This window comes from Streptomyces sp. NPDC048111, assembly GCF_043202815.1.
Taxonomy (GTDB): domain Bacteria; phylum Actinomycetota; class Actinomycetes; order Streptomycetales; family Streptomycetaceae; genus Streptomyces.
In genome coordinates this window covers 160814-217033 of record NZ_JBIDBD010000002.1, presented here as the reverse complement: position 1 = coordinate 217033, position 56220 = coordinate 160814, and the positions used below count along the sequence as shown (strand labels likewise).

At 72.6% G+C, this 56220-nt stretch carries 55 protein-coding genes (1 of these 55 running past the window's edge); 29 read left to right on the top strand and 26 right to left on the bottom strand.

The genetic code is table 11. The annotated features are described in order from the left end of the window. The 3 genes from ACGF3I_RS05685 to ACGF3I_RS05675 form a co-directional block, all read left to right on the top strand. Positions 1-529, top strand: the final stretch of a protein-coding gene (locus tag ACGF3I_RS05685; RefSeq protein WP_393129312.1) for an RICIN domain-containing protein. 1679 nt of this gene lie to the left of the window's left edge; only the last 529 of its 2208 coding nucleotides appear in the window; its start codon lies beyond the left edge, outside the window; its stop codon occupies positions 527-529. A gap of 157 nt (positions 530-686) precedes the next feature. Beyond that, positions 687-2132, top strand: coding sequence for a glyceraldehyde-3-phosphate dehydrogenase (locus ACGF3I_RS05680; RefSeq protein ID WP_393129311.1), 1446 nt, complete (start codon positions 687-689; stop codon positions 2130-2132). Positions 2133-2295: 163 nt separating this feature from the next. Then, positions 2296-3531: a PP2C family protein-serine/threonine phosphatase gene (locus ACGF3I_RS05675; protein ID WP_393129310.1), complete on the top strand. Its 1236-nt coding sequence runs from the start codon at positions 2296-2298 to the stop codon at positions 3529-3531. 155 nt (positions 3532-3686) lie between these two features. On the opposite strand, the gene ACGF3I_RS05670 is transcribed toward ACGF3I_RS05675, so the two are convergent. The 4 genes from ACGF3I_RS05670 to ACGF3I_RS05655 all read right to left on the bottom strand — a co-directional run bounded on the left by ACGF3I_RS05670 (position 3687) and on the right by ACGF3I_RS05655 (position 5802). Further along, complete coding sequence (locus tag ACGF3I_RS05670) at positions 3687-3842, bottom strand: DUF6131 family protein (protein WP_393129309.1); 156 nt, start codon at positions 3840-3842, stop codon at positions 3687-3689. Between the two features lie 127 nt (positions 3843-3969). Then, positions 3970-4356, bottom strand: a complete 387-nt coding sequence (locus ACGF3I_RS05665; protein WP_393129308.1) for a hypothetical protein — start codon at positions 4354-4356, stop codon at positions 3970-3972. 79 nt (positions 4357-4435) lie between these two features. Next, on the bottom strand, positions 4436-4807 hold the full coding sequence (locus tag ACGF3I_RS05660) for a VOC family protein (RefSeq protein WP_393129307.1): 372 nt from the start codon (positions 4805-4807) through the stop codon (positions 4436-4438). Positions 4808-4836: 29 nt separating this feature from the next. Next, positions 4837-5802, bottom strand: coding sequence for an LLM class F420-dependent oxidoreductase (locus ACGF3I_RS05655; protein ID WP_393129306.1), 966 nt, complete (start codon positions 5800-5802; stop codon positions 4837-4839). Positions 5803-5993: 191 nt separating this feature from the next. Here ACGF3I_RS05655 and ACGF3I_RS05650 point away from each other — a divergent pair, with 191 nt between their 5' ends. Further along, positions 5994-6218 carry a hypothetical protein gene (locus ACGF3I_RS05650; protein WP_393129305.1) on the top strand — a complete coding sequence of 75 codons (225 nt, stop codon included), beginning with the start codon at positions 5994-5996 and terminating at the stop codon, positions 6216-6218. Between the two features lie 72 nt (positions 6219-6290). Further along, the gene (locus tag ACGF3I_RS05645) at positions 6291-6965 is read left to right on the top strand and encodes an HAD family hydrolase (RefSeq protein WP_393129304.1); all 675 of its coding nucleotides are present in this window, start codon (positions 6291-6293) and stop codon (positions 6963-6965) included. Positions 6966-7074: 109 nt separating this feature from the next. Here ACGF3I_RS05645 and ACGF3I_RS05640 read toward each other — a convergent pair whose 3' ends face one another. After that, complete coding sequence (locus ACGF3I_RS05640; protein WP_393129303.1) at positions 7075-7266, bottom strand: hypothetical protein; 192 nt, start codon at positions 7264-7266, stop codon at positions 7075-7077. Between the two features lie 44 nt (positions 7267-7310). Then, the gene (locus ACGF3I_RS05635) at positions 7311-8264 is read right to left on the bottom strand and encodes an LLM class F420-dependent oxidoreductase (RefSeq protein WP_393129302.1); all 954 of its coding nucleotides are present in this window, start codon (positions 8262-8264) and stop codon (positions 7311-7313) included. Between the two features lie 277 nt (positions 8265-8541). Between ACGF3I_RS05635 and ACGF3I_RS05630 the strand changes: the two genes are divergently transcribed. The 5 genes from ACGF3I_RS05630 to ACGF3I_RS05610 all read left to right on the top strand — a co-directional run bounded on the left by ACGF3I_RS05630 (position 8542) and on the right by ACGF3I_RS05610 (position 16395). Continuing rightward, positions 8542-11643, top strand: a complete 3102-nt coding sequence (locus tag ACGF3I_RS05630; RefSeq protein ID WP_393129301.1) for an FAD-binding and (Fe-S)-binding domain-containing protein — start codon at positions 8542-8544, stop codon at positions 11641-11643. Between the two features lie 102 nt (positions 11644-11745). After that, a complete protein-coding gene (locus ACGF3I_RS05625) occupies positions 11746-13566 on the top strand; it encodes a thiamine pyrophosphate-requiring protein (RefSeq protein WP_393129300.1) in 1821 nt (606 codons plus the stop codon). Continuing rightward, on the top strand, positions 13563-14693 hold the full coding sequence (locus ACGF3I_RS05620; protein ID WP_393129299.1) for an enolase C-terminal domain-like protein: 1131 nt from the start codon (positions 13563-13565) through the stop codon (positions 14691-14693). The genes ACGF3I_RS05625 and ACGF3I_RS05620 overlap by 4 nt, the downstream gene beginning before the upstream one ends. Before the next feature lie 95 nt (positions 14694-14788). Continuing rightward, the gene (locus ACGF3I_RS05615; protein ID WP_393129298.1) at positions 14789-15799 is read left to right on the top strand and encodes an SDR family oxidoreductase; all 1011 of its coding nucleotides are present in this window, start codon (positions 14789-14791) and stop codon (positions 15797-15799) included. 62 nt (positions 15800-15861) lie between these two features. After that, positions 15862-16395: a type 1 glutamine amidotransferase domain-containing protein gene (locus ACGF3I_RS05610; protein ID WP_393129297.1), complete on the top strand. Its 534-nt coding sequence runs from the start codon at positions 15862-15864 to the stop codon at positions 16393-16395. Positions 16396-16660: 265 nt separating this feature from the next. Here the strand turns inward: ACGF3I_RS05610 and ACGF3I_RS05605 are convergent, their stop codons facing one another. After that, the gene (locus tag ACGF3I_RS05605) at positions 16661-17197 is read right to left on the bottom strand and encodes an ATP-binding protein (protein ID WP_393129296.1); all 537 of its coding nucleotides are present in this window, start codon (positions 17195-17197) and stop codon (positions 16661-16663) included. A 285-nt stretch (positions 17198-17482) separates the two neighbouring features. Between ACGF3I_RS05605 and ACGF3I_RS05600 the strand changes: the two genes are divergently transcribed. Then, entirely contained in the window at positions 17483-18286 is an 804-nt protein-coding gene (locus ACGF3I_RS05600; RefSeq protein WP_393129295.1) for a VOC family protein, read from the top strand. Between the two features lie 106 nt (positions 18287-18392). Next, a complete protein-coding gene (locus tag ACGF3I_RS05595; RefSeq protein ID WP_393129294.1) occupies positions 18393-19262 on the top strand; it encodes a class II glutamine amidotransferase in 870 nt (289 codons plus the stop codon). 7 nt (positions 19263-19269) lie between these two features. On the opposite strand, the gene ACGF3I_RS05590 is transcribed toward ACGF3I_RS05595, so the two are convergent. Both ACGF3I_RS05590 and ACGF3I_RS05585 read right to left on the bottom strand, forming a co-directional pair. Further along, entirely contained in the window at positions 19270-19596 is a 327-nt protein-coding gene (locus tag ACGF3I_RS05590; protein WP_393129293.1) for a plasmid stabilization protein, read from the bottom strand. Positions 19597-19673: 77 nt separating this feature from the next. After that, a complete protein-coding gene (locus ACGF3I_RS05585; protein WP_393129292.1) occupies positions 19674-19904 on the bottom strand; it encodes a DUF6479 family protein in 231 nt (76 codons plus the stop codon). A 171-nt stretch (positions 19905-20075) separates the two neighbouring features. On the opposite strand from ACGF3I_RS05585, the gene ACGF3I_RS05580 reads away from it, so the two are divergent. Continuing rightward, entirely contained in the window at positions 20076-20258 is a 183-nt protein-coding gene (locus ACGF3I_RS05580; RefSeq protein WP_393129291.1) for a DUF6381 family protein, read from the top strand. Between the two features lie 114 nt (positions 20259-20372). Here the strand turns inward: ACGF3I_RS05580 and ACGF3I_RS05575 are convergent, their stop codons facing one another. The 6 genes from ACGF3I_RS05575 to ACGF3I_RS05550 are packed head-to-tail and all read right to left on the bottom strand — an operon-like array spanning position 20373 to position 24151. Beyond that, complete coding sequence (locus tag ACGF3I_RS05575; protein ID WP_393129290.1) at positions 20373-22121, bottom strand: complex I subunit 5 family protein; 1749 nt, start codon at positions 22119-22121, stop codon at positions 20373-20375. Continuing rightward, positions 22118-22465 carry a sodium:proton antiporter gene (locus ACGF3I_RS05570; RefSeq protein ID WP_393129289.1) on the bottom strand — a complete coding sequence of 116 codons (348 nt, stop codon included), beginning with the start codon at positions 22463-22465 and terminating at the stop codon, positions 22118-22120. Before ACGF3I_RS05570 ends, ACGF3I_RS05575 begins: the two co-directional genes overlap by 4 nt. Before the next feature lie 22 nt (positions 22466-22487). After that, a complete protein-coding gene (locus ACGF3I_RS05565; RefSeq protein WP_393129288.1) occupies positions 22488-23267 on the bottom strand; it encodes an MnhB domain-containing protein in 780 nt (259 codons plus the stop codon). After that, positions 23264-23524 (bottom strand): hydrogenase subunit MbhD domain-containing protein, encoded by a 261-nt coding sequence (locus ACGF3I_RS05560; protein WP_393129287.1) that lies wholly within the window; start codon positions 23522-23524, stop codon positions 23264-23266. The genes ACGF3I_RS05565 and ACGF3I_RS05560 overlap by 4 nt, the downstream gene beginning before the upstream one ends. Beyond that, a complete protein-coding gene (locus ACGF3I_RS05555; RefSeq protein WP_393129286.1) occupies positions 23517-23978 on the bottom strand; it encodes a monovalent cation/H+ antiporter complex subunit F in 462 nt (153 codons plus the stop codon). The genes ACGF3I_RS05560 and ACGF3I_RS05555 overlap by 8 nt, the downstream gene beginning before the upstream one ends. Continuing rightward, entirely contained in the window at positions 23975-24151 is a 177-nt protein-coding gene (locus ACGF3I_RS05550; RefSeq protein WP_393129285.1) for a hypothetical protein, read from the bottom strand. The genes ACGF3I_RS05555 and ACGF3I_RS05550 overlap by 4 nt, the downstream gene beginning before the upstream one ends. Before the next feature lie 480 nt (positions 24152-24631). Here ACGF3I_RS05550 and ACGF3I_RS05545 point away from each other — a divergent pair, with 480 nt between their 5' ends. Continuing rightward, positions 24632-25762 carry an AI-2E family transporter gene (locus ACGF3I_RS05545; RefSeq protein ID WP_393129284.1) on the top strand — a complete coding sequence of 377 codons (1131 nt, stop codon included), beginning with the start codon at positions 24632-24634 and terminating at the stop codon, positions 25760-25762. Positions 25763-25790: 28 nt separating this feature from the next. On the opposite strand, the gene ACGF3I_RS05540 is transcribed toward ACGF3I_RS05545, so the two are convergent. Then, on the bottom strand, positions 25791-26162 hold the full coding sequence (locus ACGF3I_RS05540; RefSeq protein WP_393129711.1) for a hypothetical protein: 372 nt from the start codon (positions 26160-26162) through the stop codon (positions 25791-25793). A gap of 164 nt (positions 26163-26326) precedes the next feature. Between ACGF3I_RS05540 and ACGF3I_RS05535 the strand changes: the two genes are divergently transcribed. After that, entirely contained in the window at positions 26327-27454 is a 1128-nt protein-coding gene (locus ACGF3I_RS05535) for a M20 family metallopeptidase (RefSeq protein WP_393129283.1), read from the top strand. A gap of 105 nt (positions 27455-27559) precedes the next feature. Here ACGF3I_RS05535 and ACGF3I_RS05530 read toward each other — a convergent pair whose 3' ends face one another. Further along, positions 27560-27946, bottom strand: coding sequence for an STAS domain-containing protein (locus tag ACGF3I_RS05530; RefSeq protein WP_393129282.1), 387 nt, complete (start codon positions 27944-27946; stop codon positions 27560-27562). A gap of 215 nt (positions 27947-28161) precedes the next feature. Then, a complete protein-coding gene (gene xylB / locus ACGF3I_RS05525) occupies positions 28162-29643 on the bottom strand; it encodes a xylulokinase (RefSeq protein ID WP_393129281.1) in 1482 nt (493 codons plus the stop codon). Between the two features lie 209 nt (positions 29644-29852). Here xylB and xylA point away from each other — a divergent pair, with 209 nt between their 5' ends. Continuing rightward, positions 29853-31022, top strand: coding sequence for a xylose isomerase (xylA, locus tag ACGF3I_RS05520; protein ID WP_393129710.1), 1170 nt, complete (start codon positions 29853-29855; stop codon positions 31020-31022). A 75-nt stretch (positions 31023-31097) separates the two neighbouring features. Here xylA and ACGF3I_RS05515 read toward each other — a convergent pair whose 3' ends face one another. Next, on the bottom strand, positions 31098-31820 hold the full coding sequence (locus tag ACGF3I_RS05515) for an SDR family NAD(P)-dependent oxidoreductase (protein ID WP_393129280.1): 723 nt from the start codon (positions 31818-31820) through the stop codon (positions 31098-31100). A 243-nt stretch (positions 31821-32063) separates the two neighbouring features. On the opposite strand from ACGF3I_RS05515, the gene ACGF3I_RS05510 reads away from it, so the two are divergent. Beyond that, entirely contained in the window at positions 32064-32663 is a 600-nt protein-coding gene (locus ACGF3I_RS05510; protein WP_393129279.1) for a TetR/AcrR family transcriptional regulator, read from the top strand. Between the two features lie 45 nt (positions 32664-32708). Here the strand turns inward: ACGF3I_RS05510 and ACGF3I_RS05505 are convergent, their stop codons facing one another. Continuing rightward, entirely contained in the window at positions 32709-33392 is a 684-nt protein-coding gene (locus ACGF3I_RS05505; protein ID WP_393129278.1) for an ATP-binding protein, read from the bottom strand. 77 nt (positions 33393-33469) lie between these two features. Further along, entirely contained in the window at positions 33470-34069 is a 600-nt protein-coding gene (thpR, locus tag ACGF3I_RS05500; protein ID WP_393129277.1) for an RNA 2',3'-cyclic phosphodiesterase, read from the bottom strand. A gap of 161 nt (positions 34070-34230) precedes the next feature. Here thpR and ACGF3I_RS05495 point away from each other — a divergent pair, with 161 nt between their 5' ends. After that, on the top strand, positions 34231-35544 hold the full coding sequence (locus ACGF3I_RS05495; protein WP_393129276.1) for an alpha/beta fold hydrolase: 1314 nt from the start codon (positions 34231-34233) through the stop codon (positions 35542-35544). 100 nt (positions 35545-35644) lie between these two features. On the opposite strand, the gene ACGF3I_RS05490 is transcribed toward ACGF3I_RS05495, so the two are convergent. Continuing rightward, the gene (locus ACGF3I_RS05490; protein WP_393129709.1) at positions 35645-36562 is read right to left on the bottom strand and encodes an RNA polymerase sigma-70 factor; all 918 of its coding nucleotides are present in this window, start codon (positions 36560-36562) and stop codon (positions 35645-35647) included. 199 nt (positions 36563-36761) lie between these two features. Between ACGF3I_RS05490 and ACGF3I_RS05485 the strand changes: the two genes are divergently transcribed. Further along, on the top strand, positions 36762-37247 hold the full coding sequence (locus ACGF3I_RS05485) for a carboxymuconolactone decarboxylase family protein (protein ID WP_393129275.1): 486 nt from the start codon (positions 36762-36764) through the stop codon (positions 37245-37247). A 241-nt stretch (positions 37248-37488) separates the two neighbouring features. Continuing rightward, positions 37489-38067 (top strand): hypothetical protein, encoded by a 579-nt coding sequence (locus ACGF3I_RS05480; protein WP_393129274.1) that lies wholly within the window; start codon positions 37489-37491, stop codon positions 38065-38067. Positions 38068-38119: 52 nt separating this feature from the next. On the opposite strand, the gene ACGF3I_RS05475 is transcribed toward ACGF3I_RS05480, so the two are convergent. Genes ACGF3I_RS05475 through ACGF3I_RS05465 form a run of 3 tightly spaced genes read right to left on the bottom strand, consistent with a single transcriptional unit; the run spans position 38120 to position 40057 of the window. After that, on the bottom strand, positions 38120-39124 hold the full coding sequence (locus ACGF3I_RS05475; RefSeq protein ID WP_393129273.1) for an iron-containing redox enzyme family protein: 1005 nt from the start codon (positions 39122-39124) through the stop codon (positions 38120-38122). Beyond that, positions 39121-39375, bottom strand: a complete 255-nt coding sequence (locus tag ACGF3I_RS05470; protein ID WP_393129272.1) for a CDGSH iron-sulfur domain-containing protein — start codon at positions 39373-39375, stop codon at positions 39121-39123. The genes ACGF3I_RS05475 and ACGF3I_RS05470 overlap by 4 nt, the downstream gene beginning before the upstream one ends. Further along, positions 39359-40057 carry a HemK2/MTQ2 family protein methyltransferase gene (locus tag ACGF3I_RS05465; protein WP_393129271.1) on the bottom strand — a complete coding sequence of 233 codons (699 nt, stop codon included), beginning with the start codon at positions 40055-40057 and terminating at the stop codon, positions 39359-39361. The genes ACGF3I_RS05470 and ACGF3I_RS05465 overlap by 17 nt, the downstream gene beginning before the upstream one ends. Before the next feature lie 641 nt (positions 40058-40698). On the opposite strand from ACGF3I_RS05465, the gene ACGF3I_RS05460 reads away from it, so the two are divergent. Together ACGF3I_RS05460 and ACGF3I_RS05455 are read left to right on the top strand one after the other, a co-directional pair. Then, a complete protein-coding gene (locus ACGF3I_RS05460) occupies positions 40699-45276 on the top strand; it encodes a HAMP domain-containing protein (RefSeq protein ID WP_393129270.1) in 4578 nt (1525 codons plus the stop codon). Between the two features lie 46 nt (positions 45277-45322). After that, a complete protein-coding gene (locus ACGF3I_RS05455; protein WP_393129269.1) occupies positions 45323-47848 on the top strand; it encodes a SpoIIE family protein phosphatase in 2526 nt (841 codons plus the stop codon). A 259-nt stretch (positions 47849-48107) separates the two neighbouring features. On the opposite strand, the gene ACGF3I_RS05450 is transcribed toward ACGF3I_RS05455, so the two are convergent. After that, positions 48108-49466: a cryptochrome/photolyase family protein gene (locus ACGF3I_RS05450; protein WP_393129268.1), complete on the bottom strand. Its 1359-nt coding sequence runs from the start codon at positions 49464-49466 to the stop codon at positions 48108-48110. Positions 49467-49820: 354 nt separating this feature from the next. On the opposite strand from ACGF3I_RS05450, the gene ACGF3I_RS05445 reads away from it, so the two are divergent. The 7 genes from ACGF3I_RS05445 to ACGF3I_RS05415 all read left to right on the top strand — a co-directional run bounded on the left by ACGF3I_RS05445 (position 49821) and on the right by ACGF3I_RS05415 (position 56108). Further along, on the top strand, positions 49821-51683 hold the full coding sequence (locus tag ACGF3I_RS05445) for a transketolase (protein ID WP_393129267.1): 1863 nt from the start codon (positions 49821-49823) through the stop codon (positions 51681-51683). A gap of 166 nt (positions 51684-51849) precedes the next feature. Then, positions 51850-53361, top strand: a complete 1512-nt coding sequence (locus ACGF3I_RS05440) for an SDR family oxidoreductase (RefSeq protein WP_393129266.1) — start codon at positions 51850-51852, stop codon at positions 53359-53361. Positions 53362-53459: 98 nt separating this feature from the next. Next, positions 53460-53870 carry an ATP-binding protein gene (locus ACGF3I_RS05435; RefSeq protein ID WP_393129265.1) on the top strand — a complete coding sequence of 137 codons (411 nt, stop codon included), beginning with the start codon at positions 53460-53462 and terminating at the stop codon, positions 53868-53870. Positions 53871-54004: 134 nt separating this feature from the next. Further along, positions 54005-54913 carry an RNA polymerase sigma factor SigF gene (locus tag ACGF3I_RS05430; protein WP_393129264.1) on the top strand — a complete coding sequence of 303 codons (909 nt, stop codon included), beginning with the start codon at positions 54005-54007 and terminating at the stop codon, positions 54911-54913. 111 nt (positions 54914-55024) lie between these two features. Further along, complete coding sequence (locus ACGF3I_RS05425) at positions 55025-55444, top strand: SsgA family sporulation/cell division regulator (RefSeq protein WP_393129263.1); 420 nt, start codon at positions 55025-55027, stop codon at positions 55442-55444. Between the two features lie 92 nt (positions 55445-55536). Continuing rightward, entirely contained in the window at positions 55537-55710 is a 174-nt protein-coding gene (locus tag ACGF3I_RS05420) for a CsbD family protein (RefSeq protein ID WP_393129262.1), read from the top strand. A gap of 47 nt (positions 55711-55757) precedes the next feature. Continuing rightward, the gene (locus ACGF3I_RS05415; protein ID WP_393129261.1) at positions 55758-56108 is read left to right on the top strand and encodes a PRC-barrel domain-containing protein; all 351 of its coding nucleotides are present in this window, start codon (positions 55758-55760) and stop codon (positions 56106-56108) included. Positions 56109-56220: the final 112 nt, after the last annotated feature.

Sequence of the window (56220 nt, the reverse complement as noted above, 5' to 3'; positions counted from 1 at the left end):
CGCCGAGACCACACCCGCCCGCACCTGGACCGACGCCACGGGCAGCTCCGTCGGCGGCGCCCGTACCGCGGCCGAACAGACCCTCGCCCTGACCCCGGCCGGCCCCGCGCCGACCGGCCCCGCCGACGGCGCCCACACCCTGGTCGCGTCCGGCAAGTCCCTCGACGACCCCGGGCACTCCACCGCGCAGGGCACCCAGCTCGTCACCTGGAGCCCCAACGGCGGCGCCAACCAGAGCTGGATCCTCACCCGGCAGCCCGACGGCAGCTACCGGATCGCGAACGCCGAGTCGAAACTCTGCGTGGACGTGACCGGCAGCTCGCAGGCGGCCGGAGCCAAGGTCATCCAGTGGGCGTGCACCGGCGGAGCCAACCAGAGCTGGCTGGTGAGCGCCGCGAGCGGGGGCGGCTACACCATCGCGTCCAAGTCCAGCGGCCTGCTGCTCACTACGGCCTCCACGGCCGACGGCGCGGCGGTCACCCAGCAGGCCGCCACGGGCTCCGCGCTCCAGCGCTGGGCCGTCGGATGAGCCGGGGCCCGGTCGCCGCCTCAGGAGGGGAGCGGCGACCGGGCCCCCGCCCGCGGCCGGGCCACGGGGGCGGGCCCCGGCCCGGAGGGCACCGCTTGAACGATCAAAAAGGCGGCGGGTTAGCATATGAGCGCCGCCTAGCTCGAAAGATGAACCCGTGACTGTCAATGACGACTCGTTCACCAACTGGAAGAACCGCGAGGAAATCGCGGAGTCGATGATCCCCATCATCGGGAAGCTGCACCGCGAGCGGGACGTCACGATCCTGCTGCACAGCCGCTCCTTGGTGAACAAGTCGGTGGTCAGCATTCTGAAGACCCACCGATTCGCCCGCCAGATAGCCGGCGAGGAGCTCTCGGTCACCGAGACGCTGCCGTTCCTGCAGGCTCTGACCACCCTCGATCTCGGCCCCTCCCAGATCGACATCGGCATGCTCGCCGCGACGTACAAGGCGGACGACCGGGGCCTGTCGGTCGCCGAGTTCACCGCCGGGGCCGTCGTCGGCGCCACCGGGGAGAACAAGATCGAGCGCCGTGAGCCGCGGGACGTCGTCCTGTACGGCTTCGGCCGCATCGGCCGGCTCGTGGCCCGGCTGCTCATCGAGAAGGCCGGTTCCGGCAACGGCCTGCGCCTGCGGGCCATCGTGGTCCGTCAGGGCGGCGACCAGGACATCGTCAAGCGCGCCTCGCTGCTGCGCCGCGACTCCATCCACGGCCAGTTCCAGGGCACCATCACCGTGGACGAGGCGAACAGCACGATCGTCGCCAACGGCAACGAGATCAAGGTGATCTACGCGGGCGACCCGTCGGAGGTCGACTACACGGCGTACGGCATCAAGGACGCCATCCTCATCGACAACACCGGCAAGTGGCGCGACCGCGAGGGGCTCTCCAAGCACCTGCGCCCCGGTATCGACAAGGTCGTCCTGACCGCGCCCGGCAAGGGCGACGTGCCCAACATCGTGCACGGCGTCAACCACGACACCATCAAGCCGGACGAGCAGATCCTGTCCTGCGCCTCCTGCACCACCAACGCGATCGTCCCGCCGCTGAAGGCGATGGCCGACGAGTACGGCGTGCTGCGCGGCCACGTGGAGACCGTCCACTCGTTCACCAACGACCAGAACCTGCTCGACAACTACCACAGCGCCGACCGCCGTGGCCGTTCCGCGCCGCTCAACATGGTCATGACCGAGACCGGCGCCGCCTCCGCCGTGGCCAAGGCGCTGCCGGACCTCAAGGCCCCGATCAGCGGCAGCTCGATCCGCGTCCCGGTGCCGGACGTCTCGATCGCGATCCTCAGCCTGCGGCTGGGCCGCGAGACCACCCGCGAGGAAGTCCTCGACTACCTGCGGGGTGTCTCGCTGACCTCGCCGCTCAAGCGGCAGATCGACTTCACCACGGCGCCCGACGCGGTCTCCAGCGACTTCATCGGCTCGCGCCACGCCTCGATCGTGGACGCCGGCGCCACCAAGGTCGACGGCGACAACGCGATCCTGTACCTCTGGTACGACAACGAGTTCGGCTACTCCTGCCAGGTCATCCGCGTCGTCCAGCACGTCTCGGGCGTCGAGTACCCGACGTACCCGGTGCCCGTGGTCTGACCCCGTACCGTTCGCCGGCCCCGAGGGCGGCCGGGTGCCCCTTCGGCGCCCGGCCGCCCTCGGGCGCTTCCGGGTTCGCGCGCTGCGTCCGGCGGGCCCGTCGCGCCGATGCCGCCTATCGTGAAAGGCACAAGATCGAAGGCGTCGCGCGGGCAGGTGCATCGTGAACGGGTCCGGCATCGACTATGAGGCGGTGTTCAGGGCGCTGCCCGCCCCGGTGGCCCTGCTCACCACCGACCTCGTGTACGTGGACGTGAACGAGACCTTCACGACCATGGTGGGGCGCGCCCGCGAGCAGCTGATCGGCCGCTACCTCTTCGACGTCTTCCCCGACAACCCCGACGACCCGGCCGCCAGCGGAGCCCGCAACCTCGGGGCGTCCCTGCGCCGGGTCGCGGCCACCGGCGAGCGGGAAGCGATGGCGCTCCAGCGCTACGACGTCGAGGTCCCGGACCGGCCGGGGGTGTGGGAGGAGCGGTACTGGAGCCCGGTCAACACCCCCGTACTCGACGCGGACGGCAACGTGGCGCTGATCCTGCACCGGGTCGAGGAGGTCACCGAGCTGATGAAGGCCCGGGGCAGGACGGGCACGGTGGAGGGCGACCGGGCCAGGGTCCTGGAGGCCGAGCTGTACACGCGGGCGAAGGAGCTCCAGGAGGCCAACCAGGAACTGCGTCGGGCCCACGACCGGGAGCACGAGGTGGCCCTGTCCCTGCAGGCGGCGATGCTGCCGATGCCCGGGCCGCTCGAACACCACCGCGCGGCCGTCCGGTACCGCCCGGCCGTCGGGTCCCTGAACGTGTGCGGCGACTGGTACGACCTGGCCGAACTGCCGGGGGAGCGGCTCGCGGTCGCCGTTGGCGACGTGGTCGGGCACGGTCTCACGGCGGCCGGGGTGATGGGGCAGTTGCGCAGCGCCCTGAGCGCCGCCTCCCGGGTCGCCGAGGGGCCCGGCCAGGCACTCGAAGTGCTCGGCCTGTACGCGCGCTCGGTGGACGGCGCGGAGTCCACCACGGTCTTCCTGGCGTTCGTCGACTGGAGCACCGGGATGCTGACGTACAGCAGCGCCGGGCACCTGCCCGCGGTGCTCCTGCACGTGGACGGCACGGTGCAGTTCCTCGACGGGGCAACCGATCCGCCGCTGGGTGCCCGCCCCGAGCACGTGGGCCGCCCGCAGACGGCGGTGCCCTTCACCACGGGCGCGGCGCTCGTCCTGTACACCGACGGTCTGGTCGAGCGGCGTCACGAGGCCATCGACACCGGCCTGCACCGCCTCGCCGACGCCCTCGCGCGCCACCACGGCGCCGGACCCGAGGCCCTCGCGGACGCCATCCTCAGCGACCTGATGCCGGCCGGGGGAGCCACCGACGACACGGCACTGCTCGTCATCGGTCTGTAGCCGGGCCGCGGGCGACCGGCCGGAACGGGCCGCCGCTGCCGGGCCGCATACACGTACTCCCTCGGCCGCGCACCTCACCAGCGGGCGCGGTCAAGGGAGTTGACGTGCGGCGAACCGGTCCGGAAGCACCGGGTGCGTCCGGACCGGCCCGCCGGTCACCAGTAGTGCCGCCGACCGCCGACCGCGTGGCCGACCGCGCCGAGCAGCCACAGGATCGCGCCGATGACGAGGAGGATGATGCCGATGGTCCACAGGATGGAGATTCCGGCTACGAAGCCGATGACGAGCAGGATGACGCCGAGGACGATCATGATGCCCTCCGATCTGGCAGGAAGGATTCCAGCTCCTGGTAACCAGGGTAGATCCGCGGCGCCCACAAGGGACCGGTCGCGCAGCGCCAATCTGTGGTGAGCCCGTCAGCGAGCCCGTCGGCATCCGTCAGGCGTTGGTCAGCCGCAGCTGTACGTCGACCTCCTGGTCGCCCGCCGCGCTGCCCGCCTTTTCGACGGCGAAGGCGGCGGCGAGCGTGCGGTGCAGGCGGTCCACGGCCACCGGCCCGCCCTGGAGGTCCGCGGTGACCTGGCCCGCCAGCACCACCCCGTCGACCTCGTCCGGCGCGTGGTCGACGCGGAAGCTGCCGGTCCAGGTGGCGGGCCGGGGCCCCTCGCGGCGGCCGGGCACGTCATCGGCGCGGTCGGAGTCGAAGTGCGCCGCGAGGACGTCGAAGACGGCGTCCGCGTCGGCCGCGGAGCACTCGCCGAGCATGACGTGCACGAGGTCCGGGGAGTCGGCGGCGGAAGGGGTGGCGGGGGTCGAGTCGTTCACGCTGTTCTCCGTCGTTGTGGTCCGGTGGAACTTGCCGGGGTTCGGTGGGAGGTGGTGCGCCGCGGGCGGGCCGGTGCGGTCAGTCCCGGCAGAGGCAGAAGGGGTGGCCCGCCGGATCCGCGTAGACCCGGAAGTCGCGTTCGCCGCCGCGGTCGTCGAGGTCGAGCGGGGTGGCGCCGAGGGAGAGCACCTGCTGCTCGGCCGTGTCGATGTCCGGGACGTCGAAGTCCAGGTGCGCCTGTTGCGAGTTGCGGTCCCCGCGCGGCCACTCCGGCGGGGTGAAACCGGGCGCCCGCTGGAAGGAGATGCGGTGCCCGCCGGGGGCGTACAGGTCGTACCAGTCCTCGTCGTCGTGCCTCACCTCGCCGCCGAGGACCGCGGCGTAGAAGGCGGACAGCGCCTCGGGGTCGGGGCAGTCCAGGGCCACGAGGGAGTACGTTGCGATGGCCATGCCGGGGTCTCCTTGGGTCGTTCGTCGGCTCAGAGTTCGCGCAGGGCCGGGAGCAGGTTCTTCTCGGCCCAGTCGATGAAGGGACGCTGGTGTCCGCCCCCGACCTGGACGAGGGCGACCTCGGTGAAGCCGGCCTCGGCGTAGGGGCGTACCGCGTCGACGAAGGCGTCGACGTCGTCACCGCAGGGGATCGCCTCCGCGACGTCCTGCGGGGTGACGTACTGCGTGGCGCCCTCGAACGCGGACGGGCCGGGCAGCTCCGAGTTCACCGGCCAGCCGGAGAAGGCCCAGCGGAACTGGTCGTGGGCCCGCGCCACCGCCGCGTCCCGGTCGGGGTCGTAGCAGACGGGCAGCTGCCCCACGCGGGGCTTGCCCTTGCCGCCGTGCCGCTCGAAGGATTCGATGAGCTCCTTCTTGGGCTCGGTGGCGATGACGAGGTCCGCGAGCCGGCCCGCGAGCGAGCAGGACCGCTCGCCGGAGACCGCGACCCCGATCGGCGGCAACTCGTCCGGCAGGTCCCACAGTTGGGCGTCGGCCACCTCGAAGTAGGCGCCCTGGTGGTTGACCGTACCGCCCTCGAAGAGCGCGCGGATGATGTCGACCGCCTCTTCGAGCATGTCCACGCGCACCTTGGCCGGGGGCCAACCGCCGCCCGTCACATGCTCGTTGAGGTTCTCGCCGGAGCCGAGGCCGAGCCGGAAGCGCCCCTGGGACAGCGACTGCATCGTCGCCGCCTTCTGCGCCACGACGGCCGGGTGGTAGCGCACCGTGGGGCACGTCACGTACGTCATCAGCGGGATCCGGCTGGTGGCCTGGGCCGCGGCGCCGAGCACGCTCCACGCGTACGGGGCGTGCCCCTGGGACTTGAGCCACGGGAAGTAGTGGTCGGACGTCACGGAGAAGTCGAAGCCCGCACGCTCGGCGGCGACCACGTCCTCGACGAGGGCGCGGGGGCCCGCTTGCTCGGTCATCATTGTGTAGCCGATTTGCACCATATGTCACCCTTTGCCGAACGGCTCGGGCCGAAACCTCCGCCCTCACCCGGTCGTGGACGTACCGGGTACCCGAAGCCCGGCCCGTCACGCGGCCAGGACGCCTCGGGGGAGTGGGCCGTACGGCCGCATGTTTCGGGCGCGCCGACGGGGCAACCCGTGCCTGGCAGGCATGTTTCCGGCAAGGAGTCGTCGTGGTCCTCGTAGCCGTTCTGCTGCCCAACCTGATGCTGGCCGTCGTTCTGGCGCTCGGCCGGTACGAAGAGTTCATGCTCGGCGTGGACGAAGGCGGCGCTGAGCCGCGCCGGGAACGGCACCTGTTCGCCGTGCCGGACCTGCCGCCCGTCGAGGAGGCGGCGGACCGGGATCCGAGGCCCTCGCACGCCTCCCCGGCGCCCGCCCGGCGACACGCTGCGTGATCCGCGGCGGGGCACGGGCCCGCCGGGAGCGGCATGATCGGCACTACATCGCGGAACGAAAGGCGTGGGCGCATGGCACGTGCGGTTCTCTTCGACGTCGACGGCACTCTCGTCGACACCAACCATCTGCATGTCGTGACCTGGTGGGAGGCCTTTCGCCAGGCCGGCCACGACGTGACGATGCACGACATCCACCGTGCCATCGGCCTCGGTTCGGACGATCTCATCGAGCATCTGCTCGGCAAGGAGCGCGACCGCGACCAGGACGAGAAGCTCAGCGCCGCCCACACCGCGCTGTACGGCACGTACTTCGAGCGGCTGCCCGCCCTCGACGGGGCGCGGGACCTGCTGCACGAGCTGGCCTCGCGGGGCTGGCGCATCGTGCTGGCCACCTCGGCCGGCGGTCCCGAACTCACCGCGCTGCGCCGCGCCATCGACGCCGACGACGTCATCGCGGGCGTGGCCAGCGCCGACGACGTCAGCGAGGGCAAGCCCGCGCCCGATCCGGTCCACCGGGCGCTGGAGCTGGCCGAGGCCGAGCCCTCGGACGCGGTGTTCGTGGGGGACACCGTCTGGGACATGAAGGCGGCCCGCGCCGCGGACGTGCGCGCCGTCGCCGTGCTCACCGGCGGCATCGCCCGCGCCGACCTCGAAGCGGCCGGGGCCTCGGCCGTCTACGGCGACCCCGCCGAACTGCTCTCCCACCTCGACACGAGCCTGATCGCCCAGATGGAACGCGCCGGCTAGCCGGACCGGGCCCCGCGGGACGGGCCCCCCGCCGTGACGGACCCCGGCCGGTTGAACCGTGCCGGGGTCCGTCACTCATGTCCCGCGGTCCCGCGCGGGACCCGGGGCGTCACCTGTCGGACGCCTCCTCCTGGGCCTCCTCGTTCGGCGAGAGCGCATCGCCCGCCTCGCCGTCGTGCGGGTCCTTGCGGCCCGTTCGCGTGCCGCGTGTCTCCGCGTGCTCGAACTCCTTGAGGACCTCGTCGAGTGCCGAGTCGGACTGCGGCTCGGACGAGGCGTCCTGGTGGTGCGGGTGGTTCATGTCGCTCCCAACTGCGTTGACGAATATGTGGTGCTGACGGACTTTCAGCCGAGCTGCGGCAGCACCTTGGTGCGGTAGAAGTCGAAGAAGCCCTGCTGGTCCTTGCCGATCTGGTTGATGTAGACGGTGTCGAAGCCCGCGTCCACGTACTCCTTGACCGCCGCCACATGGGCGTCCGGGTCGGGCCCGCAGGTGACGTTGGACCGCACCCGCTCGGGCGTGACCAGCTCCGAGGCCTGCTCGAAGTGGGCCGGGGTGGGAAGGATCTGCGGCAGTTCGCCGGGGAGCTGCTCATTGGCCCACAGGCGGTGCGCCGTGCGCACCGCCTCCTCCTCGTCGACGCCCCAGCACACCTTGAGCCCCGCGTACACCGGCTTCGTGCCGCCGCCGCTGCGCCGGAACCGCTCGATGGAGGACTCGTCCGGCGCCATGGTGATGAAGCCGTCCCCGATGCGCCCCGCGACCTCGGCGGCCAGCGGGCCGAACGCCGAGACGTCGATGGGCACGGGCTCGTCGGGCACGGTGTACAGGCGCGCGTTCTCGACCGTGTAGTGCTTGCCGTGGTGGCTGACCTGCTCGCCCGTGAAGAGCTGGCGCATCACCCGGACGGCCTCCTCCAGCATCTCCAGTCGTACGGCGGCCTCCGGCCAGGGGTCGCCCAGGATGTGCTCGTTCAGCGCCTCACCACTGCCGACCCCGAGCCGGAAGCGCCCGCCGAGCTGCACCGCGCTGGTGGCCGCGGCCTGGGCGATCACCGCCGGGTGGGTGCGGATGACGGGACAGGTCACCGCGGTCTCGACCGGCAGCGACACCGCCTGGGACAGCGCACCGATCACCGACCAGACGAAGGGTGCCTGCCCCTGGTTGTCGTTCCACGGGTGGTAGTGGTCGGAGATCCACAGCGAGGTGAACCCGGCCTGCTCGGCCATCCTGGCCTGCTCCACCAGCTCGTCCGGGGTGTGTTCCTCGCTGGACAGGAAGTATCCGAACTCCGTCATCCAAGGCTCCTCACGGGTGGCGGGCAAACGGAATCTCTGTCCGGGTGGCCGCCGAACGGGGCCCCGAAACGGTCTCGGCGCCGCGAGTTCGCCGACCGGGACCGGCCCCCCTCATCCGTCACCCTAAGCGCGGCCCACGCCCCCCGCACCCGCGGCCGGGGCCGCGCCCCCGCTGGCGGAAGGGGCCCGGCTCGGGTAGCCAGGAATGCGTGTGGATGCCCCGGTCCGGGGTACTGGCGGGAGCGCGGACGGGGAGCGTCATCTACGAGGAGGAACGATGGATCTGCCCGACAGCGCCGCCGAGCCGTTGCACGGGCGGAATCCGGAACGGCAGGCCGCCGACCTGGACCGGGACGCCCTGGAACGCGCCCTGGGCGAGCGCGTCGACGGCGAGGTGCGGTTCGACGCCGGAAGCCGCGGCGCCTACAGCACCGACGGATCCAACTACCGTCAGGTCCCCATCGGGGTCGTCGTTCCCCGCACCATCGCCGCCGGCGCCGAGGCGGTCGCCGTGTGCGCCGAGTACGGCGCGCCCGTCCTGTCGCGCGGCGGCGGCACCAGCCTGGCGGGCCAGTGCACCAACACGGCCGTCGTCATCGACTGGACGAAGTACTGCGACGCGCTCGTCTCCGTCGATCCCGAGCGGCGCACCTGTGTGGTCGAGCCGGGGATCGTCCTCGATGAACTCAACCGCCAACTCGCCCCGCACCGGCTCAAGTTCGGACCCAAGCCCTCCACCCACAGCCACTGCGCGCTCGGCGGCATGATCGGCAACAACTCGTGCGGCGCGTCCGCGCAGGCCTACGGCAAGACCGTCGACAACGTACGCCGCCTGGACGTGCTGACGTACGACGGGACGCGGATGTGGGTCGGCCCCACCAGCGACGAGGAGTTCGCCGCGATCGTCGCCGAGGGCGGCCGGCGCGCCGAGCTCCACCAGGGGCTGCGCGATCTCGTCGACCGCAACCTCGCCGAGATCAGGCGCGGCTACCCCAAGCTGCCGCGCCGCGTCTCCGGCTACAACCTCGACTCGCTGCTCCCGGAGAACGGCTTCGACGTGGCCCGCGCCCTGGTCGGCAGCGAAGGCACCCTGGTCACCGTCCTGCGCGCCGAGCTCGATCTCGTACCCGTGCCGCCCCACGAGGCGATGCTGGTCCTCGGTTACCCCGACATCTGCGCCGCCGCCGACGACGTGCCGAGGCTGCTGGAGCACTGCTCGCCCTCCCAGCTGGAGGCGCTCGACGGGCGGATGGCGCAGCTCATGCGCGAGGAGCACGCCCACCTCGAATCCCTCGACCGCTTCCCCGACGGCGACAGCTGGCTGCTCGTGCAGTTCACCGGTGACAGCCAGGACGAGGTCGACGAGCAGGCCCATGCGCTGCTGCGGGCGCTCGGCCGCAGCGAGAAGGACGGGTCGGTGACGTTCTCCGACGACCCGCGGCGCGAACAGGAGCTGCTCAAGGCGCGCGAGGCCGGCCTCGGGGTGACCGCCCGGCCGCCCGACGAGCGCGAGACCTGGGAGGGCTGGGAGGACTCGGCCGTTCCGCCGGAGCGGCTCGGCGACTACCTGCGCGGCCTCAGGGAGCTGTTCGAGGAGTTCGACTACGACCACCCCTCGCTGTACGGGCACTTCGGGCAGGGCTGTGTGCACACCCGCATCCCGTTCGGCCTGAAGAGCGCCGAGGGTGTCGCCACCTTCCGCCGGTTCCTCTTCAAGGCGGCCGACCTGGTGGTCGCCCACGGCGGCTCGCTCTCGGGCGAGCACGGCGACGGGCAGGCCCGCGGCGAACTCCTGGTCCGCATGTTCGGCGAGCCGCTGGTGGCGGCGTTCGGCGAGATGAAGGCGCTGTTCGACCCGGACGACCGGATGAACCCCGGGAAGATCGTGGCGCCGTACCGCACCGACGAGAACCTGCGGCTCGGCCCCCACTGGCGGCCGCGCCACTTCGACACGCAGTTCGGCTACCCGGACGACCAGGGCTCCTTCGGCCGGGCCGTTCTGCGCTGCGTAGGCATCGGCAACTGCCGCACCCACAGCGGCGGCGTCATGTGCCCCTCCTACCGGGCCACCGGCGAGGAGGAACACTCCACCCGCGGGCGCGCCCGGCTGCTCTTCGAGATGCTCGACGGGCACGCCGACTCGCCGGTGACCGGCGGATGGCGCTCCGCCGAGGTCAACGACGCCCTGGACCTGTGCCTGGCCTGCAAGGGCTGCAAGTCCGACTGCCCGACCGGTGTGGACATGGCCACCTACAAGGCCGAGTTCCTCTCCCACCACTACGCGAACCGGCCGCGCCCGGCCGCGCACTACTCGATGGGCTGGCTGCCCCTGTGGGCCCGGCTGTCCCGCGTCGCCCCGCGCGCCGTCAACGCGGCCCTGCGGGCGCCCGTCCTGTCCTCCCTGGGCAAGCGCGTGGCCGGAGTGGCCCCCGAGCGGACGGCACCCGCCTTCGCCGAGGAGTCGTTCGTCCAGTGGTGGACCGCGCGCGGCCTGCCCGAACCCGACCCGGCCGACGAGCGCACCGTCGTGCTGTGGCCCGACACGTTCTCCTCGTCCTTCCACCCCGCCGTCGCCAAGGCGGCGGTAAGGGTCCTGGAGAGCGCCGGATTCAACGTCGCGGTGCCGACGCGAGCCGTGTGCTGCGGCCTCACCTGGATCTCCACCGGTCAACTGGCCACCGCCCGGCGGGTGTTGCACCGCACGCTGGACGTCCTGCGGCCCTGGATCGAGGCGGGCACGCCCGTCATCGGCCTCGAACCGTCCTGCACGGCCGTCTTCCGCGCGGACGCCCCCGAGCTGATGCCGGACGACCAGGACGTACAGCGCCTGGCCGGGCAGTTCAAGACCCTCGCCGAGTTCTTGATCCAGCGGGCCCCGTCCGACTGGAAGCCGCCGACTCTCGCCCGGACGGCGGTCGTTCAGACCCACTGCCACCAGCACGCCGTCCTCAAGGACGACGCGGACCGTGAACTCATGCGGCGCATGGGCCTGGACGCCGACGTCCTGGACGAGGGCTGCTGCGGCCTCGCGGGCAACTTCGGCTTCGAGCAGGGCCACTACGAACTGTCCATGGAGATCGGCGAGCAGGGCGTCCTGCCCGCCGTGCGCGGCGCCGCGCCCAGCTCCCTGGTGGTGGCCGACGGATTCAGCTGCCGCACCCAGATCGAGCAGGGCGGCACCGGCCGGCGCGCCATGCACCTGGCCGAAGCGCTCGCGCTCGCCCTGGACGGGCCACTGCCCGCCGACCGCCCCGAAAAACTCACCACGCGGCCCGAGCCGTCCGCCCAGGACGCCCGGCTCGCCGCCGGGGCCGCCGGGCTCGTACTCGCCGGCGGCGCGACGGCCCTTTACGCCTGGACCCGTCGGCGCCGCACCTGACCCGGCCCGCCCCCACCCGGACAGCGCACCCCAGGAAACGCCCCAGGCAGCGCACCCCACGAACCGCCCCACCGAAAACGCCCCAATGAAAGGCAGCATCCCGTGTCCCTCAAAGTCTCCGACTACGTCCTCCAGCGGCTGCGCGAGTGGGACGTCGAGCACGTCTTCGCCTACCCGGGCGACGGCATCAACGGCCTGCTCGCCGCCTGGGGACGCGCCGAGAACAAGCCCGTCTTCATCCAGGCACGGCACGAGGAGATGGCCGCCTTCGAAGCGGTCGGCTACGCCAAGTTCTCCGGCCGGGTCGGCGTCTGCGCGGCCACCTCGGGCCCGGGCGCCATCCACCTGCTCAACGGCCTGTACGACGCCAAGCTCGACCACGTGCCGGTCGTCGCGATCGTCGGGCAGACCAACCGCACCGCCATGGGCGGCTCCTACCAGCAGGAGGTCGACCTCCTGAGCCTCTACAAGGACGTGGCCGGCGCCTACTGCGAGATGGTCACCGTTCCCGAGCAGCTGCCCAATGTGATCGACCGCGCCATGCGCGTGGCCCGGGCCGAGCGCACGGTGACCGCCGTCATCATCCCCGCCGATGTGCAGGAGCTCGACTACACCCCGCCGCAGCACGCCTTCAAGATGGTGCCCTCCAGCCTCGGCATGGCCTCCTACGCACCGGTTCCCGCGGACGACGACCTCGCCCGCGCCGCCGAGGTGCTCAACGCCGGCGAGAAGGTGGCCGTCCTGATCGGCCAGGGCGCCCGCGGGGCCCGCGCCGAGGTGGAGCAGATCGCCGACGTGCTGGGCGCCGGCGTGGCCAAGGCCCTGCTCGGCAAGGATGCGCTGCCCGACGACCTGCCGTATGTGACCGGCTCCATCGGCCTGCTCGGCACCCGGCCCAGCTACGAGATGATGCAGGACTGCGACACCCTGCTCGTCATCGGATCGAGCTTCCCGTACACCCAGTTCATGCCGGAACTCGACCAGGCGCGGGCCGTCCAGATCGACATCGATCCGCAGATGATCGGCCTGCGCTACCCCTTCGAGGTCAACCTGGTCGGCGACTCGGCCACCACGCTGCGGCGGCTGCTTCCGCTGCTGCGCAAGAAGTCGCACGGCAAGTGGCGCAAGAAGATCGAGAAGGACAACGCCCGCTGGTGGGAGGTCATGGAGCGGCGCGCCGCCGTGGACGCCGAACCCGTCAACCCCGAGTACGTCGTGCACGCCCTGGACGCGCTGCTGCCCGACAACGTGATCCTGGCCGCGGACTCCGGCTCCGCCGCCAACTGGTACGCGCGCCATCTGCGGATGCGCGGTTCGATGCGGGGCTCGCTCTCGGGCACCCTCGCCACCATGGGCCCCGGCGTCCCGTATGTGATCGGCGCCAAGTTCGCCCATCCCGACCGGCCGGCCATCGCGATCGTGGGCGACGGGGCCATGCAGATGAACGGCCTCGCCGAACTCATCACCGCGGCCAAGTACGCGCCGGAGTGGAGCGACCCGCGGCTGATCGTCGCGGTCCTCAACAACCAGGACCTCAACCAGGTGACCTGGGAGATGCGGGCCATGTCGGGCGCCCCCCAGTTCCTGCCGTCCCAGTCGCTGCCCGATGTCGCGTACGCCGATTTCGCCCGCTCGATCGGGCTCGGCGGCGTACGCGTGGAGAAGCCGGACGAGGTCGAGGGGGCGTGGCGGCAGGCGCTCGCCGCCGACCGCCCGTTCGTCATCGACTTCCGCACCGACCCGGCCGTACCGCCGATCCCGCCGCACGCCTCGCTCGACCAGATCGAGGCCGCCGCGGCCTCCGTCCTCAAGGGCGACAGCGACCGCACCGGCATGATCCGCCAGGGCCTCAAGGCCAAGGTGCAGGAGATGCTGCCGGGCACCCGCCACCGCCACCCGGACGGCGGGGACGACACCAAGTGAGGTCCGCGGAGCCCGGTGCGCGCGGCGGGCCGTCCGTCGACGGGATCGAGGCGGCGGCCTACACGCTGCCCACCTCGACCCCGGAGGCCGACGGCACGCTGGCGTGGCAGGAGACCACCCTGGTGGTGGTCCACGCCCGCTCCGGGGCCACCACCGGGCTCGGCTACACCTACGGCGCTCCGGAGACCGCCGCCTACGTCCGGGGCCATCTGGCCCCGGTGGTCACCGGCCGCTGTGCCCTCGACGTGCCCGCCGCGGCCGGGGCGATGGCCCGGGCGGTGCGCAACGACGGGCGGCCCGGCCTGGTGGCCGGTGCCGTCTCCGCCGTGGACATCGCGCTGTGGGACCTCAAGGCCCGCCTCCTCGGCCTCCCGCTCACCCAGCTGCTGGGCCGGGCCCGCGAGCGGGTGAGGGTGTACGGGAGCGGCGGGTTCACCACGTACGACGACGCCCAGCAGGACCGGCAGCTGCGGGACTGGGCCGAGGGCCAGGGCATTCCCCGGGTCAAGATCAAGATCGGCGAGTCCTGGGGGAGCGCCGAGCAGCGCGACCGGCACCGGATCGCCCGGGCCCGCGCCTCGATCGGCGACGCCACCGAGCTGTACGTCGACGCCAACGGCGCCTACACCGTCAAACAGGCCGTCCGGATGGCCCGTTGCCTGGAGGACCACGACGTCCGCTGGTTCGAGGAGCCCGTCTCCTCCGACGACCCGGACGGGCTCGCCCGGATCAGGTCGGCCACCACCGTGGAGGTGGCCGCCGGTGAATACGGCTACACGCTGCCCTACTTCGGGCAGCTGCTGCGGGCCGGTGCGGTGGACTGCCTCCAGGCGGACGCCACGCGCTGCGGCGGGCTCACCGTGTGGCTGCGGGCCGCCGCCCTCGCCGAGGCGTTCGGCGTGGACATCTCGGGTCACTGCGCCCCGCACGCCCATGCGGCGGTGGCCGCCGCCGTGCCCAATCTGCGCCATCTGGAGTGGTTCCACGACCACGTCCGGCTCGAATCCCTGTGGTTCGACGGCACGTTGGACCCGTCGGGCGGACACATCGCCCCCGGTGCCGATGGCGCCCCGGGCCACGGACTGACCTTCAAGACCGCCGATGCCGAGCCCCGCCGCACCGGCTGAACCGGGCCGCGCCGGCCGCGGCCCCGGCGTCCCGCCACCGCGGCGTACCACCCGGCGCACCGAACGCGCGCCGATCGAGCACTGAAAGGACGTCCATGCCCGAGACCGTCGTCATCACCGGAGCCAGTGCCGGAATCGGCCGTGCCACCGCCCGGCTCTTCGCGCGGCGCGGCGCCAACGTCGTCCTGCTGGCCCGGGGCGAGGCCGGGCTCGACACGGCCGCCGCCGAGGTCGAGGAGCTCGGTGGCCGGGCCCTCGCGATCCCCGTGGACGTCGCCCACCCCGACCAGGTCGAGAAGGCCGCCGACGCCGCCGAAGAGGCCTTCGGGCCCATCGACGTGTGGGTCAACGTGGCCTTCACCTCCGTCTTCGCGCCCTTCACCGAGATCTCCGCCGAGGAGTTCCGCCGCGTCACCGACGTCACCTACCTCGGCTTCGTGAACGGCACCCGCGCCGCCCTCGCCCGCATGACACCGCGCGACCGGGGCACCATCGTGCAAGTGGGTTCCGCGCTGGGTGAGCGCTCGATCCCGCTCCAGTCCGCGTACTGCGGGGCCAAGCACGCCATCAACGGGTTCACCTCGTCGGTGCGCACCGAGCTGCTGCACGACAAGAGCCACGTCCGCATCACCGTGGTGCAGATGCCGGCCGTCAACACGCCCCAGTTCTCCTGGGTGCGCTCCCGGCTCGCCGGGCACCCGCAGCCCGTGGCGCCGATCTACCAGCCCGAAGTGGCCGCCCGGGCGGTCCTGTTCGCGGCGGACCACCCCCGGCGCAAGCAGTACTACACCGGTGCCTCCACCGTCGCGACGGTGTGGGCCAACCGCTTCCTGCCGGGGCTCCTCGACCGCTACCTCGCCCGCACCGGATACGACTCCCAGCAGCGCGAGGACGAGGCGCCGGAGTCCACCCGGGGCAATCTGTGGCGGCCCCTTGACCAGGCGCCGGGCGAGGACCACGGCGCCCACGGCATCTTCGACGACCAGGCGCATCCGCGGTCCTACCAGGCGGCCGCCGCCCGCCGGCCCGTCCTGACCGCGGGCGCCGGGCTCGGCGCCGTGGCGGCGGCGGTCTGGGCCGTACGCCGCCGCCGCGCATCGGCGTGAACCCGCCCGACCCATGAACCCGCACCGCGAACCGCGCGGTGCACCGAGAAAGGAGCGACATCATGAAGGTGGCATTCCTCGTGGCGACCGAAGGCATCGAGCAGGTCGAGCTGACCGAGCCGTGGAAGGCGGTGACCGACGCGGGCCACACCGCGGAACTCGTCTCCACCGAGTCCGGCCGCGTCCAGGCCTTCAACCACCTCGACAAGGCCGACACCTTCCCGGTGGACCGGACCGTCGGTGACACCGGGCCGGCCGACTACGACGCCCTGGTGCTGCCCGGCGGCGTCGCCAACCCCGACGCGCTGCGCATGGACGAGGACGCGGTGGCGTTCGTGAAGGGCTTCTTCGAGCAGGGCAAGCCCGTGGCGGCGATCTGCCACGCACCCTGGACGCTCGTCGAGGCCGGAGTGCTGCGCGGCCGCACCCTCACCTCGTGGCCGAGCCTGCGCACCGACATCACCAACGCGGGCGGCACCTGGGTCGACGAGCAGGTGAAGGTGTGCACCGGCGGGCCGAACACCCTGGTCACCAGCCGCAAGCCGGACGACCTCAAGGCGTTCTGCGAGACGTTCCTGGAGGAGTTCGCCCGCTGATCCCGGCCCGCGGAGGGCGCCCCGCACGCCGGGATGCCCTCCGCGCCGGGCGGGGAGGTTTTCCCCTCCCTTTGCGTGGTAGTCCGGTAGTGCGTTCCTTGCGTACGAGGGAACGAAGGCGCCGGACCGGTTGGGACCATCAGCCGCCGGCGCCGCCCTTGTCCTGACGAACCGTCAGGGAGCCGTGGTCCAGGCCCTGATGAGGTCGAGGAGCGTCGGGAGGCCGCGTCGGCCGGTCGGATCACCGGGGCGCGCGTCCATCGTCTCAGGCGTCGCTGAGACACCGTGCGTCGGGCCGGTCGGACGGCGCGAGGGGCCGGGCCTCGAACACCGCCAGGACGGGCACGCCGGCCGCCGCGGCGAGGGCGGGGCGCGGAGGCAGTGCGCGCAGCGGGCGCAGGGCCTGCGGCTGGGCGGTGAGGGTGAACCAGACGACCTTGCCGCCGGGGGTGGTCTGGGTGCCCCAGCTGTCGCTGAGGTGGGCGACCAGCGCGAGGCCGCGGCCCCGTTCGGCGAACGGGCGCGGTCCGTGCAGGCGCGGCAGCCGGGGATCGCTGTCGGCGACGGACGCCGTGAGCTGTCCCCTCGCCCACCGCAATTCCAGGACGCACGCGTGGTCGCCCTGGGTGTGGCGGTGGACATTGGTGAGGAGCTCGGTCACGCCGAGGCTCACGGGCTGGATGATGCCCTCCAACCGCCAGTGGCGCAGATGTGCGGCGACGATGCGACGGACCTGCGGTATACGGGCCGGCGTCGCGTCGAGGCTCAGGGCGTACTGGCGGGGACTGTCGATGGTGAACACTGCGACTCCCTTGTCGGCGGGAGCGGCGCGCCGGCCACTCCCACGTCCGCAGCCACGCGACGGCTACCAGAAGTAGTCGTTTGGACACAGCGCGGATTCCTCCAGCATGACCCGTACGGCGGCATCCGCAACACGAGCGGGCGAGAGCGCGGCCACCGAGCCATGGGCCCGGCACGGCGCGGTCGGCGGGCACCGGCGACGGTGCGGCGCGATAGTGGGAGGCACGGCGCCCGGCACCCGGGCACTGGATCCGGCACACCCCGACACGAGGAAGCGAGGGCCTTCGTGACGCCCCCATCGACCGACTCCACCGCCCGACTCGGCTCCGGGGCCCCGGTGTTCGGGGCGCCGTGCTGGGTGAGCCTGATGGCCCGCGACCTCGGTGCCGCCACGGACTTCTACGGCGCCGTGATGGGGTGGACGTTCGGACCGGTCAGGCTCGGCGAGGAGTTCCGCATCGCCCGGGCGGACGGAGTGCCGGTCGCCGGGATCTCCGCGCTCGCCACGGCGTACCAGGTCGCCGTCGCCTGGACCCCGTACTTCGCGGTCGAGGACGCCGATGTGACCGTGGCCCGCATCCGCGAGCGGGGCGCCACGGTGGCGGTCGGACCGGTCGCCGTGTATACGGGTCGCGGCGCGCTGGCGGCCGACCGCGACGGAGCGGTCTTCGGTATCTGGCAGGGCCCGCTCGTCGCGAACTGGGAGGGCTGGCGCGACGCCGCCCTCGCCTGGACCCGCCTGCACACCCGGGACGCCTTCGACGCCGCGATCTTCTACGGTGAGGTGCTCGACTGGGGCTGCGACCGGCCCGGCTGCTGCGACGTGCGCTACGAGCACGACGAGGTGGTGCTGCGCCACGGCGGCCTGGTGGTGGCGCGCCTGGCCTCCGGCGCGGTCGAGGCGGCGCCCGATCCGAATCTGCGCCCGCACTGGCACACCCACTTCACGGTCGACGACCCGCGAGCGCGCGCCGAACGGGCCCGGGCGCACGGCGCCACCGTCCTCGGCGACGGCGTCTCGCCCACCGGTCCCTGGGTCCGGCTCAGCGACCCCGACGGCGCCACCTTCACCCTGAGCTCACGGGTGTGAACCGCCGTCGCGCGGCCGACGCCGGCCGCCGCGTTGCGTCCCGTCCCGCGACGCGGCACGATGCCCGGGCGGGCCAAGGGCCGTACTGAGCGCGGAGGTGGCGTCGATGTGCCGACTGTTCGGACTGAGCAGCGCCCCGCGCCGCAGCCACGCCACCTTCTGGCTGCTCGACGCCCCCGACAGCCTCGCCGTGCAGAGCCACCGCGACCCGGACGGCACGGGCCTCGGGTACTTCGGCACCGACGGCACGCCCGAGGTCCGCAAGGCACCGGACGCCGCGTACGAGGACCGCGACTTCGCGCGGGAGGCCCATCAGGTCTGCTCGATGACGTTCCTCGCCCACATCCGGCTCGCCTCGACCGGCGGCCTCAGCCCCTCCAACACCCACCCGTTCCAGCAGGACGGACGGCTCTTCGCGCACAACGGTGTCGTGGAAGGCCTGCCGGAACTCGACGCCTACCTCGGGCCGGACCTGTCGCTGGTCGCGGGCGACACCGACTCCGAGCGGGTCTTCGCGCTGATCACCCGTGAGACACGGGCCGCCGGTGGCGACGTCGCCACCGGCATCGAGCGCGCCACCCGCTGGATCGCCGCCCAACTGCCGCTCTACGCGCTGAACTTCGTCCTCACCACCCCGGACGAACTCTGGGCCCTGCGCTACCCCGACACCCACGAGCTCTACGTCCTGGAACGTGAGGCGGGCGGGCCGCACGGGGCGCGCCACCTGGACCACAGCGGAACCGCGGGCCGGATGCGCGTGCATTCGGGCGACCTCGCCGACGCGCCCGCGATCGTGGTCGCGAGTGAGCGCATGGACGAGCACCCCGACTGGCTCCTGATGGAGCCGGGCGAACTGCTCCACGTCGCGTCCGACGGCCGGGCCGAGCGGCGCCTCGTCCTGCCGGACCCGCCGGCCCGCCCGCTGCGGCTCAGCGACCTCACCGACCGGGCGGCCCATTCCCAGAAGACGGGCTGAAGCGCGCTCAGTGGCCGAGGGCCTTGCGCAGCTCCTGCTTGTTCATCGTCGAGCGGCCCTTGATGTTGCGTTTCCTGGCCTCTGCGTACAGCTGGTCCCTGGTCGGCCCCTGCGAGCCGCTGTGCGAGCGCTCGCCGCCGCGCTGGTAGGCGGACTTGTCGTCCTGGGTGGACGTCCTGCTCGCGGTCGCGGACTCGCCGGACCGGGCGCGCTGCTTGTTGACGGTCCGCGCGGCGATCTCCTTGGCGCGCTTCGCCGAGGCGCCGTGTTCCTGGGCGCCCTCCTTGATGTGCTCGTACTGCCGCTCCCGCTTGGGGCTCGAACCTGCCGGCATGGCATCTCTCCTCTCCTCGGGGACTCCGGCTCGGGGCCGAAGGTCCGTATCGGGCTGACCGGGTGGACGCGGCGGCCCTACGGGCGGCCGTCGGATTCGGATCGGTCCGGCTGCTGCGAGGCCTCCGGGGGCTGCCACGAATTCGACCGGGGCTGGGACTCCAGCGGAGGCGTTGGCTTACGGGCGGTACGGCGGCTGCCGAACCAGAAAGCCCCGATCAGCACGGCGACGATGATCACGCCCACGCCGGTGAACATCCAGGACGTCGAGGCCGCGGCGAGTGTCTGCGAAGCAGCGAAACTGGTCATGCCGCAACGCCTACCCCCTCCGCGCCCGGCCTGACACGGAGTCTTCCACGACTTGCCCGACTGCCTCACCGGCCACGCGACGATGACCGTGTGTGACGACTCGGGATGCGGCGGCTCCCCGGCCCTGCTTGTCTGGACGCGTCCGCACCCCCCGGAAGCCCAGGAGTGAGCATGAGCGTCGCAGACGAGTTCGGAGCCCGTGTCCAGCAGATGCGCGAGAAGGCGCAGCAGCTGGAGCAGGCCGCGGAGAACACGGCCGACCCGGCCGAGCGTCAGCGTCTGAAGGACAAGGCCCGACGTCTCAAGGAGCAGAGTGCGATGCAGCGCGACAGCACGGGCATCGACCCCATGTGAGTCCCGGCTCCGCGGCGTGACGGCGGCGCCTCGCGTGGCGCGGGGCCGCCGTCCCGCGCGCGCGTTCCCGGCCTCGCGCCAACGCGGCTTCGTGCAGGCCGAGTTGACGACCGATCAGCCGGTCAGTACGCCCGGCAGGGCCAGGCCGCCGAGGAGCGCCGTGCCCACCAGGAGCCAGGCGACGTAGTCGCCGATGTGGCCCGAGTGCAGCCGGCGCACGGGCTCCGTCCACGCCTGCGGTTCCCGCCGTGCCGGGCCGCGTACCGCCGCGGCCGCGAGGGCCGCGCCCAGCGCCACCGACGCCAGACCCAGGAGCACACCGGGCAGCGTCCAGTGCGGCGCGTGCCGCGGCCCGGCGCCGAACGCCCGCCCCACCGCCGTGGCCAGAGCGGGGACCAGGCCCGCCGTCAGCGACCCGGCGAGCAGCGCGGCCGGGACCGCGACCATCGTCGCCGGCACCCGGCCGAGCCGGCCCTTGGTCTCGGGCTCCTCGCCCCCGCCCCGCGTCTCGTGCCCCGGGTCGCCGAGCGGCCGGGGTCCGAGCCCGAGGAAGACGCGGCCGGCCACCCTGAGGACCGCGCCCGCCGTGACCGCGGAGACGGCCACGAACAGGACCGTGAAGCCGATGCCGCCCGCCTCCTCCGTGGCCGACTTGCCGAGGCCCGTCCCGAAGGGCGGAAACCCCGCGAGCGCCAGCGCGCCCGCCAGGTAGAGCCATGCCACCACCGGCAACTCCCGCGCCCTGCCGTGCAGTTCGTGTTCGTCCACGCTGCCGTAGCGGTCGAGCAGGATGCCGGTACAGGCGAACAGGGCGGCCTTCGCCCCCGCGTGGCCGATGACGTACAGCGCCACACCGCCCGTCGCTTCAGGCGTCAGGAGCCCGATGCCGATCAGGAAGAGCCCGGTGTGCGCCACGGTCGAGTACGCGAGGAGGCGTTTGATGTGCCGCTGCTGCCAGCACATCAGCGCGCCGACCAGCGCCGTCAGGGTGCCGAGCACCACCAGGGCGCGTTGGATGTCGGCGGCCGGCACACCGCCCGGCCCGCCGAACACCGTCGTACAGACGCGCCACGTCCCGTACAGGCCCAGCTCGACCATGACACCGGACAGCAGCATGCACACCGGGGTCGGGGCCACCGCGTGGGCGTCGGGGAGCCAGAAGTGGAACGGCAGGGCCGCAGCCTTGACGAGGAGGCCGGTCAGGACCAGGGCGAAGGCGGCGAGCACCAGCGCGTCGGGGCTCCCGCCGGAGTCCAGGTGCTGCCCGATCTGGCGCATGCCGAGTTCCCCGGTGCGCGCGTACAGGAGCACCACGCCGGTCAACGTGGCGTACGCACCGAGGGAGTTGAGCACCCCGAAGGTGAGCGCGCCCTGGACCGCCTTCGCCTCCTCGACCCGGTAGCCGGTCAGGGCGTACGCCACCACGCTCATCAGCTCGAAGAAGACGAAGGCGTTGAAGAGGTCCCCGGTCAGGGCGAAGCCGCACATGCCCGCCTGGAAGAGCAGGACGAGCGCGGGGAACGACCCCGCGTGGCGGCGCGGCGGCTCGTCGAAGTAGTGCCAGGAGTAGACGAGGACGGCGACGACCAGCACGGACACCAGTGCGGCGAGGCCCGTGCCGGGCCCGTCGCCGACCAGCACGATGCCCACGCCCTCGCCGCCCACCGGGCGCCAGCCGCCCACCCAAGTGACCGCGTCCGGAGCGGAGTTGGCCAGCAGGACGAGCGCGAGTGCGGCGGTGGCCGCGGCGACGGCGCAGCCCACCCACTCGGCCACGATCCGGGGCAGCCACCGCCCGGCCGCCACGAGTGCGGCCGCGCCGAGCAGCGGCAGCGCCACGACCAGGGGGAGCAGGTCGTTCATCCGCGCAGCTCGGACAGCTCGTCGGGATCCACCGTGCCGTGGCGCTTGGCGACCTGCACCACCAGCGCGAGCAGCAGCGCGGTGACCGTGGCGCCGACCACCACATCGGTGAGCGTCAGGGCCTGGACGACCGGGTCGACGAGCGGCCGGGACCCGGGTTTCACATCGGAGAAGACCGGCGCCGTGCCGCCGTCGCGGTAGCCCACCGCCAGCAGCAGCACATAGGTGGAGGACTGACACACCGTCAAGCAGCCCACCGCGTGCACCAGATGACGGCTGGTGGCCAGGCCGTAGCAGCCCACCAGGAAGATCCATCCGGCGATGAGATACGGAATCGCGTTCATCACGCTCGCTCGACGCCCCCGCTCACGATGCCTTTCCTTCCCCCGCGCCGTCGCTCCTGCCCTGCCCCGCGCCGCCGCCTTCCTCGATCACCACGGCCTGATCGAGGAAGCGGGCGAGCAGGACGACCACCGCGCACGCGACCTCCATGCCGACCGCCGCGTTCAGGAGCGGTACGACGCCGCCCGAGGCGAGGGTGTTGAACGTGCCGAGCGGCAGCGTGTTGGCGAGGAACGCAGAGCCGCCGACCAGCCCGGCGAGGCCGAGGACGAGATAGGCCGCCTCGCCCGCCGCGTCGCCCATCTCGTACCGGCCGACCGGGCGGATCCGCTCCAGGGCCCGGTAGTCGGCCCCGATGTAGAGCAGGTGCAGACCGGTCGCCACGACCACTCCGCCCTGGAAGCCGCCGCCGGGGCTGAGTTGCCCGTGGGCCACGACGTACAGCCCGCAGAGCAGGGCGACGGGCAGCATCAGGAGGGCGTATCGGCGGACCACCGGGGCGACGTCGGCCGGGGCTGGCGGCACCTTCCGCTCGTCGCGGGTCTGGCGCAGCAGGACCACGGTCCCCAGCACCGAGGCGAACAGGATGCTCTCCTCGCCGAGGGTGTCGAAGGCGCGCAGGTCGAAGTTGACGGAGGAGATCACGTTGGCGGTGTGCCGGGAGAGCGCCGCGGTGACGGCCCGGTCGCCGTAGGGGTGCCGGGCGCCGCCGAAGTGCGGCAGGCGCAGAAAGGCGGCGGCGAGCAGGACGGCGACCGCGAGGCCGCCGGTCGCGAGGACCCACAGGCGCAGGCGCCGGCTCATCGGTCACCGTCCTCGCGCCGCCCCCGGCGACGTACCTTGCGCACGGACAGCAGGATGAGCAGCGGGGTCAGGGCCGAGCCCACCGCCAGCTGCGACAGGCCCACGTCGGGCGCCTGCAGCACGGTGAACAGGACGGCGAGCGCGAGGCCGAGGACCGCGAGCACCAGGGCCTGGCGCGCCGGGTCGCGTACCGCGACGGCGGCGGTTGCCGATGCCGCCACCAGCAGCAGCGAGACGAGCGTCAGGGCGTCAGTCACGTTGCGCCGCCCCCGCTCCGGGGTAGCCGCCCGACAGCGCCCGCGAGGCGATCACGTTCCCGGACACGAGCAGCACGCCGGTCAGCAGGAGTTTCACGGTGGCGCGGCCCGGGTCGGTGACCGCGCACAGGGCGACGACCACGGCGGCGGCGGCCGAAGCGGCCACCCCGGTCAGGAGGTCGGAGTGCGGGGGACGGCCCCGGAGGTCGTCGGCGAGCAGACGCGCGTACACCAGGGTGCCCGCCGGGCCGAGCACCGCGAGCACCAGCGCGAGGTCGTTGTAGGCGGGCCGGGTGTACGCCCGCGCGAGCAGCAGCAGGACCAGGCACACCACGGAGGTGCCGAAGTTCTGGGCCATGACCCGGCGTTCGAGCGGGCCGGTCGCGACGCCCCACACCACGGGCCCGAACCCGCAGGCGAGCAGGGCGGTCGCCGCCACGAGCCAGCCGTTCACCGACCGCTCATCGCCCTGCGCCCGGCCCGCCCGGCGAAGGCCGCCAGGAGGGCGGCGCCCGCGCCGACGAGGCATTCGAGGGGGTCGACCGTGCTGATCAGAACGAGCCAACAGCCCGTCAGGAGAAGCCACCACACCAGGACTTCGGCGCCGGCGGCAGCGGTTCGGCCCATCCCTTCCCCCTTCACGCTCCACGTCCGGACGGAATCAACATTTCGGCCCGTTTCGGCCGGATTCCTCATCCAAGCACTGCCGACGGAGGTGCCCCCGACGGCGCGCTGCCCGAGCCACGGGGGAGCGCCCCCGCCGGCCGTCCCGGGCGCGGCCCACCAGTACCCGCGCCGCCCCGCGTCAATCGCCCGTCCGGGTGGCACAGGAGCGTGCGCCTCCGAGGCCGCCCTCCCACCGGCCCGCTCGTGACGGCCTCGCACGTCATCCGGATGGCCGCCGCCGCACCGGCACACAAGGCCCGGGCCCGGATACCTGGCTAGGGTCGGAGCTGGAAGCAAGCGCGCTCCGGCGCTCGCCGTGCGGAGCGCCCACCCGGCGTGGCGGCGTACGGAGATCCCGTCCCGGCCTCGAAGAGAGGTACTGGCAGATGCATCCCTCGCCCGCCCGCGCCCCGTCCGCACCGGACCGGACCTGGGGCCGTGATGACGTCCTCGCCGACTGAGGGGGCCGGTGACGAACCGGTCGCCGAAACGTCCTCCGTCGCCCCCGCCGCCCGGGGCGCGCGCCCGCGCGGAACGCGGGTGACGGTCGGCGGCAGGTCCTGGCTCGCCGTCGGTTTCGCCCTCGGTCTGGGCGCGACGCTGGCCTGGCTCACCGTCCAGACGGTCCTTGAGGTGGGCAGCCTCCTCACCCTGCTGCTGCTCGCCGTGTTCATCGCGCTCGCGCTGGAACCGGTCGTCGCCTGGCTCACCCGGCACCGCGTCCGCCGGGGCTGGGCCGTGCTCATCGTGCTCGTCGTCCTGCTCGCGTTCTTCGCGGGATTCCTGGCGCTGGTCGTGCCCCCGGTCACCGACGAGGTCGACGCCCTGATCAAGGCGGTGCCCGACTGGCTCAAGGAGCTGCGGGACCACGACTCGGCGCTGGGCAGGTTCGAGGACCGCTACCACGTCCTGCAGAAGATCAAGGACCAGTTCTCCAACGGCGGTGCCGCGGGCCTCGCGGGGGGACTGCTCGGGGCGGGCCGGGTGGTGGTCGGGGCGGTCACGTCGGCCGCCGTCGTCATCGTCGTCACCATCTACGTGATGGCGTTCCTGCCCTCCCTGAAGACGTTCTGCCTCCGCTTCGTCGCGGCCTCCAAGCGCCCGCACATCCAGGACGTCACCGACGAGATCCTCAACCGGGTCGGCCGTTACATGCTCGGCAACGTGCTGACCTCGGTGATCGCCGGACTCGCCACGTTCATCTGGTGCGTGGTCACCGATGTTCCCTATCCCGCCGCGCTGGGGGTCTTCATCGCGCTCATGGACCTGATCCCGATCGTGGGCACCACGATCGGCGGCCTCGTCGTGAGCCTGGTGGCGCTGTCGGTGTCGTTCCCGGTGGCCCTGGCGACAGCCGGTTTCTACGTGGCGTTCCGGGTCGCCGAGGACTATCTGATCGTGCCCCGGGTGATGAAGTTCGCCGTGGACGTCCATCCCCTGGTCACGGTCGTGGGTGTCCTGCTCGGCGGAGCGCTGCTCGGCATCGTCGGCGCCCTGGTGGCCATTCCGGCCGCCGTCGCCATCGGCATCGTCCTGGACGAGCGCGTCTTCTCCCGTACCGACGTGTCCTGAACGGCGTGCGCCGCCGACCGGGCGGCCCTCAGATCCTGATGTCGCTGTAGCCGCACACCCAGGACAGCGCGTCGTGGACCCCGCGCGTGAACTCGCGGACCCCGGGCTGCGGGGTGGGGTCCTCCAGCTGGACGACGGCCGCGTCCACCTCGGCCGTGAGCAGCCGCAGATCGGGACCGTACTTGGCGGAGGTGCCGGTGACCGGGGCGCGAACACCGCTGCCCATGGCCCAGCGATAGGCCGCGGCCACCCCCAGGGCGAACTGGGGCGGCGCGTCGGACCGGCCGGTCAGACGCCTGAGCGCCAGGTCGACCTCGTCGCGCGGGCGGACACCCACCAACGCCTTCGGGTCCTGCCGCGGGCCCCGGCCCTCGGGCGTGGTCGCGTCCTTGGATGACATCACGTCACTCACCTCTGTGCTGGTGGCCGCTTTTCGGGGGTCTACAGGGACGGGTACCCACTGGGCGGCGCGATCGGCACGCCGGCTCCGCCTTTCGGGACGCGGCCCGCGTGCTGCCTGCCTGCCCGCGAAGGCGCCGGACACACACCGATTAGGCTGACCGCATGACGATGCGGGGGGCTGTGCCGGTGGACGTGGACGCGATGATCGAGGATCTCAGGACGCTGGTGGAGGTCGAGTCGCCGTCACGCGACCGGGAGGCCCTGGCCGCATCGGCCAAGGCGGTCGCCGCCGTCATCGAGAACCGTCTCGGCGGGCACGCCGTCCTCGTCGAGAGCGCGGCCGGGCCGCATGTCCACTGGTCGGGCGGGGGCGAGCCGCGGGTGCTGATCCTCGGCCACCACGACACGGTGTTCCCGCTCGGCACCCTCGGGCGCCGCCCGTTCACGGTCGAGAACGGGCACGCGACGGGCCCGGGCGTCTTCGACATGCTGGGCGGTCTGGTGCAGGCGGTGCACGGCCTCGCGGCCCTGGAGGACCGGTCGGGCGTGGAGATCCTGGTGACCTGTGACGAGGAGGTCGGCTCCCACGCCTCGCGCGCGCTCATCGAGGAGCGCGCCCTGGCGTGCGGCGCGGTGCTCGTCTTCGAGGGCGCGGCCGACGGCGGCGGCCTGAAGACCGGGCGCAAGGGCTGCGGCACCTTCCGGGTCACCGTCACCGGCCGGGCCTCGCACGCCGGGCTCGAACCCGAGGCCGGGGTCAACGCCCTGATCGAGGCGGCCCACCAGGTCCTGGACATCGCGGCGCTCGGCCGACCCGGGGCCGGCACCACGGTCACGCCCACCGTGGCCGCGGCCGGAACGCTCGACAACGTGGTGCCGGCCCGGGCGACGATCGTCGTGGACGTCCGCGTCGAGACGGCGGACGAGCAGGCCCGGATCGAAACGGCTTTCGCGGGGCTGGCCCCGCACCTGGACGGGGCGGTGATCACGGTCGAGGGCGCGGTCGGACGGCCCCCCATGGCTGAGTCCGCCTCGGCCGAACTGTTCGCGCTGGCACAGCAGTTGGTGCCCGGTATCGAAGGTGTGGCGGTCGGCGGCGGCAGTGACGGCAACTTCACGGCAGCTCTCGGCGTGCCCACGCTCGACGGCCTCGGCGCGGTCGGCGGCGGCGCCCACGCCGACCACGAGTACGTGGTGGTCGACACCATGGCCGAACGGGCGGGCCTGGTCACCGGGCTGGTGACGGCCCTGCGGAACGAGCGGAGCGCCCAGCGGCGCGACGGCGTCTAGGGCTGCCGCAGGGCCTGTCCGGATCTCGTCCGGATCCCGTCCGAATCTCGACGGCGGCACAGGGCCGTGGCGCCCCGGCGGTGACCCGTCGGGCCGGACGGTCCTCTAGGTCGTGGCTCTACTGCCGCCGTCGAGGGCGCCGTCCTCGCTCAGCGCGCGGGGGAGTGCGTCCAGCACGGTGAACGCGGTGTCGAGGTGGACCAGCCGCAGGATGTGGGACACCCGGGGCGTGCCGCGTATCAGGCGCAGCACACCGCCCCGGTGGGCCACATGGTCGCGGATCGCGAGGAGCAGCCGGATGCCGCCGGCGTCCAGGAAAGTCACCGCGCGCAGGTCCACCACCACATCGGCAGGGGAGAGGTGGACCAACGCGTGGGCTCTGGGCCCGAGTTCGCGATGGGCCAGCATGTCCAGCTCGCCGTGGAGTTCGATGATGACGGTCCCGCCCACTGTGCGGGGCCGCAGCCAGAAGCCGCATTCGTCAGCGCTCACGTCGCGCCCGCCCGTCTCTTGTTGCCGGTGCCCTGGATGCCGCCCCCGACATCCGGAATATCTCACTCTCCGTGACTTCCGAGCGAGTCGCGGAGCGGGGACCAACCACAAACCCCCTGGTAGTGCTCATGCCCCGATGATCTGCGAATCTCACCTCTGTGACGTTCTGTAATGGAACGAGTTTCGGACAACCTCTCGGACGGGCGTGCGCCGCTTCACGCCCGGCCGAACAGAGCGGCGCCGGCGGCGTCGATGGTCGCGCCGATGCGCTCCCAGGCCGCCAAGTCCCTTTCCAGAGGCGGAAGTTCCCGGCCTCGTCCCGCACCCCAGTGGCCGGCGAGTGCCACCGGATCGGTGCCGGTGGCGGCCGACGCGGCCAGGGCCGCGGCACCGACGGCCACCAGCTCCGTGGCCGCCGGAATCACGAGCGGCCGCCCCGACAGGCGGCGCACGGTCTGCACCCAGGCGCGCCCCTGGGCGCCGCCGCCGATGAGGCGCAGGGGTCTGGCGAGGGCCTGGGGTGACGCGGGGTCGAGGCCGCAGGCGCGCAGTACCTCGTCCAGGGCGCGCAGCACGGTGACGGCGGCGCCCTCGTAGGCGGCGCCGAGGAGCTGCTGCGGGGTGGTGGCGTGCCGCAGACCGGTGAGCAGGCCGGACGCGCTGGGCAGATCGGGCGTGCGCTCGCCGTCCAGATAGGGGAGGAGTACGGCTTCGCCGCCGGGTGCGGCGTCGTCGCGGTCGAGGCCGAGCAGGGCGGCGATCCGGTCCACGGCCAGCGTGCAGTTGAGCGTGCAGGCCAGCGGCAGGTAGTAACCGTCCGCGGAGGCGAAGCCGCTGAGCGCGGGATCGGCCGGACGGTTGCGGGTGGCCGCGAACACCGTGCCCGAGGTGCCGAGGCTCAGCACCGGGTGGTCCAGGAGGCCGGCACCGCCGAGCCCCAGGCCCACGGCCGCGCTCATGTTGTCTCCGGTGCCGGCGGCGACGGCGACCGTGCCGGGCAGTCCCAGCGCCTCGGCCGCGGACGGGGTGAGGGTCCCCACCCGGCTGCCGCCGGCCGGAGCCGGTTCGGGCAGCGACGAGGCGTCGAGGCCGAGGAGCTGGAGGATCTCGGGGTCGTACGCCCCCGTGGCCGTGGAGTACCAACCCGTGCCCGAGGCGTCGCCCGGATCGGTGACGGCGACGCCCGCGAGCCGTTCGGTGAGGAAGTCGTGCGGCAGCCGGACCGCCGCACAGCGCGCGGCCGTTGACGGCTCGTTCTTCACCAGCCACCGCCACTTCGCCGCGGTCACCGCGGCGACCGGCACGGACCCGGTGCGGGCGGCCCAGGCCATCGGCCCGCCGAGCTCCGCGGTGAGGGCGGCGGCCTGCGGGGCCGAGCGGGTGTCGTTCCACAGCAGGGCCGGCCGCAGGGGGCGCCGGTCCCGGTCGAGGACCACCAGGCCGTGCTGCTGCCCGGCGACCGCGATCCCCGCCACCGCGGAGGCCGCCACTCCCGACTCCTTGAGCCCGGCCGCGACCGCTTCGCACAGGGCCTGCCACCACTGCTCGGGGTCGCTCTCGCGGGCGCCGCCCGAGCCGTCCACGCGGTGCGGGGCGCGGCCGACGGCGAGCGTCCTGCCGGTGGCGGCGTCGGCGAACAGGGCCTTGGTGGACTGGGTCGAGCTGTCCACGCCGATGACGACCGGGTTGTGCGGCATCCGGGCACCCTTCCTGCGGTTCGGCGGGGCGCGAGCCGCCCGTGAGCCTTTTGACTTCCAGGGGAACAAATAGGAAAGACCAAAGTAGGTGACAGGCCGGGGTTACGGAAGCCGCCACGGTCGTGCAGTATTTGGTAACGCAATGAACAAATACCGGCCCCGGGCGCGTGCGGGGCGAAACGCGTGAAGGCGGCGACGAGATGGACGAGATGACGGAACGCTTCACCCCGACCCCCGAGGACAAGTTCTCCTTCGGGCTGTGGACGGTCGGCTGGCAGGGGCGTGATCCCTTCGGGAACGCGACCCGGGCGCCGCTCGACCCGGCCGAAGCGGTGCGGCGCCTCGCCGATCTGGGCGCGTACGGGGTGACCTTCCACGACGACGACCTCATCCCCTTCGGCTCCTCGGACACCGAACGGGACGCGCACGTCAAGCGGTTCCGGGAGGCGCTCGACGCCACCGGTCTCGTCGTGCCCATGGCCACCACGAACCTGTTCACGCATCCGGTCTTCAAGGACGGGGCGTTCACGGCCAACGACCGCGACATCCGGCGCTACGCGCTGCGCAAGACGCTGCGCAACATCGATCTGGCCGTGGAGCTGGGCGCCCGCACCTATGTCGCCTGGGGCGGGCGCGAGGGCGCCGAGTCGGGCGCCGCCAAGGACGTCCGCGTCGCGCTCGACCGGATGAAGGAGGCCTTCGACCTGCTGGGCCAGTACGTCGTGGAACAGGGCTACGACCTGCGGTTCGCGGTCGAGCCCAAGCCCAACGAGCCGCGCGGCGACATCCTGCTGCCCACCGTCGGGCACGCCCTTGCCTTCATCGAACGCCTCGAACGTCCGGACCTGGTCGGTGTGAACCCCGAGACCGGGCACGAGCAGATGGCCGGGCTCAACTTCACCCATGGCATCGCCCAGGCCCTGTGGGCGGGCAAGCTCTTCCACATCGACCTGAACGGCCAGTCGGGCATCAAGTACGACCAGGACCTGCGCTTCGGCTCGGGCAATCTGCGCGACGCGTTCTGGCTCGTGGACCTGCTCGAAACCTCCGACTACACCGGGCCCCGGCACTTCGACTTCAAGCCGCCCCGCACCGAGGACATGGACGGCGTGTGGGCGTCGGCGGCCGGCAACATGCGCAACTACCTGATCCTGAAGGAGCGTTCGGCCGCCTTCCGCGCCGACCCCGAGGTGCGCGAGGCGCTGCGGGCGGCGCGCCTGGACGACCTGGCGCGTCCCACCGCCGAGGACGGTCTCGCCGGGTTGCTCGCCGATCGGACCGCCTTCGAGGACTTCGACGTCGAGGCGGCGGGCGCCCGGGGCATGGCCTTCGAGCACCTGGACCAGCTGGCGCTGGACCACCTGCTCGGCGCCCGCTGACGCCCGGGGACGTGGGTCGGGGCGTCGGTCCGGGGCCGGCCCGGGGCCGGCCCGGGGCTGGTCCGCCGTCGGGCCCTACCAGGGCACGCTCTCGCCGTGGCGGTCGAGGAACTGCAGGCCGGGCGCGCCCGCCTGCGCCTCCAGGACGTCGGCGACCGCGGGGATGCTCTCGTCGGGGCTGAGCGGGGCGTCGGGCCCGCCGAGCCGGGTCCGGTTGTGGCCGGGGTCGATGAGGAGCTTGGTGTGCCCGTCGTCCCCGTGCCGCGTGCTGTAGCTGCGCATGAGCTGGTTGAGCGCGGCCTTGCTGGCCTTGTACAGCTCGTAACCCTCCTCGGTGTTCCGTGAGATGCTGCCCTGCTCGGAGGACATGACCGCGACCGTGCCGCCGGGGACCACGAGTTCGCGCAGCGCGTCGAGCGTGCGCAACGGGCTCAGGGCGTTGGTGATCATCACCTCGGTGAACATGTCGGCGGACACTTCGGTCATCGGTAGGTCGCCGCGGTCGATGGCGGCGTTCACGAAGAGCAGATCGAGCCGGCACCCGGCCAGGCGTCCGCGCAGCGCGGCGAGCTGCTCGGGGCTCGTCATCTCCAGTGACTCCACGCGCAGCCGGCCGTCCAAGTGATCGGCGTCCGCCTGGAGTTGCCCGCCGGGTCGGCGGCTGGTGGCGACGACCTCCCAACCGCGCCGGGCCAGCTCGTCGACGAGTACGAGCCCGAGGCCCCGCGAGGCGCCGACCACGAGGGCGCGGCGGGGGGACGAGGGGTCGGGGGTGGAGGGGTGCGTTGCGTCGGACATCCGAACTCCTGTGGGGCGAGGGCGAGGTGAGGCCTGGATGCGGCCTGGGTGCGGCCGAGCTTAGATGAGACGATGCGTCCAGGCAATGTGTCTGGACACTCTGTCTGGACGCCGCGTCCATTCAGTGCGACGCATCCGTGAACGAGGATCTACCGCAGGCCGGGGCCGGTCTGTCTGGACGGAGCGTCTCGGTGGTCGCGTTCGGGCAGTCCACCCTGGGTGTCGGGCGGGTATCGTGTGCGCATGCCCGCCGACCGTTCCCAGCCCCGCAGGCCCCGCTCCGGCAACCGGCGTGACGAGGCCGCGCGCCTGGCCGTCCTCCACGCCGCCGACGATCTGCTCGTCGAGAACGGCTTCGGATCGCTCACCGTGGAGGCGATCGCGCGCCGGGCGGGGGTGTCGAAGCAGACGATCTACCGGTGGTGGCCGTCGAAGGTGGAGATCCTGCTCGACACGCTCATCGAGGACAGCGACAAGCGCTTCCCGGTGCCGGCCGACAAGCCGACGGCGGAGCACATCCGCCGCTATCTGCGCGGCTTCGCGCGCTTCGTGACGCGTGACCCCGCCGGCAAGGTGCTGCTGGCGCTCATCGCCGAGGCCCAGCACGACGCCGAAACGGCCAAGACCTTCCGGGCCCGTTACCTCGGCCCGCGCCGCGCCCAGGAGCGCGAGATGCTGAAGCGGGCGACCGAGGCGGGCGAGGTCACGCCGAAGCTGGGCCCGGACGCCACGATGGACGCCCTCGTCGGCCCGATCGTCTACTGCGCCCTGACGGGCTCCAGCATTCCGCGCGGTCTGGTGAACACGCTGGTCGAGGATCTGCTGAGACCCGGCACGAGCTGACCACCCCGCCCTGAACCGTGCTGCGGGCCATCTTTGAGCATCCGGTCAACGGGCCCGATGGTCCCGCACCTCCACGTCCAGGTGATCCCACGACGCCGCGAGGCGCGACAGTTCGTCGGCATCCAACACCGTTGCAGGAAGCGGGAGTTGGCCGCCGACGCGGAAGTGAACGGTGGTGCCCGTGGTGCCGGGACCACAGCCGCCCCCGCAGCCGACACCCCGATCGCTGTCGCCGCCGTTGCCGTCCCCTTCCAGCGGCGTGAGATCGGTGACGGGCACGCCGTGTTCATAGCGCTGGACCCACGCTCCGTCCGCCCGGCGGTTGGTGTGGACGAGCCAGGTGCTGAGCGCCGCGACGGTGGACATGCCCCGGCGGGGACGACCGTCCGGAAGCGGCTGGGCGTCGGGGTGGTCGAAGAAGCGGAGGTCCTTCGTCGCCATGACGGGCTTCTTGACGGGGCGGCCCTCGGCGTCGAACCGGGTGTCCGTACCGCGCCCGTCGTCCGCCACGGACACCGAACCGTCCGCGCCCAGCGTGACGAGGCAGCGGCCGGCCCCTCTGGACTCCGCCTCGTCGGCCGCGTAGGCCACGACCTCCAGGATCAGATGGAGGATCCCGCCGGGCGCGTACGCGGCACTGTCGCGGCGGATGGCCGCGAGGTGGGCGTGGTCCACGGTGCTCGACCAGTCGTGCGTCGTATTGCGCCAAGGGCTCGGGGGACGGTCCATCGGCGCAGTATGCCAAGCGGGCGCCGCGCCCGGGGCGGCCGGTGACCCGCGTCCCTGCCGTGCCCGCCCCGCCTGACTCAGGGGCGGGCCGCGGGGGCCTCGCCGGTCAGGGGCCAGGAGGCGATGTCCCGGTAGTGGATCGGGCCGGGGCCGCGGCCGATGTTGCTGGCGACCAGGTGCAGACGCTCGGTCCGCCACGGACGGCCGCTGAAGCCGGCGAGATCCGCGGCCACCTTCGGCACGCTGGACGGATCGTCGCGGCGCGCCCTGGCCAGGGTCAGATGGGGGCGCAACGGCCGCTCCTCGAAAGGGATCCGGCACTGGGCGATCACGGCGCGCACGTCCGTCGTGAGGGCGTGCAGCGCGTCCAGCTCGCCCTTGATGCCGCTCCACAGGACCCGCTCGTCGAAGTGGCCGCCGCCGCGCAGCGCCAGGCCGAGGGGGCGGCGCGCCGCGGCCAGTTCCGCGAGGGGCTCCCTGAGCAGGGGTGCGGTGGTGGCGGGCAGCTCGCCGAGGAAGGCCAGCGTGATGTGCCAGTCCTCGATGCGGTTCCAGCGCAGACGCGGGTACGCCTCGTACGCGGGGCGCAGTGCTCGGGCCAGTTCGTCCTTGGCGTCGTCGGGCGGGGCCAGCGCTATGAACACGCGGACGGTGGCGGGCTGCGTCGGTTCGTTCACACAGCACTTCGTACACCACCGCGCGCCCGTCCGGTCGCAGGCCCTCTTCGGCCATCCGCGGACCAGGGCCGGGAAGGACTGGGAGATCATGCGGGGGTGCCCCGCTCCACCGAGCACCGTCCCGTGCGCGTCCCTCGCGCCCCTACCGACCGAGGAGTCCCATGTCCGTCGTGATCCGACAGCCGGGCGTCGTCCTGACCGACCACCTCTTCCAGGTTCCGCTGGACCACGCCGCCCCCGGGGGCGAGCGGATCGAGGTGTACGCGCGTGAGGTGGTCGCGGCGGGCAAGGAGCGGGCCGAACTGCCGTGGCTGCTCTACCTCCAGGGCGGCCCCGGCGGCAGGGCGGGCCGGCCGGTGGGCCGGGACACCTGGCTCGACCGGGCGCTGGAGGACTACCGGGTGCTGCTCCTGGACCAGCGCGGCACCGGGCGATCCACTCCGGCCACCCGCCAGACCCTGCCCGCACGCGGTGACGCCGCCGCGCAGGCCGACTACCTCGCCCACTTCCGGGCCGACTCCATCGTCCGGGACGCCGAACTGATCCGGCGCGAACTGCTCGGCGCCGAAGGGCGCTGGAGCCTGCTCGGCCAGAGCTTCGGCGGCTTCTGCACCCTCACCTATCTGTCGCTGGCCCCCGAAGGCCTGCGCGAGGCACTCGTCACCGGCGGTCTCGCGGGTCTGCGCAGCAGCGCGGACGACGTCTACCGGGCGGCCTATCCGCGCGTGGCCCGCAAGAACGAGGCCCACTACGCGCGCTACCCGCAGGACGTCGAGGCCGTGCGGCGGATCGCCGAGCACCTGCTCGCCTCGCCCGCCGAACTGCCCGACGGCGGGCGGCTGACCGTCGAGGCCTTCCAGTCGCTCGGTCTGCTGCTCGGCAGCGGCGACGGATCCCACCTGCTGCACTACCTCCTGGAGGACGCCTGGGTCCGGGGCGGCGCCGGTCCCGTCCTCTCCGACACGTTCCTGTCCGGCGTGCGGGCCAGGCTCTCCTTCGCGGAGGGCCCGCTCTATGCCGTACTGCACGAATCGATCTACGGACAGCGGTCGGTGGACCCGGGCCCGACGGGCTGGGCGGCCGAGCGGGTGCGTTCGGAGTTCCCCGGGTTCGACGCGGCCAAGGCGCTCGCGAACGGCGCCCCGGTCCAGCTCACCGGCGAGATGATCTACCCGTGGATGTTCGAGACGGACCCGGCGCTGCGCCCGCTGCGCGAGACCGCCGACCTGCTGGCCCGGCGCACCGACTGGCCCGACCTGTACGCCCCCGAGGTACTGGCGGCCAATGAGGTGCCGGTGGTCGCCGCCGTCTACCACGACGACATGTATGTCGACACGGCCGACTCCCTCGCCACGGCCGACGCGGTACGCGGACTGCGGACCTGGGTGACCAACGAATGGGAGCACGACGGGCTGCGCGTGAGCGGCGGCAAGGTCCTCGACCGGCTGATCCGCATGGCGCGCGGCGAGGCGTGACCCAGGAGCGGGCGGGGCGCCTCTGCCGGCCCCGCCCGCTCCAGCCCCCTCCGCAGGCGTGCCCGCCCCGCCCGTCCGCGCCTCCCGCGGCAACCCGCCCTCAGCGGCTCAGGGCGGCCGCGGACCGCATGCCGGACAGCTTCTCGGGGTTGCGCACCGCGTACAGCCCGCGGATGCGGCCGTCCTCGATGCGCACCGCCAGCACCGTGTCCACCTCGCCCCCCAGGTGCAGAACCAGTGCCGGGCATCCGTTGACCTGCGCCGCGTGCCAGGACGCCGCGGTGAGCCGGGCGAGTCCGCCGATGAGGAGCCGGCCCACCTTGTCCGCGCCCTGGACGGGCCGCAGGATGGCCTGTTTGACGCCGCCGCCGTCGCCCATCAGGACGACGTCCGGCGCCAGGACGTCGAGCAGCGTCTGCAGATCGCCCGTGGTGACCGCGCGCCGGAACGCGTCCAGGGCGTGCCGCGTCTCGGCCGGGGAGACGAGTCCGCGCGGGCGGCGCGCGGTGACATGGGCCCGCGCCCGGTGCGCGATCTGGCGCACGGCGGCCGGGGTCCTGTCGACGGCCGCAGCGATCTCCTCGTACCCGACGTCGAACACCTCGCGCAGCACGAACACGGCGCGCTCGGTCGGTGCGAGCGTCTCCATCACCAGCAGCATCGCCATCGAGACGCTGTCGGCCAGTTCCACGTCCTCGGCCACGTCCGGCGCGGTGAGCAGCGGCTCGGGCAGCCAGGTGCCGACGTAGGACTCCCTGCGGCGGCCGAGCGTGCGCAGCCGGGTCAGCGCCTGGCGCGTGGTGATCCGGACGAGGAAGGCGCGCCGGTCGCGCACCGTGGCGAGGTCGACGCCCGCCCAGCGCAGCCAGGTCTCCTGGAGAACGTCCTCCGCGTCGGCGGCCGAGCCGAGCATCTCGTAGGCGACGGTGAACAGCAGATTGCGATGGGCGACGAACGCCTCGGTGGCGGGGTCCACGGGATCACCGCCGGACGAGGGCCCGCCCACGCCCTCCGCGATTCCGCTCTGCTCGCTCTTCACCTGCTGCTCCTGCCTGTTGGGGTGCGCACGCCCACAAGACGCCGGCGCACCCGCCGGTGTGACCGCCCCGAGCAGTGGCCTACGTCACAACCAAAACCGTCACAGAAGGCGGCCGGTCGGCATCTTGTGTTCGTTCAGCGCACGTCGCGGCGCATCGCAACCCAGTGAGGACGACATCATGGATGCCGGGTTCAACCTGTTCGAGAACGAGATCGGCGCGCAGTTCGCCAAGCGGTTCGCCAACGCGGGCCTTGTGGTCCAGCGGTCGTCACTGTCCCGGACCACCCAGGAACTGGTGTCGCTGCGGGCCAGCCAGATCAACGGCTGCGGCTGGTGCATCGACATGCACACCAAGGAGGCCGCGGCGGCGGGGGAGAGCGCGGTCCGCCTGCACCTGGTGGCCGCGTGGCGGGAGGCAACCGTGTTCACCGAGGCCGAGCGGGCCGCCCTCGCCTTCGCCGAGGAGGGCACCCGGCTCGCCGACGCCGCCGAGGGGGTGACGGACGAGACCTGGGCCGGGGTGCGCAAGCACTACGACGACAACCAGGTGGCGGCCCTGCTCGCGCTGGTCGCCCTGATCAACGCGGCCAACCGGCTCGCCGTGATCGCGCACCAGCGGGGCGGTTCGTACGAGGTCGGCATGTTCGACGCGGCCATGAACTGACCGTGTCCTGCGGCGCGGTGCCGTCGGGACCCGCCCGCCTCCGGCGCGCCCACCGGCGCCGCCGGCCACGGCCGGATTCCGCCGGCGCCCGCCCGGTGCCGGCGGCTCCGGCGCGGCAGGGAGGGGTTTCTGTCCCCGCCTGTCCGATCTGTTCGTTCGTCGGTTGTCGGTCGGGGGCTTCGGGCATCCTCGGTGGTGTGGGTCGCGCGTCGCGGCCGTGAGCACGCTGGGGAGGAGTGCCATGGAGTGGGAGAGCGATGAATTCGGGGCCTCGCACGCGGGCCGGGCGGGCGCGGTCCTGGCCGACGGCAGTGAGCCCGAACCGCTGTACTTCGACGCCGGCAGCGGCTCGTTCGGCTGCACGACCAGCGACTGGTGGGTCTACGACGGCACCTTACGGGCGCCGCTCGCCACCCATCTGCGGGGCTGCTGCGCCTGCGGCTGGCGCGGTAGCGCCCTGCACCCGATCGACTGGTCCCAGGTGGACGACGAGCGCCCCTACGACAGCGTGGCCCCGGGGCCGTACGACGACTGGCAGGACCACATCGAGCGCGTCGAGGCACGTACCGTCCCCGTACCGGCCGAACTGGACGATCTGGTCGGCCAGTTGGAGGTGCGCCTCAGCACACTGGCCGACGACGCGCCCCTCGCCGCGCTGCGGGTCGTGGGCGCCCTGGAGCGGCTCACCGGCCGCGTCGGCATGGTGGCCGCGTTCCACACCCGGGCGGACGAGGTGCCGTGGGAGTCGGTCGGCCAGGCGCTCGGCCTGACGGAGCAGGAGGCCCGCTCGCGCGTCGCCTCCTACCGGTACCGCTCCTGACTCCCTTGCCGCTGCGGCGAGTTGAGGGTCCCGGACGACGGAGGAGGGCGCGTCAGGCGGAGCTGCGGGCCGCGGCGACGCCGCTTTCGTACAGGGCGGAGCGCCCCTCGCCCCAGGCGGCCAGGAGATGCTCGCCCAGGCGGTCCTCGACGAAGCCGGTGGCGTCGGCACCGAAGGCGATGTCGGCGTCGAGGGAGGGCTCGTCGGCCAGGAGCCCGGCCACCACCTCGTGGCGCACCACCTGTTCGTGCACCGCGTCGGCCTCGACGTGCTCGGCGTAGAAGTGCTCGGCGGCGGCGCCCGCCTCCAGGCGGCGCATCGCGGCGGCGAGCCGGCGCGAGCCGGGGGACGAGGTGGTCTCGACGGCCGCGAAGTGGCCCACCAGCGCGCCGCGCAGGGACCGGTGCAGGCCGAAGAGCGACATGAGGTTGACGATCACCAGCGCCTCGGCCGGTGCCCGGTCCAGATAGCGGCCGTAGTCGGTGTCCAGATCCAGGTCGTTCATCAGGTCGGCGAAGAGCTGGGCGTGGATGCGGTCGGCGCGCCCCGCGCCGAACTCGTCGTACTCGATGGCGACCATCGCCGCCTTGGCCCGCCCGCGCAGCCGCGGCACCACCCACACATGGGGGTCGGCCTCCTTGAGGTGGTAGAGCGAGCGCAGCATCACGTACTCGCGCATCTGCCACAACTCCCCGTCCTGGGCGAGGTGGTGGCTCACGCTGCCGGTGTGGTCGACCGGCTCGACGAGGAGCTCGTCGAGGGCGCGCTCGGCGCTGCGGCCCCGAGGGGTGTCCGCGCGCAGGGCGGCCAGGAAGACGTGCTCCAGGTCGCGGCGGACGGCCAGCAGCCCCGGGTGCCATTCGAGGTCGTCGGGCACCGAGTCGAAGCCGCGGTAGTGCAGCTCGTACAGCACGTACAGGGCGAGCTGCAGATCGTCGCCGTAGGGAGCGGCGGCGCCGACGGCCCGGCTGTCGGGCAGTTCTTCGGCCGGCCCGTCGCGCAGGGCGGCGATCACGGCCTCGGACAGGGGTCCGCGCGGGGTCGGCAGGACGGTCACGGCGTGTCCTTCGGGGTGTGGGTCGTGGCGTCGGCGTTGCGCACGCGGCGGCGGTGGCTGGTGTCGCACCAGGGCGGGGTGCGCGTACGGCGGCAGGTGCAGACGGCGACCACGAAGCGGTCGGAGCGCGCGACCGTGCCGTCGGCCGCCGTCACCTCGACGGGGCCCTCGACCAGGACGGGCCCGTCCTGGTCGACGGTGACGCGGCGCGCGGGAACCGGGGGCTGCGGCTGTTCAGGCGCGTTCGGCACGGATCACCACCAGCTCCTCCATGGTGTCGTCGGGGCCGAGCAGGTGCTGCTCCCGCAACCACTCGACCCGTGAGCGCAGGACCGGCCCGAACGGAATGAGGGCCCGGTCGGCCACCTTGGCGCGCAGGCCGGCGTCCTCCAGCATCTCCAGGGTCCGCTCGGTGCCGCTGAGGGCGGAGTGCACCATGAGGAGCACCCCGTGCGGGCCGAGCAGCGCGGGGGCGCTCGCGCACAGCCGGTCAAGGACGTGCCGTCCGTCGACCCCGGCGTCCCAGGCGCGCGCCGCACCCCGGCCGGGAGGCGCGGGGTGGGGGGCCGGGACGTAGGGCGGGTTGCTCAGGATCAGGTCGAAGCGCCGGTCCGCGAGGTCTTCCATGGCGCCGCGCAGCGCGGTGATCGGCCGTCTCGCGCGCCAGGCGTTGATGCGGCTGCTCCACACCGCCCGGCGCGAGACGTCCAGCGCGGTGACCCGTGCGCCGAGGTGCGCCGCGTACACCGCGAGGGCGCCGCTGCCGGTGCCGATGTCGAGCACGTCGAGCCCGGACAGGGACCCTTCGCGGCGCAGCGCGTCGGCCAGCAGACGGGTGTCCTCCTGCGGGGCGTACACCCCGGGCAGCCGCCACAGTCCGTCCGCGGCGACGTGACGTTCCGGCGGCGCCTGCGGGGTGATCAGACGTGCCATGACGGGCCTCCCTGCGCTCGGGGCCGAAGGAGCGGTCGAGCGGATTGGGGGATCGAGGTCATCCACCAGCGTTCCTCGCTTTCTGCCCGACGTCCATTTGAGTCGTCACGGTGCGTGCACGGATGCGTCACGGTGCGTGTACTGCGGTCTTGCGGAGGCGAGCCGGCCGGGCGGACCGCTGCGGCACCGTGGCGATCAGGTGCCCAGGGAAACGGTCTTGATGCAGGAAGGGCGGGAGATTCGCCCGGCTTCGCGAGGGGGCCCGGGGAGCGCGGTGAGCCGAGTTGCGGGCGGGGCCGGTGCATGGGTGCGGCCCCGGGCGTACCCGGTGCGGGCCGGGCGGTGCGGGGGGACCCGTTTCCTGGGCGCGGGCAGGCCGGCTTCGAGGTGCTCGGGGCCCGGCCCCCGGGGCGGTGAGGGCGGCCAGGACCCCGGGAGGCCGGCGCGCACGGGTGTCGCGGGCGCCCCCGGTGTGTGCCCGGGGGAGCGCGTTCCCGGTGGGTCCGGGAGGTGGGACTGGTGGGATAACCTCCTCGGTGCGTGGACGCACGGTGTGGATCTTGTGGGGGTCCTCGAAACGGCCCGGCCAAGTGGTCGGGACCGGTGGGCCGTTGGCCCGGGGAAGACGGAGGCGAAGTTCGATGGCAGGCTCGACGAAACCGGGCGTCGCCCAGCAGCGGACGGCCGGGGCACCGGTCCCGGCCCAGGTCGGCGAACCGGAACTGCGCCAGCTCCTCGCGGGTCTGACCGCGGTGCGCGACGGCGACTTCGGTACCCGGCTGCCCGGTGAGACCGACGGGCTGCTCGGTGAGATCGCCACCGTGTTCAACGGGATGGTCGACCAACTCTCGCTGTTCACCTCCGAGGTGACCCGGGTGGCCCGTGAAGTGGGCACCGAGGGACGGCTCGGCGGCCAGGCCGAGGTGCCCGGTGTCTCCGGCACCTGGAAGGACCTGACGGACTCCGTCAACGCCATGGCCGGCAACCTGACGACCCAGGTCCGTGACATCGCCCAGGTGGCCACCGCGGTGGCCAAGGGCGATCTGTCGCAGAAGATCGACGTGGCGGCCCGGGGCGAGATCCTGGAGCTGAAGAACACCGTCAACACGATGGTGGACCAGCTCTCGGCGTTCGCCGACGAGGTGACCCGGGTGGCCCGCGAGGTGGGCAGCGAGGGCCGGCTCGGCGGCCAGGCGCAGGTGCCCGGTGTCGGCGGCACGTGGCGCGACCTCACCGACTCGGTCAACTTCATGGCCGGAAACCTCACCGACCAGGTCCGCAACATCGCCCAGGTGACCACGGCCGTGGCACAGGGCGACCTGTCGCAGAAGATCACTGTGGACGCCCGGGGCGAGATCCTGGAGCTGAAGAACACCGTCAACACGATGGTGGACCAGCTCTCGGCATTCGCCGACGAGGTGACCCGCATGGCCCGCGAGGTGGGCACCGAGGGCATCCTCGGCGGTCAGGCCGACGTCAAGGGCGTCTCGGGAACCTGGCGCGACCTCACCGACTCGGTCAACTTCATGGCCGGAAACCTGACCGCGCAGGTCCGTTCCATCGCCCAGGTGGCCACCGCCGTGGCCAAGGGCGATCTGTCGCAGAAGATCACGGTCACCGCCCGGGGCGAGGTCCTCGAACTCAAGGAGACCATCAACACGATGGTCGACCAGCTCTCGTCGTTCGCCGGCGAAGTCACCCGCGTGGCACGCGAGGTGGGCACCGAGGGGCGGCTGGGCGGGCAGGCCGACGTGCGGGACGTGTCGGGTACGTGGCGCGACCTGACCGAGTCGGTCAACGTCATGGCGGACAACCTCACCGCGCAGGTCCGTTCCATCGCCGAGGTCACTACGGCCGTGGCCAAGGGCGACCTGTCGCAGAAGATCCGCGTCGACGCCCGCGGCGAGATCCTGGAGCTGAAGGAGACCATCAACACGATGGTCGACCAGCTCGGCGCGTTCGCCGACGAGGTGACCCGGGTGGCCCGTGAGGTCGGCACCGAGGGCAACCTCGGCGGGCAGGCCACCGTCCGGGGTGTCTCGGGCACCTGGAAGGACCTCACCGACAACGTCAACGTGATGGCCTCCAACCTCACCGGGCAGGTCCGTTCCATCGCCCAGGTCGCCACCGCGGTCGCCAAGGGCGACCTCTCGCAGAAGATCAACGTCGAGGCCAAGGGCGAGGTCGCCGCCCTCGCCGGCGTCATCAACACCATGGTGGACACGCTGTCCGCGTTCGCCGACGAGGTGACCCGGGTGGCCCGCGAGGTCGGCACCGAGGGCACGCTGGGGGGCCAGGCCAGGGTGCCCAACGTCGCCGGCACCTGGAAGGACCTCACCGACAACGTCAACTTCATGGCGCACAACCTGACGTCGCAGGTGCGCAACATCGCCCAGGTGACCACGGCCGTCGCCCAGGGCGATCTGACCCGCAAGATCGACGTGGACGCCCGCGGCGAGATCCTGGAACTCAAGACCACCATCAACACGATGGTCGACCAGCTCTCCTCCTTCGCCGCCGAGGTCACGCGCGTGGCGCGCGAGGTCGGCAGCGAGGGCCGGCTCGGCGGCCAGGCGGAGGTCGAAGGCGTCTCCGGGACCTGGAAGCGGCTCACCGAGAACGTGAACGAACTGGCCGGCAACCTCACCCGCCAGGTCCGCGCCATCGCGGAGGTCACCGGCGCCGTGGCCGAGGGCGATCTGACCCGGTCCATCACCGTGGACGCCTCCGGCGAGGTCGCCGACCTCAAGGACAACATCAACTTCATGGTGGAGTCGCTGCGCGAGACCACCCGGGCCAACGAGGAACAGGACTGGCTCAAGTCCAACCTGGCCCGGATCTCCGGCCTGATGCAGGGCCGGCGCGACCTGGCCGTGGTCGCCGAGCTCATCATGGACGAGCTCACCCCGCTCGTCTCCGCGCAGTACGGCGCCTTCTACCTCGCCGAGGAGACCCGCGAAGGGATCCACCTCAACCTGATCGGCTCGTACGCGCGGCCCGAGGCCACGCTCGGCGCCCGCTTCAAACTCGGCCAGTCCTTCGTCGGCCAGGCCGCCCGCAGCAGGCGCACCATCGCCGTCGACGACCTGCCGCCCGGCTACGTCTCGGTCTCCTCGGGCCTGGGCAGCACCGAACCCGTCGGCCTGATGGTGCTGCCCATCGTGGTCGAGGACCAGGTGCTCGGCGTCATCGAACTCGCCACCGTGCACGCCTTCACGCCCATCCACCGCGACTTCCTCGAACAGCTCATGGAAGCGATCGGCGTCAACGTCAACACCATCACCGCCAACGCGCGCACCGACGAGCTGCTCGGCGAGTCCCAGCGTCTCACCGCCGAACTCCAGACCCGCTCCCAGGAGTTGCAGGCCCGGCAGGAGGAACTCCAGTCCTCCAACGCCGAGTTGGAGGAGAAGGCGGAGCTGCTGGTCGCCCAGAACCGCGACATCGAGACCAAGAACCTGGAGATCGAACAGGCCCGTCAGGAGCTGGAGGACCGGGCGCACCAGCTCTCGCTCGCCTCCAAGTACAAGTCCGAGTTCCTGGCCAACATGAGCCACGAACTGCGCACCCCGCTCAACAGCCTGCTCATCCTGGCCCAGTTGCTCGCCCAGAACCCGAGCCGCAACCTCACCCCCAAGCAGGTCGAGTACGCCGGCATCATCCACTCGGCGGGCTCCGACCTGCTCCAGCTCATCAACGACATCCTCGACCTGTCCAAGGTCGAGGCGGGCAAGATGGACGTCAGCCCCGAGCGGATCTCGCTGCGCAAGCTCCTCGACTACATCGAGGCCACCTTCCGCCCGGTGACGAGCCAGAAGAGCCTGACGTTCACCGTCCGGACCGCCGAGACGCTGCCCGCCGAACTGCTCACCGACGACTACCGGCTGCGCCAGGTGCTGCGCAACCTGCTGTCCAATGCCGTGAAGTTCACCGAGAAGGGCGGGGTCGAGCTGCGCATCGAACTGCTCGCCGAGCACCTCGCCCCCGAGGCGGCCCGGCGCGGCGGTCCGGTGGTCGCCTTCCAGGTGATGGACACCGGGATCGGCATCGCGTCGCAGCACCTCGAAACCGTCTTCGGCGCCTTCCAGCAGGCCGACGGCACGACCAGCCGCAAGTACGGCGGCACCGGCCTCGGTCTGTCCATCAGCCGCGAGATCGCCTATCTGCTCGGCGGCGCCATCACGGCCGAGAGCACCCTCGGCCAGGGCAGCACCTTCACCTTCTACCTGCCGGTCGCCCGTCCCGACTACGCCGAACTGGGCACGCAGGCCGGACGTCCGGTGCTGGCCGCCGCGCCGCAGGAGGAGGCCGCCGTCGAGCCCGAGCCGCACCGCCCGGCGGCGCCCGCCCCGGAGGTCGTCCAGCCCAAGCGGCTCCTGGTCGTGGAGGAGCGCTCGCGCGGGCTGCTCTCGCTGGTCGCCGAGAGCGCGGTCGGCGATCTCGCCGCCCACCCCGACCTCGGCGATCCCCGCGGGCCCGTCGAGATCACCGCGGCCGTCGGCGTCAGCGAGGCCGCGGCGGCGCTCGCCGCGACCCCCTGCCACTGCGTGGTCCTCGAACTCGACCTGCCGGACGACGCGGCGCTGCGGTTCCTGGAGGACATGGCGCGCGACGCCGCCCTGCGCGGGGTGCCGGTCCTCGCCCACAACAACCGCCGGCTCGGCACCGATCAGGAGCAGCTGCTCCAACAGCGCGCCGCCTCCCAGCCGTTGGAGCTGATCTCCAGCCTGGACGAACTGCGCGAGCGCATCGCCCTGCACCTGAGCGCGGACCAGCCCGGGGACGTCCTGCCGCTGGTACGGGCCGATGAGCCGGTGGCGGTGAGTCACTCCGTCGACCGGTCGCTGTCCGGGCGCACGGTGCTGGTCGTCGACGACGACGACCGCAACCTGTACGCCATCACCGGCATCCTCGAACTGCACGGCATGTCGGTCCTGCAGGCCGAGAACGGGCGGGTCGCCATCGACACCCTGGCCGCCCACCCCGGGATCGACCTCATCCTGATGGACGTGATGATGCCGGAGATGGACGGCTACACGGCCACCGCGGCCATCCGCGCCATGCCCGCACACGCCGACCTGCCGATCATCGCGGTGACCGCCAAGGCGATGATCGGTGACCGGGAGAAGAGCCTGGCCTCGGGAGCCAGCGACTACGTCACCAAGCCCGTGGACGCGCACGAGCTGGTCGCTCGGATCAAGCGGCAGCTGAACGCCTGACGCCGACCGGCCACGTCAACGACCGTCCACCTCGCAAGGAGAGAGCGTGTCCCAGCCCCAACAGCCCGGGGACGAGCGCACCGGCTCCGGCCGTCCGGACCCGGACCGTCCGGTGCCCGCCCAGGCACCCGGCGGCGCCGGCGCCGAGCACGGCCGCACCCTGGTGGCGACGGCCGTCCCGGGGCCGCAGGCCGTCCCGGTGACGGAGGGGACCGCGGTGACCGAGGCCGCCTCGCAGGAAGGCGCCTTCGGCCGGCTCGCCGACACCGTGCACCGGTTGCAGCACCAACTCCAGCGCGCCCAGGCCGAGTCGGAAGGGCGCGCCCTCGTCGATCTGGCCAGCGGCATCCTCGTCGAGCGGCTGAGCTGCAGCCCGATCGTCGCCGCCGCACAGCTGGACGGACTCGCCGAGCAGGCCGGCGTCTCGACCCTGGAACTCGCGGCCGACCTCGTCAACCAGGCGACCCGGGACAAGATCGCCGATGTCGCCCGCGACTTCGTGGCCGAAGCCGGACTGCCCGCCAGCGCCTCGGTGGGGCTGCGCCTGCGCAGCGCCGAGGCGGGCGCCCTCTCGGCGGGCGACGCACAGGCCGTCGCCCAGTCGATCCTCCAGCACGCGCTGGCCCCGCTCGGCGCGGTCGCCGTCGCCATCTGGGCCGCCCACGCCGACCAGTCCCTGTCCCTGGCCGGCAGCGCGGGGTTCAGTGACGAGGAGCCGGCGCGCTGGCGCCATGTGCCGCCGGGCGTGCCGACCCCGGCCCGGCAAGCCCTCGACAACCGGGCCACCACGAGCTACGACACGCTGGCCGGAGCGGCCCTGCCGTCCATCGGGCTGCGGGAGTTGGGCGGTGGACGCATCGCCGTTCCGGCCGGTACCGGCGGGCGCATCATCGGCGTACTCGAAATCTGCTGGGCCGACCCGCTGCCCGCGCAGTCGCAGTCCGTCGAGCGCCAGGTGCAGGTGCTGGCCGAGCTGTGCGCGATCACCCTGGAGAGCCATCCCTCCGGCGAACAGGACACCCGCGCGAAGCAGCCCGCCGACCCGCGGCTCACCGAACTGCTCGACCTCACCGACGGCCTCAACGACCCCTGCCTGGTGCTGCAACCCCTCCTGGACACCGCGGACACCCCCGCCGACTTCCTGATCCGGCACGTCAACGCGCGGTTCGTCGACTTCGCCGGACGGCCCAGGAACGAGATCGCCGGCGCCCTGCTGCTCGACGCCTATCCGCTGGCGGCCGAACCCGGCGGCCTCTTCGACAAGGTGGAACACGTCCTCGCCACCGGCGAGCCGTTCCGTGCCGAGAGCATGCGGCTCGCGGCCGTCGTGGACACCGTCGCCCTGACCACCCAGGCGCAGGTCAGCATCAGCCGCCAGGGAGCCCATGTGCTGGTGGTCTGGCGGCTGGACGACGGGGCGCCGAAGGTCGCCAGTCTGCTCCAGCACGCCCAACGCCTGGGCCGCATCGGCGGGTTCGAGGAGAACTTCCTCACCGGTGACATCGCCTGGAACGAGACCCTCTTCGAACTCCACGGCCTGCCGCCCACCTCCGAACCGATCCCCCTGGAACACCTGGCCGCGCACGTCCACCCCGACGACGCCCACTCCATCGGACGGTTCCTGCGGGCGCTCCTGCACCACCAGCGCCCGGCGTCCACCGCGTTCCGGCTGCAGCGCGCCGACAGCGTGGCCCGGCACATCCGGGTCGTCGCCGAGCCCGTACTGGACGAGAACGCCCGGGTCACCGCCGTGCGCGGCGCCTACCAGGACGTCTCGGCCCAGCACTGGACCGAGGTCGCCCTGGCCGCCACCCGCGACCAGCTCGCCCAGAGCCAGCAGGAGACGGCCGAACGCAACCGCCTCGCGCTGCGCCTCCAGCACGCCATCATGCCGCCCAGCCACGGCCCCGTGGAGCTGCACAACCTGAGCGTGGCGGTGCGCTACCGCCCGGCCGAGAAGGACCACCTCGTCGGCGGCGACTGGTACGACGCCGTGGCCCTGCCGTCCGGACAGGTGCTGCTGTGCGTGGGCGACGTGGCCGGACACGGCATCGAGGCCGCGACCGGCATGGTCGCGCTGCGCAACGCGCTGCGCGGCCTCGCCACCACCGGGGCCGGGCCCGCCCAGCTGCTCGCCTGGCTGAACACCGTCACCCACCACCTCACCGACCACGTCACGGCGACCGCGGTCTGCGGCCTCTACGATCCGGGCTCGCGCCTGCTGCGCTGGGCCAGGGCCGGTCATCTGCCGCCGGTGCTGCTGCGGGACGGCAAGGTGGAGGCGCTGCCGAAGCTCGGCGGCATCCTGCTCGGCGCCATCGGCCAGGCCACGTACGAAGAGGGCCGCACCCAGCTGGAGACCGGTGACACCCTGCTGATGTACACCGACGGACTCATCGAGCGCCGGGACCGCTCGGTGCAGGACTCTTTGGAGAGTCTGCTCCAAGTGGCCCGCAAACCAAGGGAGTTGGGGCGCGGAGGCCAGCTGGAGGACCAGCTCGATCATCTGCTGCGCTACACCAACGCCGACACCGACGACGACACCTGCCTGATCGGCGTCACCGTCCGCTGAGGTGCTGTCGTGCGGAGGCGCTGAGGTGCTGAGGTGTTGGGGTGCCGGCGAGTGCGGAGCGCCGGGAGGCGGTCGCGTACGCCGGGCCCCAAGGGGCGGCCCCGCGCATCCGGGGGGGGGAGTGGATGGCGGGGCCGCAAGCCCGGGCCAGGTCGGGGGGACGCCTGGCCCCGAGGGGGCTTGAACACCTCATGCCCCCCATCCCCGGCCCCATGCGTGTGACGCGCGCCACTTCGTGGAGGGGTGGGGCTCCGGGACTTCAGACCCCGCGCGCCTGTTCGAAGCGGGCGCGTCCCTCGGCGAGGTCCACGATCGGCTCGGGGTAGTCGAGGTCCGCCCGGGCGGCGTCGTCGAGCTTCCACGGTTCGTGGATGAACTTCCGCTCCAGGTCGGCGAGTTCGGGCACCCAGCGGCGTACGTAGGAGCCGTCCGCATCGAAGCGCTTGCCCTGCACCACCGGGTTGAGGACGCGGTTGGGGCGGGTGTCGGTGCCGGTCCCCGCCACCCACTGCCAGTTCATCTGGTTGTTGGCCACGTCGCCGTCGACGAGCAGGTCGAGGAAGTGCCGGGCGCCGGTCCGCCAGTCGGCGTACAGGGTCTTGGTGAGGAAGCTCGCCACCAGCATCCGGCCCCGGTTGTGCATCCACCCCTCGTGGGCGAGCTGGCGCATCGCCGCGTCCACCAGGGGATAGCCGGTGCGGCCCGCCCGCCAGGCCGCGACCTCGTGCTCGTCGTCGCGCCACCGGTCGCCGCGCGGCCGGTAGTCCGCGTGGGCGGCGGCGGGACGCGCCGCGAGCACCTGGTAGTGGAAGTCCCGCCAGGCCAGCTGCCGTACGAAGGCCTCCGCGCCCGGCGAGCCGGCGCGCCGCGCCAGCTGGACGAGTTCGACGGGGGACAGCGCCCCGAAGTGCAGGAAGGGCGAGAGGCGGGAGGTGGCGTCGCCCGCCAGATCGTCGTGGGTCTCCTCGTACTCGGTGACACCGTCGGCCAGCCACTTGTGCAACTGACTGCGGCCCGCCGTCTCGCCGCCCTCCACGAGCCCGGGGGAGACGCCCTCCACCTGGGAGCGCCGCGGGAGCGAGCCGGCCGTGATGTCGGGCACCGCGATCTTCCGCGGCGTCGGCGCCACCTCCCGTACGCCCTCCTCGGACCAGCGCCGGAAGAACGGCGTGAACACGGTGTAGTGATCGCGGTCCGTGGGGGTGACGGTGCCGGGCGCGAGCGCGGTCACCACCGCGTCGTGCACCGAAAGCCCGCAGCCGATCGGCTCAAGCGCCTCCCGCAGCCGCCGCTCGCGGCCCGCCGCGTAGCCGCTCACCCCGCCCGCGAGGTGCACCCGGTCGGCGCCCACCGCCCGCACGACGGCGCAGACCTCGTCCACCACCGCGCCGGAGCGGACCACCAGGTGCCCGCCGCGCTTGCGCAGCCCGGCGTCCAGGTCGCGAAGGCAGTCGGCGAGGAAGGCCCGCCGGTTGGGCGCGTCGAAGCCGGCGGCCCGCACCCCGTCGTCGGCCACGAACAGCGGCACCACCTGATCGGAGGCGCGCACGGCGGCGGACAGTACGGGGTTGTCGTGCAACCGCAGGTCGGACGTGAACAGGACCACGGACACCGTCACGGGCTGGACTCCTCGGGGCTTACGGCACGGACTGGGCTTGCGGCACGGACTGGGGCGGGTGGCTGCGGCAGCCACCCTCGGGCGGCCGCCGGTCAGATCCTCCAGGACCGCGGCCACCACTCAGGTGATTCGGAGCGGGCGTGGCGAAGGCTCGGTGCGAGTTCCGGGCAGGAGTTCCGATGACGACAGTATGTGACCGTTTGGGCCCAGGAGCCGGGGATACCCGAAGCGGGGCGGCCCTCGGGTCCGTGCGGCCCGAGGGGCACGCGCGGGTGGGTCGCGGCCCCGCCGTGGCCCTGGCCCGACGTCCCATCCATCGGCCCGCCCGCCGGGCCGTCGAACGCAAGGAGTGTCATGCAACGCGAAGCCGCGCTCGAACTCACCGAACTGGGACAGCAGTTGAGGGTCGACTCGGTGCGCGCAGCCGACGCGGCGAACTCGGGCCACCCGACGTCCTCCATGTCCGCCGCGGACCTGGCCGCCGTGCTGCTCGCCCGCCATCTGCGCTACGACTTCGACCAGCCCGACCACCCGGGCAACGACCGGTTGATCTTCTCCAAGGGCCACGCCTCCCCGCTGCTCTACGCCATGTACCGGGCGGCCGGCGCGGTCGACGACGAACAGCTCCTGACCTTCCGGCAACGCGACAGCCTCCTGGAGGGGCATCCCACCCCGCGGCTGCCCTGGGTCGACGTGGCCACCGGCTCGCTCGGGCAGGGGCTGCCGGTCGGCGTCGGCATGGCCCTCGCGGGCAAGCGTCTCGAACACGCGCCGTACCGGGTGTGGGTGCTGTCCGGCGACAGCGAGATGGCCGAGGGATCGGTGTGGGAGGCCGCCGAGCACGCGGCGTACGAGCACCTGGACAACCTCACGCTGATCGTGGACGTGAACCGGCTCGGCCAGCGCGGCCCCACCCGGCACGGCTGGGACCTCGACGCCTACGCGCGCCGCCTGGCGGCGTTCGGCTGGCACACCATCGAGATCGACGGCCACGACGTCGAAGCGGTGGACGCCGCGTTCGCCGAGGCCACGGCCACGACCGGACAGCCCACCGCGATCATCGCCCGCACCCACAAGGGTCGGGGCGTCGAGGCGGTCGACAACCAGGAGGGCAAGCACGGCAAGCCGCTGCCCGACGCGGACGCGGCCATCGAAGAACTCGGCGGCCCCCGGTTCGTCCGGGTGGACGTCACCGCGCCGCCCGCCGCTCCACCCCGCCGCAAGCCCGGCACCTCCGGCACCGACGGCCTGGAGCTGCCGCGCTACGACATCGGCGACTCGGTCGCCACCCGCGACGCCTACGGCAAGGCGCTCGCCGCACTGGGCTCGGCCCGCGAGGACGTGGTGGCGCTCGACGGCGAGGTGGGCGACTCCACCCGTACGGAGCTGTTCGCCAAGGACCACCCCGAGCGGTACTTCGAGTGCTACATCGCCGAGCAGCAGCTGGTAGCCGCCGCCGTGGGCCTCCAGACCCGCGGCTACGTGCCCTTCGCCGGATCGTTCGCGGCGTTCCTCACCCGCGCCCACGACTTCGTGCGGATGGCCGCCGTCAGCCGCGCCGACATCAACCTCGTCGGCTCGCACGCGGGCGTCGCCATCGGCGAGGACGGACCCTCGCAGATGGGCCTGGAGGACCTGGCGATGTTCCGGTCCGTGCACGGCAGCACCGTCCTCTACCCCTGCGACGCCAACCAGACCGCCCAACTCATCGCCTCCATGGCCGAGTTGACGGGCGTGCGCTATCTGCGCACCAGCCGCGGCGACACCCCGGTCATCTACGGCCCCGACGAACGGTTCCCGATCGGCGGCTCCAAGGTGCTGCGCTCCGGCGACCAGGACCGCCTGACGATCGTGGCCGCGGGCGGCACCGTCCACGAGGCGCTGCGTGCCGCGCAGCTCCTCTCGGCGCAGGACATCGACGTACGGGTCATCGACCTGTACTCGGTGAAGCCGGTCGACGCCGAGACCCTGCGCGCCGCGGCCGAGGCCACCGGATGCCTGGTCACGGTCGAGGACCACCGCGTCGAGGGCGGCCTCGGCGACGCGGTCGCCGAGGCGTTCGCCGACGGCCGGCCGGTGCCGCGCCTGGTACGGCTCGGCGTGCGGAACATGCCGACGTCGGCCACTCCCGAGGAGCAGCTGCACCTGGCGGGCATCGACGCCGAGTCGATCGCCGCCGCGGTCCGCCTCCTGGTGGAGCGGGCCGTCGTGAGCTGAGCGGAAAGGCCGTGCGCCGAGCGGGAGGACCGCGCCGCACCCGCGTGGGCGTGGGTGCGGCCATCTCCGGACGCCGGATGACACCGTGTATCCGGTCGACAGCGGTTCCCCCCTCCGGCGTGCGGCCCGGAGCGCCCGGGCCCGCCCGTACAGGAAGCGAGTCCCCGTGGCTTCAGGAGACGAGACCCAGCACGGCAGCGCCCCGCTCACCTGTCTGGTGACCGGCGCCACCGGATACGTCGGAGGACGGCTCGTGCCCGAACTCCTGGCGGCCGGCCACCGGGTGCGCTGCCTGGCCCGCTCGCCCGAGAAGCTGCGCGACCAGCCCTGGGCCGGGCAGGTGGACGTGGTGCGCGGTGACGTCACCGACCGCGCGTCGATGATCGGCGCGATGCGCGACGTCGACATCGCCTACTACCTCGTGCACGCCCTGGGCACCGGAGCGGGCTTCGAGGAGACCGACCGCAAGGCCGCCCGCCTCTTCGCCGACGTGGCCGCCGGGGCCGAGGTGCGCCGGATCGTCTACCTCGGCGGGCTGACCCCGTCCGACGTGCCGGTCTCCCAGCTGTCGCCGCATCTGCGCTCGCGCGCCGAGGTGGGCGAGATCCTGCTGGCCGGCCCAGTGCCGGCCACATTGCTGCGGGCCGCCGTGGTCATCGGCTCGGGCTCGGCCTCCTTCGAGATGCTGCGCTATCTGACCGAGCGCCTGCCCGTCATGGTGACGCCCAGCTGGGTCGGCACCCGCATCCAGCCCATCGCCATCCGCGACGTGCTGCGCTATCTGGTGGCATCGGCGCGGATGCCCGACGAGGTCGACCGGGCCTTCGACATCGCGGGGCCCGACATCATGACGTACCGCGACATGATGGAGCGTTACGCCAAGGTCGCGGGCCTGCCGCACCGGCTGATCCTGCCGGTGCCCATGCTCAGCCCCCGGCTCTCCAGCCACTGGATCGGACTCGTCACGCCGGTGCCGCGCTCGATCGCCCGTCCGCTCGCGGAGTCGCTGCGCCACGAGGTGGTCTGCGGCGAACACGACATCGCGCGGTACGTGCCCGACGAGCCCGGCGCGCCCCTCGCCTTCGACGAGGCACTCGCGCTCGCCCTGCTGCGGGTCCGCGACGCCCAGGTCATGACCCGCTGGTCCAACGCCGCGGTGCCCGGCGCCCCCAGCGATCCGCTGCCCACCGACCCGGACTGGGCGGGCGGCAGCCTCTACACCGATGTGCGCGAGCGTGACGTGCACGCCCCGGCGAGCGCCCTGTGGCGGGTGGTCGAGGGCATCGGCGGCGAGAACGGCTGGTACTCGCTCCCCGTGGCCTGGGCGCTGCGCGGCTGGCTCGACCGGCTGGTGGGCGGCGTCGGACTGCGACGGGGCCGGCGTGACGCGGCGCGGCTGCGGGTCGGCGACTCGCTGGACTTCTGGCGGGTCGAGGAGATCGAACCGGGGCGGCTCCTGCGCCTGCGCGCCGAGATGCGGCTGCCGGGTCTGGCCTGGCTGGAGATGCGCGTCGAGGAGACCGGCGCGGGGCGCAGCCGCTACCGGCAGCGGGCGGTGTTCCATCCGCGCGGGCTGTTCGGCCACGCCTACTGGTGGAGCGTCTCGCCGTTCCACGCCATCGTGTTCGGCGGGATGGCCCGCAACATCGCGAGGGCCGCCGAGGCCGAGACCGGCTGATGGCGGGGCCATGGCCGGACGCACACGTTCGGCCATGGGGAAGCTGGGCAGAAGCCTCAGTACATCCAACCAAGGGCAAAACCTCTGGAGGTTTCCACATGGCGCGCCCGCCTGCCACCACCGGCGCTTCGCCGGGCACCGACCAGCGGACCACCGGCCCGGCCAGCCCGGCTCAGGCTCGTGACGAGGCCCGTACCTTCCTCTCCGCCCTCGCGCCGATCCCGTCCCGCGAGAGCGTCGAGAACGTCCTGCTCGTGGTCTCCGAACTGGTCACGAACGCACTGCGCCACGCCGGTGGCGCCACGGCTCTGCGCTTCACCGCCGATCCCAGCACGCTGCACATCAGCGTTCAGGACCCGAGCCCCGAACCGCCGTGCGAACGCAGGCCCGACATGCGGGGCCACGACGGCGGGTTCGGCTGGCTCCTGGTCCGCAACCTCGCGCGCAGCGTGGCGGTCAAACCGTGCGGCGACGGTGGCAAAAGGGTCTGCGTGGCCCTCCCGCGCTAGGCCGCCGGACCTTCCTGGAACCGGCCTTCCTCGCCGTGCCGCGTCCGATCGGGTGATGTGATGCATGATCCGGTGTGAAGGGGGCACCCGAGGGCTTCGACAGGTGAAGCACGGTGACTAGGGAGGTTGTCCTCATGGCAGCGGCGCAGGTGACGGGACCGGAGCTGGCGGACCGGACGGCGGCCACGACCATGGAGCCCGCGGTGGGGGAGTTGCCCTGGGTCGAGGACGCGGGGAAGGTCGCGCCGAAGGACGCCCGCGAGCTTTCGAAGGTCTTCTTCGAGCGGCTCCAGGTGCTCGAAGAAGGTACGCACGAATACCAGTACGCGCGGAACACGCTGATCGAGATGAACCTCTCGCTGGTGCGCTTCGCGGCCGGCCGCTTCCGCAACCGCGGCAGCGGTGAGATGGAGGACGTGATCCAGGTCGGCACGATCGGCCTCATCAAGGCGATCGACCGGTTCGAGCTGTCGCGCGAAGTCGAGTTCACCTCCTTCGCCGTGCCGTACATCGTCGGGGAGATCAAGCGCTTCTTCCGTGACACCACGTGGGCCGTGCACGTGCCGCGCCGTCTCCAGGAGCTGCGGGTCGACATCGCGAAGGCCAAGGAGTCCCTGGCCCGCGATCTGGACCGCGATCCGACGGTGCGCGAACTGGCCGCCCATCTGAACCGGGACGAGGAAGAGGTCGTCGAGGGCCTGGTGGCCGCCAACGGCTACACCGCGGGCTCCCTCGACATGTCCGCCGACACGGAAGAGGCGGGCGGCACCGCGGGCGGCCGCAGCCGCACCCTGGTCGACTTCATCGGCGAGGAGGACCCGGGCATGGAGAAGGTGGAGAACCTCCAGTCCCTGGCCCCCCTGATGGGTGAGCTGACCGAGCGCGAACGCCGGATCGTGAGCATGCGGTTCGGGGAGGAGCTGACCCAGGCCGAGATCGGTGCCGAACTTGGCGTCTCGCAGATGCAGGTCTCGCGCCTGCTGTCACGCATCCTGACCAAGCTCCGCACCGGGATGGCCGGGGACCAGATCGCCCACGCCTGACCACGGGCGACACCGCGACGGGGCCCCGAGGCGGGCCGGAGCCCCGTCGCGGTCGAACGACCCGGACCCGGCCGTCGCCCGCTGCCCGAGCCCGGATGCTGGAGGCGATCCGTGTTGTCCCTGTCCGAGACCGTGTTCATGAACCTGGAAGTCGACGGGGCCGAACGCATCCCGCTCGTCACACGGCTCCAGTACGACGCCGGCGATCCGTTCGCCGTCCGCGTGTGCTTCGAGATCCAGGAGGACGTGGCCGTCACCTGGACCATCGAGCGCGATCTGCTGGCCCGGGGCCTGGCCGAAGAGGCCGGTGACGGAGACGTACGCGTCTCCCCGCGCACCGTCGATGGCCGGCGCGAGGCGCGCATCGAACTCGCGGGGTGCGGACTCGACGGCGCCTGGGGATGCGCCGTCTTCTGCGCGTGGGAGCCCGCCCTGCGCCATTTCCTCGACCGGACCTACGAGGCCGTACCCGAGGGCGAGGAAACGGTCGACGTGGACGCTTTCCTCCATGAGGTCCTCGCCGCCGGCTGAATTCAACCGCCTTGGCCGCAGGCCCGTTTGAAGCCCGCCGAATCGGCCAGGCGTAGGGCGTACGCACAAAGACCCATTCTGGAGGCGAGACGATGTCTGCCGACAAGAAGACCGGCGCGAAGGCCGAACAGGCCAAGGGCAAGGCCAAGGAAATGATCGGCCGCGTCACCGGAAACGACCGGCTTGCCGCCGAGGGCCGTATCGACCAGGTCAAGGGCGAGACCCGCGAGGCGAAGCAGAAGGCCAACGACGCCTTCCACCGCTGACCGCGACGACCCGGACGACGGACACCGCAACGGAAAGGGGCATCCCGATGAGCGAGGACCTGTGGGGTTTCAAGGACACCAGCGGCCATCTGGCCGGTGCTGATCTGCGCGGCTGGAAGGTGGAGGCCGCGGACGGCGACATCGGCAAGGTCGACAACCATTCGGACGAGGTGGGCTCCGCGCACCTCGTGGTGGACACCGGGCCGTGGATCTTCGGCAAGCGGGTCCTGCTGCCGGCCGGCACCGTGACCCGGCTCGACCCCGACGACAAGCGGATCCATGTCGCCCTCACCCGGGACCAGGTGAAGCACTCTCCCGAATTCGAGCCCGCCACCCATCTGGACGACCCGACCTATCGGGACATCATCGGCCGTTATTACGGAGCGCCTCTTCTCTAGTTCTCTGAAACATGTTTTCCCAAGCATGCAGCGCAGCGCGCCCGCACGGGAGCGGGGGGGGGGGGGGGGGGGGGGCCGCCCCCCCCCCCCCCCAAACCCCACCCCCCGAGGG

Bases quoted from the DNA above. Each gene is read 5' to 3' on its own strand.
- ACGF3I_RS05670 (WP_393129309.1), bottom strand. From the start codon at position 3,842: ATGATCGTCCTCGGCGTCATCCTGCTCGTCATCGGCTTCGTAGCCGGA.
- ACGF3I_RS05660 (WP_393129307.1), bottom strand. From the start codon at position 4,807: ATGGCCATCGCAACGTACTCCCTCGTGGCCCTGGACTGCCCCGACCCC.
- ACGF3I_RS05655 (WP_393129306.1), bottom strand. From the start codon at position 5,802: ATGGTGCAAATCGGCTACACAATGATGACCGAGCAAGCGGGCCCCCGC.
- ACGF3I_RS05645 (WP_393129304.1), top strand. From the start codon at position 6,291: ATGGCACGTGCGGTTCTCTTCGACGTCGACGGCACTCTCGTCGACACC.
- ACGF3I_RS05640 (WP_393129303.1), bottom strand. From the start codon at position 7,266: ATGAACCACCCGCACCACCAGGACGCCTCGTCCGAGCCGCAGTCCGAC.
- ACGF3I_RS05635 (WP_393129302.1), bottom strand. From the start codon at position 8,264: ATGACGGAGTTCGGATACTTCCTGTCCAGCGAGGAACACACCCCGGAC.
- ACGF3I_RS05630 (WP_393129301.1), top strand. From the start codon at position 8,542: ATGGATCTGCCCGACAGCGCCGCCGAGCCGTTGCACGGGCGGAATCCG.
- ACGF3I_RS05615 (WP_393129298.1), top strand. From the start codon at position 14,789: ATGCCCGAGACCGTCGTCATCACCGGAGCCAGTGCCGGAATCGGCCGT.
- ACGF3I_RS05610 (WP_393129297.1), top strand. From the start codon at position 15,862: ATGAAGGTGGCATTCCTCGTGGCGACCGAAGGCATCGAGCAGGTCGAG.
- ACGF3I_RS05595 (WP_393129294.1), top strand. From the start codon at position 18,393: ATGTGCCGACTGTTCGGACTGAGCAGCGCCCCGCGCCGCAGCCACGCC.
- ACGF3I_RS05590 (WP_393129293.1), bottom strand. From the start codon at position 19,596: ATGCCGGCAGGTTCGAGCCCCAAGCGGGAGCGGCAGTACGAGCACATC.
- ACGF3I_RS05585 (WP_393129292.1), bottom strand. From the start codon at position 19,904: ATGACCAGTTTCGCTGCTTCGCAGACACTCGCCGCGGCCTCGACGTCC.
- ACGF3I_RS05580 (WP_393129291.1), top strand. From the start codon at position 20,076: ATGAGCGTCGCAGACGAGTTCGGAGCCCGTGTCCAGCAGATGCGCGAG.
- ACGF3I_RS05575 (WP_393129290.1), bottom strand. From the start codon at position 22,121: ATGAACGACCTGCTCCCCCTGGTCGTGGCGCTGCCGCTGCTCGGCGCG.
- ACGF3I_RS05570 (WP_393129289.1), bottom strand. From the start codon at position 22,465: ATGAACGCGATTCCGTATCTCATCGCCGGATGGATCTTCCTGGTGGGC.
- ACGF3I_RS05565 (WP_393129288.1), bottom strand. From the start codon at position 23,267: ATGAGCCGGCGCCTGCGCCTGTGGGTCCTCGCGACCGGCGGCCTCGCG.
- ACGF3I_RS05550 (WP_393129285.1), bottom strand. From the start codon at position 24,151: ATGGGCCGAACCGCTGCCGCCGGCGCCGAAGTCCTGGTGTGGTGGCTT.
- ACGF3I_RS05545 (WP_393129284.1), top strand. From the start codon at position 24,632: ATGACGTCCTCGCCGACTGAGGGGGCCGGTGACGAACCGGTCGCCGAA.
- ACGF3I_RS05540 (WP_393129711.1), bottom strand. From the start codon at position 26,162: ATGTCATCCAAGGACGCGACCACGCCCGAGGGCCGGGGCCCGCGGCAG.
- ACGF3I_RS05535 (WP_393129283.1), top strand. From the start codon at position 26,327: ATGACGATGCGGGGGGCTGTGCCGGTGGACGTGGACGCGATGATCGAG.
- xylB (WP_393129281.1), bottom strand. From the start codon at position 29,643: ATGCCGCACAACCCGGTCGTCATCGGCGTGGACAGCTCGACCCAGTCC.
- xylA (WP_393129710.1), top strand. From the start codon at position 29,853: ATGACGGAACGCTTCACCCCGACCCCCGAGGACAAGTTCTCCTTCGGG.
- ACGF3I_RS05515 (WP_393129280.1), bottom strand. From the start codon at position 31,820: ATGTCCGACGCAACGCACCCCTCCACCCCCGACCCCTCGTCCCCCCGC.
- ACGF3I_RS05510 (WP_393129279.1), top strand. From the start codon at position 32,064: ATGCCCGCCGACCGTTCCCAGCCCCGCAGGCCCCGCTCCGGCAACCGG.
- ACGF3I_RS05505 (WP_393129278.1), bottom strand. From the start codon at position 33,392: ATGGACCGTCCCCCGAGCCCTTGGCGCAATACGACGCACGACTGGTCG.
- ACGF3I_RS05495 (WP_393129276.1), top strand. From the start codon at position 34,231: ATGTCCGTCGTGATCCGACAGCCGGGCGTCGTCCTGACCGACCACCTC.
- ACGF3I_RS05485 (WP_393129275.1), top strand. From the start codon at position 36,762: ATGGATGCCGGGTTCAACCTGTTCGAGAACGAGATCGGCGCGCAGTTC.
- ACGF3I_RS05480 (WP_393129274.1), top strand. From the start codon at position 37,489: ATGGAGTGGGAGAGCGATGAATTCGGGGCCTCGCACGCGGGCCGGGCG.
- ACGF3I_RS05465 (WP_393129271.1), bottom strand. From the start codon at position 40,057: ATGGCACGTCTGATCACCCCGCAGGCGCCGCCGGAACGTCACGTCGCC.
- ACGF3I_RS05460 (WP_393129270.1), top strand. From the start codon at position 40,699: ATGGCAGGCTCGACGAAACCGGGCGTCGCCCAGCAGCGGACGGCCGGG.
- ACGF3I_RS05445 (WP_393129267.1), top strand. From the start codon at position 49,821: ATGCAACGCGAAGCCGCGCTCGAACTCACCGAACTGGGACAGCAGTTG.
- ACGF3I_RS05435 (WP_393129265.1), top strand. From the start codon at position 53,460: ATGGCGCGCCCGCCTGCCACCACCGGCGCTTCGCCGGGCACCGACCAG.
- ACGF3I_RS05430 (WP_393129264.1), top strand. From the start codon at position 54,005: ATGGCAGCGGCGCAGGTGACGGGACCGGAGCTGGCGGACCGGACGGCG.
- ACGF3I_RS05420 (WP_393129262.1), top strand. From the start codon at position 55,537: ATGTCTGCCGACAAGAAGACCGGCGCGAAGGCCGAACAGGCCAAGGGC.
- ACGF3I_RS05415 (WP_393129261.1), top strand. From the start codon at position 55,758: ATGAGCGAGGACCTGTGGGGTTTCAAGGACACCAGCGGCCATCTGGCC.